The 56,775-nt window shown below is 71.0% G+C and carries 48 protein-coding genes and 2 pseudogenes (1 of these 50 only partly in view); 28 read left to right on the top strand and 22 right to left on the bottom strand.

Going from position 1 to position 56,775, the window contains the following annotated elements:
• Positions 1-1,199, top strand: the 3' portion of a protein-coding gene (locus ACVCAH_RS21275) for an argininosuccinate synthase (protein ID WP_447137926.1). It extends 13 nt beyond the left edge of the window; the window shows 1,199 of its 1,212 coding nt (coding positions 14-1,212); the start codon falls outside the window, past its left edge; the stop codon is at positions 1,197-1,199.
• A gap of 8 nt (positions 1,200-1,207) precedes the next feature.
• Positions 1,208-2,671: an argininosuccinate lyase gene (gene argH, locus ACVCAH_RS21270; RefSeq protein WP_447137991.1), complete on the top strand. Its 1,464-nt coding sequence runs from the start codon at positions 1,208-1,210 to the stop codon at positions 2,669-2,671.
• Between the two features lie 37 nt (positions 2,672-2,708).
• On the opposite strand, the gene ACVCAH_RS21265 is transcribed toward argH, so the two are convergent.
• The 3 genes from ACVCAH_RS21265 to ACVCAH_RS21255 form a co-directional block, all read right to left on the bottom strand.
• A complete protein-coding gene (locus ACVCAH_RS21265; protein WP_447137925.1) occupies positions 2,709-3,062 on the bottom strand; it encodes an MmcQ/YjbR family DNA-binding protein in 354 nt (117 codons plus the stop codon).
• A 208-nt stretch (positions 3,063-3,270) separates the two neighbouring features.
• Positions 3,271-3,690 carry a DNA-binding protein gene (locus ACVCAH_RS21260; RefSeq protein WP_447137924.1) on the bottom strand — a complete coding sequence of 140 codons (420 nt, stop codon included), beginning with the start codon at positions 3,688-3,690 and terminating at the stop codon, positions 3,271-3,273.
• Between the two features lie 17 nt (positions 3,691-3,707).
• Positions 3,708-6,248 carry an AMP-binding protein gene (locus ACVCAH_RS21255; RefSeq protein WP_447137923.1) on the bottom strand — a complete coding sequence of 847 codons (2,541 nt, stop codon included), beginning with the start codon at positions 6,246-6,248 and terminating at the stop codon, positions 3,708-3,710.
• Positions 6,249-6,411: 163 nt separating this feature from the next.
• On the opposite strand from ACVCAH_RS21255, the gene ACVCAH_RS21250 reads away from it, so the two are divergent.
• From ACVCAH_RS21250 to ACVCAH_RS21240, 3 genes are all read left to right on the top strand, one after another.
• Complete coding sequence (locus tag ACVCAH_RS21250) at positions 6,412-7,023, top strand: DNA-3-methyladenine glycosylase (protein WP_447137990.1); 612 nt, start codon at positions 6,412-6,414, stop codon at positions 7,021-7,023.
• Between the two features lie 101 nt (positions 7,024-7,124).
• Positions 7,125-8,210: a WD40/YVTN/BNR-like repeat-containing protein gene (locus ACVCAH_RS21245; RefSeq protein WP_447137922.1), complete on the top strand. Its 1,086-nt coding sequence runs from the start codon at positions 7,125-7,127 to the stop codon at positions 8,208-8,210.
• Between the two features lies 1 nt (position 8,211).
• A complete protein-coding gene (locus ACVCAH_RS21240) occupies positions 8,212-8,487 on the top strand; it encodes a MoaD/ThiS family protein (RefSeq protein WP_447137921.1) in 276 nt (91 codons plus the stop codon).
• A gap of 141 nt (positions 8,488-8,628) precedes the next feature.
• Here the strand turns inward: ACVCAH_RS21240 and ACVCAH_RS21235 are convergent, their stop codons facing one another.
• The gene (locus ACVCAH_RS21235) at positions 8,629-9,030 is read right to left on the bottom strand and encodes a DUF3224 domain-containing protein (RefSeq protein WP_447137920.1); all 402 of its coding nucleotides are present in this window, start codon (positions 9,028-9,030) and stop codon (positions 8,629-8,631) included.
• A 172-nt stretch (positions 9,031-9,202) separates the two neighbouring features.
• Between ACVCAH_RS21235 and ACVCAH_RS21230 the strand changes: the two genes are divergently transcribed.
• The 3 genes from ACVCAH_RS21230 (at position 9,203) to ACVCAH_RS21220 (ending at position 12,216) form a co-directional block, all read left to right on the top strand.
• Entirely contained in the window at positions 9,203-10,270 is a 1,068-nt protein-coding gene (locus ACVCAH_RS21230; RefSeq protein ID WP_447137919.1) for a DUF6461 domain-containing protein, read from the top strand.
• Positions 10,271-10,456: 186 nt separating this feature from the next.
• Positions 10,457-11,596, top strand: a complete 1,140-nt coding sequence (locus tag ACVCAH_RS21225) for an LLM class flavin-dependent oxidoreductase (protein WP_447137918.1) — start codon at positions 10,457-10,459, stop codon at positions 11,594-11,596.
• The gene (locus ACVCAH_RS21220; RefSeq protein ID WP_447137917.1) at positions 11,593-12,216 is read left to right on the top strand and encodes an FMN reductase; all 624 of its coding nucleotides are present in this window, start codon (positions 11,593-11,595) and stop codon (positions 12,214-12,216) included. The genes ACVCAH_RS21225 and ACVCAH_RS21220 overlap by 4 nt, the downstream gene beginning before the upstream one ends.
• Before the next feature lie 188 nt (positions 12,217-12,404).
• Here the strand turns inward: ACVCAH_RS21220 and ACVCAH_RS21215 are convergent, their stop codons facing one another.
• The 3 genes and pseudogenes from ACVCAH_RS21215 to ACVCAH_RS21205 all read right to left on the bottom strand — a co-directional run bounded on the left by ACVCAH_RS21215 (position 12,405) and on the right by ACVCAH_RS21205 (position 13,971).
• Complete coding sequence (locus ACVCAH_RS21215) at positions 12,405-13,253, bottom strand: universal stress protein (protein WP_447137916.1); 849 nt, start codon at positions 13,251-13,253, stop codon at positions 12,405-12,407.
• Positions 13,254-13,404: 151 nt separating this feature from the next.
• A pseudogene (locus ACVCAH_RS21210) lies at positions 13,405-13,554 on the bottom strand (universal stress protein); the annotation flags it as partial.
• Positions 13,555-13,593: 39 nt separating this feature from the next.
• On the bottom strand, positions 13,594-13,971 hold the full coding sequence (locus ACVCAH_RS21205) for a hypothetical protein (RefSeq protein ID WP_447137915.1): 378 nt from the start codon (positions 13,969-13,971) through the stop codon (positions 13,594-13,596).
• A 151-nt stretch (positions 13,972-14,122) separates the two neighbouring features.
• On the opposite strand from ACVCAH_RS21205, the gene ACVCAH_RS21200 reads away from it, so the two are divergent.
• Complete coding sequence (locus ACVCAH_RS21200) at positions 14,123-14,602, top strand: GNAT family N-acetyltransferase (RefSeq protein WP_447137914.1); 480 nt, start codon at positions 14,123-14,125, stop codon at positions 14,600-14,602.
• Between the two features lie 118 nt (positions 14,603-14,720).
• Here ACVCAH_RS21200 and ACVCAH_RS21195 read toward each other — a convergent pair whose 3' ends face one another.
• Both ACVCAH_RS21195 and ACVCAH_RS21190 read right to left on the bottom strand, forming a co-directional pair.
• Complete coding sequence (locus ACVCAH_RS21195; protein ID WP_447137913.1) at positions 14,721-14,918, bottom strand: hypothetical protein; 198 nt, start codon at positions 14,916-14,918, stop codon at positions 14,721-14,723.
• Between the two features lie 94 nt (positions 14,919-15,012).
• Positions 15,013-15,480, bottom strand: a pseudogene (locus ACVCAH_RS21190) (dTDP-4-dehydrorhamnose 3,5-epimerase family protein); the annotation flags it as partial.
• A gap of 613 nt (positions 15,481-16,093) precedes the next feature.
• Between ACVCAH_RS21190 and ACVCAH_RS21185 the strand changes: the two are divergent.
• The 4 genes from ACVCAH_RS21185 to ACVCAH_RS21170 all read left to right on the top strand — a co-directional run bounded on the left by ACVCAH_RS21185 (position 16,094) and on the right by ACVCAH_RS21170 (position 21,199).
• On the top strand, positions 16,094-17,590 hold the full coding sequence (locus ACVCAH_RS21185) for a sugar transferase (RefSeq protein ID WP_447137912.1): 1,497 nt from the start codon (positions 16,094-16,096) through the stop codon (positions 17,588-17,590).
• Positions 17,591-17,612: 22 nt separating this feature from the next.
• Positions 17,613-19,076, top strand: coding sequence for a UDP-glucose dehydrogenase family protein (locus ACVCAH_RS21180; protein WP_447137911.1), 1,464 nt, complete (start codon positions 17,613-17,615; stop codon positions 19,074-19,076).
• Between the two features lie 84 nt (positions 19,077-19,160).
• Entirely contained in the window at positions 19,161-20,237 is a 1,077-nt protein-coding gene (locus ACVCAH_RS21175) for a GNAT family N-acetyltransferase (RefSeq protein ID WP_447137910.1), read from the top strand.
• 29 nt (positions 20,238-20,266) lie between these two features.
• Entirely contained in the window at positions 20,267-21,199 is a 933-nt protein-coding gene (locus tag ACVCAH_RS21170; RefSeq protein WP_447137909.1) for a glycosyltransferase family 2 protein, read from the top strand.
• A 5-nt stretch (positions 21,200-21,204) separates the two neighbouring features.
• Here ACVCAH_RS21170 and ACVCAH_RS21165 read toward each other — a convergent pair whose 3' ends face one another.
• From ACVCAH_RS21165 to ACVCAH_RS21150, 4 genes are all read right to left on the bottom strand, one after another.
• Complete coding sequence (locus ACVCAH_RS21165; protein ID WP_447137908.1) at positions 21,205-21,897, bottom strand: polysaccharide deacetylase family protein; 693 nt, start codon at positions 21,895-21,897, stop codon at positions 21,205-21,207.
• Positions 21,878-22,744: a glycosyltransferase gene (locus tag ACVCAH_RS21160; protein WP_447137907.1), complete on the bottom strand. Its 867-nt coding sequence runs from the start codon at positions 22,742-22,744 to the stop codon at positions 21,878-21,880. The genes ACVCAH_RS21165 and ACVCAH_RS21160 overlap by 20 nt, the downstream gene beginning before the upstream one ends.
• Positions 22,741-24,042, bottom strand: coding sequence for a glycosyltransferase family 4 protein (locus tag ACVCAH_RS21155; RefSeq protein WP_447137989.1), 1,302 nt, complete (start codon positions 24,040-24,042; stop codon positions 22,741-22,743). Before ACVCAH_RS21155 ends, ACVCAH_RS21160 begins: the two co-directional genes overlap by 4 nt.
• 185 nt (positions 24,043-24,227) lie before the next feature.
• Positions 24,228-24,896 carry a hypothetical protein gene (locus ACVCAH_RS21150; protein ID WP_447137906.1) on the bottom strand — a complete coding sequence of 223 codons (669 nt, stop codon included), beginning with the start codon at positions 24,894-24,896 and terminating at the stop codon, positions 24,228-24,230.
• 256 nt (positions 24,897-25,152) lie between these two features.
• Here ACVCAH_RS21150 and ACVCAH_RS21145 point away from each other — a divergent pair, with 256 nt between their 5' ends.
• From ACVCAH_RS21145 to ACVCAH_RS21115, 7 genes are all read left to right on the top strand, one after another.
• The gene (locus ACVCAH_RS21145) at positions 25,153-26,133 is read left to right on the top strand and encodes a hypothetical protein (RefSeq protein WP_447137905.1); all 981 of its coding nucleotides are present in this window, start codon (positions 25,153-25,155) and stop codon (positions 26,131-26,133) included.
• Positions 26,108-27,475: an O-antigen ligase family protein gene (locus tag ACVCAH_RS21140; RefSeq protein WP_447137904.1), complete on the top strand. Its 1,368-nt coding sequence runs from the start codon at positions 26,108-26,110 to the stop codon at positions 27,473-27,475. Before ACVCAH_RS21145 ends, ACVCAH_RS21140 begins: the two co-directional genes overlap by 26 nt.
• On the top strand, positions 27,472-28,947 hold the full coding sequence (locus ACVCAH_RS21135; RefSeq protein WP_447137903.1) for an oligosaccharide flippase family protein: 1,476 nt from the start codon (positions 27,472-27,474) through the stop codon (positions 28,945-28,947). Before ACVCAH_RS21140 ends, ACVCAH_RS21135 begins: the two co-directional genes overlap by 4 nt.
• 14 nt (positions 28,948-28,961) lie before the next feature.
• Positions 28,962-29,765 carry a glycosyltransferase family 2 protein gene (locus ACVCAH_RS21130; RefSeq protein WP_447137902.1) on the top strand — a complete coding sequence of 268 codons (804 nt, stop codon included), beginning with the start codon at positions 28,962-28,964 and terminating at the stop codon, positions 29,763-29,765.
• Positions 29,766-29,813: 48 nt separating this feature from the next.
• Positions 29,814-31,025 (top strand): hypothetical protein, encoded by a 1,212-nt coding sequence (locus ACVCAH_RS21125; RefSeq protein WP_447137901.1) that lies wholly within the window; start codon positions 29,814-29,816, stop codon positions 31,023-31,025.
• A 37-nt stretch (positions 31,026-31,062) separates the two neighbouring features.
• Positions 31,063-34,416 carry a DUF4082 domain-containing protein gene (locus ACVCAH_RS21120; protein ID WP_447137900.1) on the top strand — a complete coding sequence of 1,118 codons (3,354 nt, stop codon included), beginning with the start codon at positions 31,063-31,065 and terminating at the stop codon, positions 34,414-34,416.
• A gap of 66 nt (positions 34,417-34,482) precedes the next feature.
• Positions 34,483-35,535 (top strand): glycosyltransferase family 2 protein, encoded by a 1,053-nt coding sequence (locus tag ACVCAH_RS21115; RefSeq protein ID WP_447137899.1) that lies wholly within the window; start codon positions 34,483-34,485, stop codon positions 35,533-35,535.
• 24 nt (positions 35,536-35,559) lie between these two features.
• Here ACVCAH_RS21115 and ACVCAH_RS21110 read toward each other — a convergent pair whose 3' ends face one another.
• Genes ACVCAH_RS21110 through ACVCAH_RS21100 form a run of 3 tightly spaced genes read right to left on the bottom strand, consistent with a single transcriptional unit; the run spans position 35,560 to position 38,561 of the window.
• Positions 35,560-36,687 carry a biotin/lipoyl-containing protein gene (locus ACVCAH_RS21110; protein WP_447137898.1) on the bottom strand — a complete coding sequence of 376 codons (1,128 nt, stop codon included), beginning with the start codon at positions 36,685-36,687 and terminating at the stop codon, positions 35,560-35,562.
• A gap of 9 nt (positions 36,688-36,696) precedes the next feature.
• On the bottom strand, positions 36,697-37,722 hold the full coding sequence (locus ACVCAH_RS21105) for an alpha-ketoacid dehydrogenase subunit beta (protein WP_447137897.1): 1,026 nt from the start codon (positions 37,720-37,722) through the stop codon (positions 36,697-36,699).
• Complete coding sequence (locus tag ACVCAH_RS21100) at positions 37,719-38,561, bottom strand: thiamine pyrophosphate-dependent dehydrogenase E1 component subunit alpha (RefSeq protein ID WP_447137896.1); 843 nt, start codon at positions 38,559-38,561, stop codon at positions 37,719-37,721. Before ACVCAH_RS21100 ends, ACVCAH_RS21105 begins: the two co-directional genes overlap by 4 nt.
• Positions 38,562-39,176: 615 nt before the next feature.
• Between ACVCAH_RS21100 and ACVCAH_RS21095 the strand changes: the two genes are divergently transcribed.
• From ACVCAH_RS21095 to ACVCAH_RS21085, 3 genes are read left to right on the top strand one after another with little or no spacing between them, the layout of a single operon-like run.
• Positions 39,177-40,292, top strand: a complete 1,116-nt coding sequence (locus ACVCAH_RS21095) for a DegT/DnrJ/EryC1/StrS family aminotransferase (RefSeq protein WP_447137895.1) — start codon at positions 39,177-39,179, stop codon at positions 40,290-40,292.
• 4 nt (positions 40,293-40,296) lie between these two features.
• The gene (locus ACVCAH_RS21090; RefSeq protein WP_447137894.1) at positions 40,297-41,631 is read left to right on the top strand and encodes an MFS transporter; all 1,335 of its coding nucleotides are present in this window, start codon (positions 40,297-40,299) and stop codon (positions 41,629-41,631) included.
• Positions 41,628-42,644 (top strand): hypothetical protein, encoded by a 1,017-nt coding sequence (locus tag ACVCAH_RS21085; RefSeq protein ID WP_447137893.1) that lies wholly within the window; start codon positions 41,628-41,630, stop codon positions 42,642-42,644. The genes ACVCAH_RS21090 and ACVCAH_RS21085 overlap by 4 nt, the downstream gene beginning before the upstream one ends.
• Here the strand turns inward: ACVCAH_RS21085 and ACVCAH_RS21080 are convergent.
• Positions 42,607-43,962, bottom strand: a complete 1,356-nt coding sequence (locus ACVCAH_RS21080) for an acyltransferase family protein (RefSeq protein ID WP_447137892.1) — start codon at positions 43,960-43,962, stop codon at positions 42,607-42,609. The genes ACVCAH_RS21085 and ACVCAH_RS21080 overlap by 38 nt on opposite strands.
• A 113-nt stretch (positions 43,963-44,075) precedes the next feature.
• Between ACVCAH_RS21080 and ACVCAH_RS21075 the strand changes: the two genes are divergently transcribed.
• Positions 44,076-45,866, top strand: a complete 1,791-nt coding sequence (locus ACVCAH_RS21075; RefSeq protein ID WP_447137891.1) for a hypothetical protein — start codon at positions 44,076-44,078, stop codon at positions 45,864-45,866.
• A gap of 378 nt (positions 45,867-46,244) precedes the next feature.
• On the top strand, positions 46,245-47,936 hold the full coding sequence (locus ACVCAH_RS21070) for a DUF4082 domain-containing protein (RefSeq protein ID WP_447137890.1): 1,692 nt from the start codon (positions 46,245-46,247) through the stop codon (positions 47,934-47,936).
• Between the two features lie 86 nt (positions 47,937-48,022).
• On the opposite strand, the gene ACVCAH_RS21065 is transcribed toward ACVCAH_RS21070, so the two are convergent.
• Genes ACVCAH_RS21065 through ACVCAH_RS21050 form a run of 4 tightly spaced genes read right to left on the bottom strand, consistent with a single transcriptional unit; the run spans position 48,023 to position 51,892 of the window.
• Entirely contained in the window at positions 48,023-48,724 is a 702-nt protein-coding gene (locus tag ACVCAH_RS21065) for an acetyltransferase (protein ID WP_447137889.1), read from the bottom strand.
• On the bottom strand, positions 48,724-49,836 hold the full coding sequence (locus ACVCAH_RS21060; protein ID WP_447137888.1) for a DegT/DnrJ/EryC1/StrS family aminotransferase: 1,113 nt from the start codon (positions 49,834-49,836) through the stop codon (positions 48,724-48,726). Before ACVCAH_RS21060 ends, ACVCAH_RS21065 begins: the two co-directional genes overlap by 1 nt.
• 20 nt (positions 49,837-49,856) lie before the next feature.
• Complete coding sequence (locus ACVCAH_RS21055; RefSeq protein ID WP_447137887.1) at positions 49,857-50,822, bottom strand: NAD-dependent epimerase/dehydratase family protein; 966 nt, start codon at positions 50,820-50,822, stop codon at positions 49,857-49,859.
• The gene (locus ACVCAH_RS21050; protein ID WP_447137886.1) at positions 50,819-51,892 is read right to left on the bottom strand and encodes a Gfo/Idh/MocA family protein; all 1,074 of its coding nucleotides are present in this window, start codon (positions 51,890-51,892) and stop codon (positions 50,819-50,821) included. Before ACVCAH_RS21050 ends, ACVCAH_RS21055 begins: the two co-directional genes overlap by 4 nt.
• 400 nt (positions 51,893-52,292) lie before the next feature.
• On the opposite strand from ACVCAH_RS21050, the gene ACVCAH_RS21045 reads away from it, so the two are divergent.
• Both ACVCAH_RS21045 and ACVCAH_RS21040 read left to right on the top strand, forming a co-directional pair.
• The gene (locus tag ACVCAH_RS21045; RefSeq protein WP_447137885.1) at positions 52,293-52,928 is read left to right on the top strand and encodes a hypothetical protein; all 636 of its coding nucleotides are present in this window, start codon (positions 52,293-52,295) and stop codon (positions 52,926-52,928) included.
• Positions 52,929-53,054: 126 nt separating this feature from the next.
• Positions 53,055-54,386 carry a hemolysin family protein gene (locus ACVCAH_RS21040; RefSeq protein ID WP_447137884.1) on the top strand — a complete coding sequence of 444 codons (1,332 nt, stop codon included), beginning with the start codon at positions 53,055-53,057 and terminating at the stop codon, positions 54,384-54,386.
• Between the two features lie 60 nt (positions 54,387-54,446).
• Here ACVCAH_RS21040 and ACVCAH_RS21035 read toward each other — a convergent pair whose 3' ends face one another.
• A complete protein-coding gene (locus ACVCAH_RS21035; protein ID WP_447137883.1) occupies positions 54,447-54,836 on the bottom strand; it encodes a PaaI family thioesterase in 390 nt (129 codons plus the stop codon).
• A 95-nt stretch (positions 54,837-54,931) separates the two neighbouring features.
• Between ACVCAH_RS21035 and tyrS the strand changes: the two genes are divergently transcribed.
• Positions 54,932-56,221 (top strand): tyrosine--tRNA ligase, encoded by a 1,290-nt coding sequence (gene tyrS / locus ACVCAH_RS21030; RefSeq protein ID WP_447137988.1) that lies wholly within the window; start codon positions 54,932-54,934, stop codon positions 56,219-56,221.
• Positions 56,222-56,775: the final 554 nt, after the last annotated feature.

Below are 56,775 nucleotides of genomic sequence, written 5' to 3'. Positions count from 1 at the left end.
TCGTCCTGGCGTACTCCGGAGGGCTGGACACCTCCGTCGCCATTCCCTACCTGGCCGAGCAGACCGGCGCCGAGGTGATCGCGGTGGCGGTCGACGTCGGGCAGGGCGGCGAGGACCTCGACGCCATCCGGCAGCGCGCGCTCGACTGCGGCGCCGCGGAGTCCGAGGTGGTCGACGCGCGCGACGAGTTCGCCGCCGAGTACTGCCTGCCGGCGATCCGGGCCAACGCCCTCTACATGGACCGCTACCCGCTGGTCTCCGCGCTGTCCCGGCCGCTGATCGTCAAGCACCTGGTGGCGGCCGCGAAGAAGCACGGCGGCACCATCGTGTCGCACGGCTGCACCGGCAAGGGCAACGACCAGGTCCGCTTCGAGGTCGGCCTGGGTGCGCTCGCCCCCGAGCTGAAGATCATCGCGCCGGCCCGGGACTTCGCCTGGACCCGGGACAAGGCGATCGCGTTCGCCGAGGAGAAGGGCCTGCCGATCGACGTGTCGGCGAAGTCGCCGTACTCCATCGACCAGAACCTGTGGGGCCGCGCGGTGGAGACCGGCTTCCTGGAGGACATCTGGAACGGCCCGATCGAGGACCTCTACTCGTACACCGCCGACCCGGCGCAGGAGCGCGACGCCGACGAGGTCGTGATCACCTTCGACGCCGGCGTGCCGGTCGCGATCGACGGTGAGACGGTCACCCCGTACCAGGCGATCCTGGAGCTCAACCGGCGCGCCGGCGCCCAGGGCGTCGGCCGGCTCGACATGGTCGAGGACCGCCTGGTCGGCATCAAGAGCCGCGAGGTGTACGAGGCGCCGGGCGCGATCGCGCTGATCACCGCCCACCAGGAGCTGGAGGCGGTCACCGTCGAGCGGGACCTGGCCCGGTTCAAGCGCGGCGTCGACCAGCGCTGGGGTGAGCTGGTCTACGACGGCCTCTGGTTCTCGCCGCTGAAGCGGTCGCTGGACGCGTTCATCGACGACGCGCAGCGGCACGTGACCGGCGAGGTGCGGCTCACCCTGCACGGCGGCCGGGCCACCGTCACCGGCCGGCGCTCCGAGGCCAGCCTCTACGACTTCGGCATGGCCACCTACGACACCGGCGACACCTTCGACCAGTCCCTGGCGAAGGGCTTCGTGCAGCTGTGGGGCCTGCCCAGCAAGATGGCCGCCGCGCGGGACGCCCGGTTCGGCGGGACGTCCTCTTGACCTCCAGAATGGGCGCCGTGGACGACAAGAGCCTGACCGAGAACAGCGCCGCCACCAACCGGACGAGCCTGTGGGGCGGCCGGTTCGCCGGCGGCCCCTCCGAGGCCCTGGCCCGGCTGTCGGTGAGCGTGCAGTTCGACTGGCGGCTGGCCCCGTACGACATCGCGGCGTCCCGGGCGCACGCCCGGGTGCTCGCCGGTGCCGGGCTGCTCGGCCCGGAGGAACTGGGCCGGATCCTCGCCGCCCTGGACGACCTGGAGGCGGCCTGCGCCTCCGGGCAGTTCCGCCCCACCGTCGACGACGAGGACGTGCACACCGCGCTGGAACGCGGCCTGCTGGAACGCCTCGGCAGTCTCGGCGGCAAGCTGCGGGCCGGCCGGTCCCGCAACGACCAGGTCGCCACCGACCTGCGGCTCTACCTGCGCGATCACGCGCGGGGCGTGGCCGGCCGGCTGGTCGAGCTGGCCGAGGCCCTGGTGGAGCAGGCCGAGCGGCACGTGGCGACCGCCGCCCCCGGCATGACCCACCTGCAGCACGCCCAGCCGGTCACCTTCGGGCACTGGCTGCTGGCCCACGTGCAGCCGCTGCTGCGCGACCTGGAACGGCTGCGCGACTGGGACCACCGGACGGCGATCAGCCCGCTCGGCGCCGGCGCGCTCGCCGGCTCCGGCCTGCCGCTGGACCCGCTGGCCGTCGCCAAGGAACTGGGCTTCCGCACATCCTTCGCCAACTCGATGGACGCCGTCGCCGACCGGGACTTCGTCGCCGAGTTCCTCTTCGTCACCGCGATGATCGGGGTGCACCTGTCCCGCCTCGGCGAGGAGGTCGTGCTCTGGACGTCGCAGGAGTTCGGCTGGGTGGAGCTGGACGACGCGTTCGCCACCGGCTCGTCGATCATGCCGCAGAAGAAGAACGCGGACATCGCCGAGCTGGCCCGGGGCAAGTCCGGCCGCCTCGTCGGCGGCCTGATGAGCGTGCTCACCATGCTCAAGGGGCTGCCGATGACCTACGACCGGGACATGCAGGAGGACAAGGAGCCGGCCTTCGACGCGGTCGACACCCTGGAGCTGCTGCTGCCGGCGCTCGCCGGGATGGTCTCCACGATGACCGTGCGCGCCGACCGGCTGGTCGCCGCCGCGCCGGTCGGCTTCTCGCTCGCCACCGAGGTGGCCGACTGGCTGGTCCGGCGGGGCGTGCCGTTCCGCGACGCGCACGAGATCACCGGCCAGCTGGTGGCGCTCTGTGTGGCCCGGGACTGCGCGCTGGACGAGGTCTCCGACGCCGACCTGACCGCGGTCAGCGGGCACCTCGACCCGTCGGTGCGCGACGTGCTCTCGGTCCGTTCGGCGCTCGCCGCCCGGATCACCCCCGGCTCGACCGGCCCGGGCCCGGTCGCCGACCAGCTCGCCACCGCCGCCGACAAGCTCGCCGGCTGGCGCGAGTGGGCCGCCGAGCGGGTCGTCCCCCGCTGAGTCCGCCCCCGCGCGGCGCCCCGGCGCCGCGCGGGGTTCAGGCCGTCGGCCGCTCCCGCTTCGGCAGCTTCGTCACCACCGCGTCGTACGAGGCGTCGACCGCCTCGGTCAGTTCCTCGTCGTCGATCCCGCCGTCGAGCCGCAGCGTGTTCCAGCCCGACCGGCCGATGTAGGGCATCACCCGGGCGTCGCCCGGGTGCCGGTGCAGCCACTCGTCGGCCACCTCCCGGCTCGGGCCGCACTTCACCCCGATCGTCGGCGCGTTGGCCGGCGAACCGAGGAACGCGAAGATCCTGCTGCCCACCTTGACCACCTCGTCGCCCTCCCACGGCTGGTCCAGCCAGGCGCCCGGCTTCGCCAGGCAGTACGCCCGCATCTCCTCGCGCTCCATGGCCCTCCTCCCGATCGACCCTCGGCACAGTCTGCCGCAACTCGCTCCACGGGTCGGGCACCGGCTCACCCGTCAGCCACGCGCGGCGCGCCGGTCGGACGCTGCCCGGCAGGGCCGCGAGGGCCGCCGGCTCCTTCAGCCCGGCGGACGATCAACCATCGGTGGGCGCCGGCGTGGCAGAGCCGTCGGGCAGCGGGAGAGCGGGCGGTCAGTCGGTGGCGGCGGTGCGGGCGGAGAGGCGCTCGAAGCGCTGCTTCGCCGCCTGGGCGCTGCCCAGCCCGAGCCCGTAGGCGATCGCCTGCCAGGTCAGTCCGCGCCCGCGGGCCAGCGTCAGCAGGCCGGCCTCCAGCGCGTCGACCTCGGCGCGCAGGTGCGGGATCAGGGTGAGCGCCGCAGTGAGGTCGCCGTCGTCGACCGGCTCCTCGCCGGGCTCCGGCTCGGCGCCCCCGGCGGCCAGCGTGGTCACCAGCGCCACCGCCTCGTACGGGTCCGGCAGGTACGGGTTGGTGTGCCGCTGGCGGCGGGCGTCGGTGTCGGCGTGCCGCTCGGCGATCCGGGCGAGCGCGGCATAGGTGCGGTGCGCCCGGGCCCGGCCGGCGTCGGGTGCGGCGAAGGGGTCGTCGGTCATGCCTCGACCCCACCACATCAACGGTTCGTTTTCAACAACTTATTAAAGATCGGGCGGGTCGAGGCCCACCGCCAGGCCAGGTTCACCAGGGCCGCGTAGCCGATGCCGAGCGCGAGGCTGGCGGCGAGCGCGACCAGCGGCAGGTCGCGCAGGTGCGGGTAGACCTGCCAGTGGGTGAGGTAGATGTAGAGCGAACTGCCCGCCAGCACCCCGGCCACCCGGTTCAGCGCGGCCAGGCTGGGCACGGTGGGCAGCCAGACGAGCAGGGCCAGGCCGGCCACGATCAGCGCCTCGCGCTGCGGCTGGCCGAAGAAGCCCGGCACGGTGGCCGCCGCGGCGGCGGTGACCAGCAGCCGCTGCCGGACGCCGTCGGCCCGGGCGGCGGCCCAGCCCAGCGTGAACAGCCACCCGGCCACCGCCGCCGAGGGCAGGTCGTAGCGGGCGTCGAGGCCGAACACGTCGTACCGGCCGAGCAGCGCGACCGCGGTGAGGCCGAGCGGGAAGGCGAACGGGAAGCGTCGCTCCCACCGGTCCACCCGGCGCAGCCCGAGCAGGGCGGCCAGCCCGACCAGCAGGTAGACCACCGCCTCGATGAACCAGAAGTGCCACTGCGTCTCGCCGTCGGGCGGTCCGACGAGGCTGTTGAGCAGCAGCAGGGTGCTCAGCTTGTAGTCGTCGCCGAACAGCATCACCGCGCCGATCCAGGCCGTCGTGGGCAGCACGATGCGCAGCAGGCTCGCCCTGATCTGCCGCAACCGGTCCCGCCGGCCGGCGGCGGTGAGCTGGAACCGGGCGAAGTTGAAGCCGGCCACGCCGAGCAGCAGGTGCGCGCCGCCGGTCACCGTGAACAGCGGGATGTGCGAGCCGACGATCAGCACGATCGCCACCGCGCGCAGCGCCACGCTGGTCTCCAGCGACCGACGCCGCCCGGACCGGCGGGCCGGCCGGCGCAGTTCGGCGATCGGCAGGGTGTGCCAGTTCGCCGGCAGGTGACCGAGCTCCTGCTCCAGCCGGACCGACATCTCCACGTAGGACAGCGAGTCCCCGCCGAGGTCGACGAAGCTCGACTCCGGGGTGACGTCGGTGCGGTCGAGCACCTCCGCGTACAGCCGGCACAGGTCGCCGGCGGGCGCGGGGGTCGCCGGCGGGGCCGGCGCCGCGGCGGCGTCGGCGAGCGTGCGCAGTGCGGCGAGGTCGGGCTTGCCGCTGGCCAGCCGGGGCAGCTCGGCCAGGAGCAGCACCCGGACCGCGCGCGGCGGCAGCCCGAGTTCGCCGGCGACCAGCCGCCGGATCCGCCGGGCGTCACCCTCGCCCAGCACGGCCACGACCAGTTCGTCGTCGGCGGCCACGCAGGTGGCGGTCACCCCGTGCCCGGCCAGCAGCGCTTCGACCCGCTGCGGGTCGATCCGCAGCCCGAGGATCTTGGCGAAACCGCTGCGTCGGCCGACGATCTCGTAGAGGCCGTCCGGGGTACGCCGGGCCAGGTCGCCGGTGTGCAGCTCGTCGACGGTCCGGCCGAGCGCCAGGTCGGCCGGGGAGCGGGCGTAGCCGAGCATGACGTTCGGGCCCGCGTAGACCAGCTCGCCCACCTCCGGGTCGGGCTGGTCGGCGACCGGGGCCAGCCGGAACGCTCCGCCGGGCACCGGCACGCCGATCGCCGTCGGGTGGTCGATCGCCAGGTCGGGCGGGAGGTACGCCATCCGCGCGGTCGCCTCGGTCTGGCCGTACATGACGAACAGGTCCCAGCCGGCCCGCCGGCCCAGCTCGGCGTACCGGAGCACCCGCTCGGGCGCCAGCCGGCCGCCGGCGGCGGTGACGTAGCGCAGGTGCGGTAGGTCCATCGCGGCGAACCCGACCCGGTCCAGCAGCTCGAAGGTGTACGGCACGCCGGCGAATGTGGTGCCCCGGGCGGCCCGGAACAGCTCCCAGAAGCAGCCGTCGGCGACCGAGAGGTCGGTCAGTACCAGGGCCGCGCCGCGGGCCAAATGGCTGTTCACCACCGACAGCCCGTAGCAGTAGTGCAGCGGCAGGGTGGTGGCCGCCCGGTCAGTGTCCCGGATGCCCAGGTACCGCGCGATCGACTCGGCGTTGGCCTGCAGGTTCGTGTGCGACAGCCGGACCAGCTTCGGCGAGCCGGTCGAGCCGGAGGTGCTCAGCAGCAGCGCCAGATCGGGGTGCAGGCGGTGCGCGCTGCCCGTCCGCCGCTCGTCGACCCGCCACCCGCCGTCGGCCGGACCGACCACCACGTCCGGGTCGTACGCTGCCACCAGCGCGGCCAGCGCGGCGTCGTTGCCGCCCGGGACCAGCAGCACCGGGTGCCCGGCGTGCAGCGCGGCCAGGTACGCCACCAGCGAGTCGACGGTGTTCGCGCCGACCACGAGCACCAACCGCCGCTCGGCGCCGAGCCGCCGGGCGGTCCGGGCGACCCGCTCGGCGAGGTCGGCGTAGGAGAGCTCCCCGTCCGCGGTGAGGACGGCGGGGCGGCCGCCGTGGGTGGCCAGCTCGCGGACGAACGGCACCGCCCGCACGGCCGGGAGCAGGGGAGACAGGGGTGTCACGCGGACACTCTAAGGTGAGCCTGACCTAAGTAGTAGTCTCCGGCGACCCGCGTCACGGCCGGATATGGTCGGACCCGTGGTGCCGCACTCCGACCGACCGCCGGCCGACCTCACCGCGCCGGCCGACCTCGCCGCGCCGGCCGACCTCGCCGCGCCGGCCGAGTTGGCCGAGTTGGCCGAGCTGGCTCAACTGCTCGCCGGTCCGGTCCTGCCGGCGGCCCGCGGCCTGCTCGGCTGCCGGCTGACCGCCGGCGGGGTGACCGTCCGGATCACCGAGGTCGAGGCGTACGCGGGGACCGCCGGCGACCCCGCCTCGCACGCGCACCGCGGCCGAACCCCCCGCAACGCGGTGATGTTCGGCCCGGCCGGGCACGCCTACGTCTACTTCACCTACGGCATGCACTGGTGCATGAACGTGGTCACCGGGCCGGCGGGGGAGGCCGCGGCGGTGCTGCTGCGCGCCGGGGAGGTGGTCGACGGGCTGGCCGCGGCCCGGGCCCGGCGCCCTGCCGTACGCCGGGACGTCGACCTCGCCCGCGGGCCGGCCCGGCTCTGCGCGGCGCTCGGTATCGACCGTTCGGCCTACGGCACCGACCTGCTCGGCGACGGGCCGGTCCGGCTGCGCCCGGCCGACACCCCGGTGCCGGCCGACGCGGTGGCCGCCGGGCCCCGGGTCGGGGTGACCGGCGCGCACGACGTGCCCTGGCGGTTCTGGATCGCCGGCGACCCGACGGTGAGCGCCTATCGCCGGCACGTGCCGCGCAGCCGCCGCTGACGTCCGCGGACCCGATCGGCGTTCCACGCTGGCGATCCTGTCGGTGGGTGTGGTCATAATCACGCCGCACGCGCTCACCGAGGAGACGGAGGACAGCGGCGATGGCCACACTGCTCGCGATCGGGACGGCGAAAGGGCTTTTCCTCGCCACCAGCACGGACGGCCGGCGCGGCTGGGAGGTGAGCGGCCCGCACTTTCCGATGACCGGCGTCTACGCGGTCGCCATCGACACCCGGCGCGCCACGCCCCGGCTGCTGGCCGGCACCACCAGCTCCCACTTCGGCCCCAGCGTGGCCACCAGCGACGACCTCGGCGCATCCTGGCACGAGCCGGACGAGGCGCCGGTCGCCTTCCCGGCCGACACCGGGGCCACCCTGGGCCGGGTGTGGCAGCTCACCCCGGCCGGGCCCGACCAGCCCGACGTCGTCTGGGCCGGCACCGAACCGTCCGCGCTGTTCCGCTCCGAGGACGGCGGGATCACCTACCAGCTCGTCCGCGCGCTCTGGGAGCACCCGCACCGCGAGCAGTGGGGCGCCGGATTCGGCGGCCAGGCGGTGCACACCGTGCTGCCGCACCCCGCCGACGCCGACCGGCTCCTGGTGGCGATGTCCACCGGCGGCGTCTACCGGTCGACCGACGGCGGCGCCAGCTGGGCGCCGGGCAACACCGGCATCCGGGCCTACTTCCTGCCCGACGAGTGGCCCGAGTTCGGGCAGTGCGTGCACAAGGTCGCCCGGGACGCCGGCAACCCCGACCGGCTCTACGCGCAGAACCACCACGGCGTCTACCGCTCCGACGACGACGGGCGCACCTGGTCCTCCATCGCCGGCGGCCTGCCCAGCGACTTCGGCTTCCCGATCGTCAGCCTGCCCGGCCGCCCCGACTCCGTCTTCACCTTCCCGATCACCGCCGACAGCGAGCGCTTCCCGGTCGACCGGCGCTGCCGGGTCTTCCGCTCGGCCGACGCCGGTGCCAGTTGGCAGCCGACGAGCGCCGGCCTGCCGGAGGGGCCGTTCTATCCGGCGGTGCTGCGCGACGCGATGTGCGCCGACGACGCCACTCCCGGCGGCGTCTACTTCGGCACCCGCTCCGGCGAGGTCTACGCCAGCCGCGACGAGGGCGAGGCCTGGTCCCGGGTGGCCGCGCACCTGCCCGACGTGCTCTGCGTCCGGGCCGCGGAGGTGTGACGTGGTCACCGTGCTGGTGCCGGGCCCGCTGCGTGGCGAGGCCGGGGGCGCGAGCCGGCTGACCGTCGCCACCTCGGGCACCCTGCGCGCCGTCCTCGATGAGCTGGCCGGCTCCTGGCCCCGGCTGGCCCGGCGGATCCGCGACGAGCGGGGCGAGCTGCGCCGCTACGTCAACGTCTACGTCGACGGGGAGGACTGCCGGCACCTCGGCGGGCTGGACGCGCCGGTGCCGGAGGCCGCCGAGGTGCAGGTGCTGCCCTCGGTCGCCGGCGGCTGACCGCCGTCGGGCGCCCGGCCCGGCGGCTGACCGCCGGGGGCCGGCCGGGCTGGCGGTGACCCCCGGGGTGGGCCGGGCTGACGTGACCGCCGGGGCGGCCGGCCCTGACGGGGCCCGCCGTTGCGGGCCGGGCCGGCGGCGTCAGTCCAGCCGGTAGTCCAACCGGTAGGCGTGGCCGCCGTCCGGCCCGACCACGATCTGCCCGCCACCGCGGAGCCCGTTCAGCTCGTCGGTGGCCGAGTCGGGCACCACCGTCCAGGACAGCCGTGACCCGGTCTCGGTGTCGCTGCCCGCCGTGTGGTGCAGCACGAAGCTGCCCCGGCGCCCGGCCAGCGTGCCGGTGAACCGCTCGAACCCCACGTACGCGGCGGAGGACTCGACCGGCGTGCGGCACATCAGGATCCGGGTGACGCTCGTGCCGACCAGGTCGCCGGTGAAGGACTTGGTGATCCGGGCCCCGGCGAGCGTGCTGCCCCCGGCCTCGTCGTACGGTTCCTCGTCCCAGCTGTCCAGGGTGAAGCCGCCCTCGGCGCGTTCGGTCATGCGGTCATCCTGCCCGCCGAGGCTGACATCTTTCGTCAGGTACGGACGCCGGACCGTGCCGCTCGGCGTCGGCGGGATGCGGCCACCGGACGGCCGGCCGGCGGCGGGCGAGGGCGCCGAGCCGGCGACGGCAGGGGCCACGCGACCGGCGTGAGCACGGCACACTGCTTCGGTGATCGACGATCCCCTCGTGCACTACCGCCAGCTGCTGAACCGCCACCAGGATCTGGGGCAGGCGATGTGCGTCACCTACGCCCGCGGCATCGACGAGGACGCGTTCATCCGGGCCTTCGGCGGTGATCCGGCCGCCACCGCGACCCGTACCCGCCGGCAACTCGGCGCGGAGCTGGCTCCCTACCACTACAACGAGATTCCCTGCACGCTCTTGGTCGCCAGGGTCGACGACTGGCTGATAGGTCTGGAGGAGAACGGCTTCCAGGGTTCCCGGCCCGAGGTCATGCGCGGCGCCTCCGCCGGCGGGACCGCGGTCAGCGTCTACTGGAACATCAACGGCACCAACCGGCTGACGTACAACGTGGCGGGCCGTCGGGTGGTCGGCTTCGACATGTACGACCCGGACCGGCGCTGGGGAAGCGATCCGGACGCGTTGCTCGACGACCTGGTGGACCTGCCGTTCGACGAGCCCGGCAGCCATTGGGCGACCGGTCTGGTACTCGCCGAACGCGTCAGCGGCGTGCGGTTGGACGAGGAGATGCTGGCCGGTGAGTTCCGCCGGGCCTTCCTCACCGAGGTGTCCGAGGACCTGGTTCCGGAGGGGGTCGAGGACCATCCGGCGCTGGACGACCCCTTCGCCCGCTCGGTGATCGCCGAACCGAGCGTGGAGAGGTTGTCGGCGATCACGCGTTTCATGGCCCACCGGGTCGCCGAGGACGCCGGCGTCCACCAGGATCCCGCGGTGCGCGCGGCGCTGGGAATCCTCGACGAGCGGGCGGCCGGTCGCGCCGTGGCGGCCGACGGGCAGCTGCTGCAGCGGCTCAGGACGCGAGCCGACGAGCTGCAGGCGGCCTCGATGACCGGGCCGGACCGCGACGCGTTCCGCCGGATGCACGCGGTGCTGGGCATGATCGGCGCGCTGGACGACGACCCGGCCGAGGCGGCGTTCCGGATCTACTGGTCGGGCGGGTATTCCCTGCGTGACCGCGACGCGTCGGTGGTCAACACGGTGCTCGGCCGGTGCCGCGACCGGGCGGTCCGGGACGCCGCCGCGCGGAACTGCTGAGGCCCCGGCGACAGCGACGGAAACGGGTCTCGGCGTATCGAGGTCCGCTTCGGGAGTGGGCAGGCTCGCGACGTGACGGCCACCACCGCCGGTGCTGCCGGGCGGGAATTTTGACTCGTCAAATATGTTGTGCGGTGCGTCCGGGTGCCACGCCGGCCCCGGCGGATCAACGCGAGGGAGCTGGTCATGCAGTTCGGAGTCTTCACCGTCGGCGACGTCACGGTCGACCCGACCAACGGTCGGGAACCGACCGAGCATGAGCGGATCAAGGCGATGGTGACCATCGCGCTCAAGGCCGAGGAGGTGGGCCTGGACGTCTTCGCCATCGGTGAGCACCACAACCCGCCGTTCGTGCCCTCGTCGCCCACCACCATGCTGGGTTACGTCGCGGCCCGGACGGACAGGATCGTGCTCTCCACCTCGACCACCCTGATCACCACCAACGATCCGGTGAAGATCGCCGAGGACTACGCGATGCTGCAGCACCTGGCCGACGGGCGGGTGGACCTGATGATGGGCCGGGGCAACACCGGCCCGGTCTACCCGTGGTTCGGGCAGGACATCCGCAACGGGATCCCGCTGGCGATCGAGAACTACGACCTGCTGCGCCGGCTGTGGCGGGAGGACGTGGTGGACTGGAAGGGCCGGTTCCGTACCCCGTTGCAGTCGTTCACCTCGACGCCGCGTCCGCTGGACGGGGTGCCCCCGTTCGTGTGGCACGGCTCGATCCGCAGCCCCGAGATCGCCGAGCAGGCCGCGTACTACGGCGACGGCTTCTTCGCCAACCACATCTTCTGGCCGAAGGAGCACACCCAGCGGATGGTCGAGCTCTACCGGCAGCGGTTCGCCCACTACGGCCACGGCTCCGCCGACCAGGCCATCGTCGGGCTCGGCGGGCAGGTCTTCATGCGGCGCAACTCGCAGGACGCGGTCCGCGAGTTCCGTCCGTACTTCGACAACGCGCCGGTCTACGGGCACGGCCCGTCGCTGGAGGAGTTCACCGCGGAGACCCCGCTGACCGTGGGCAGCCCGCAGCAGGTCATCGACCGGACGCTGGGCTTCCGCGACTACGTGGGGGACTACCAGCGGCAGCTCTTCCTGATCGACCACGCCGGCCTGCCGCTGAAGACGGTCCTGGAGCAGCTCGACCTGCTCGGCGAGGAGGTGGTTCCGGTGCTGCGCAAGGAGTTCGACTCGCTGCGCCCGGCGCACGTGCCCGACGCGCCGACCCACGCCTCGCTGGTCGCCGCCGCGGGCGGCACCAAGGACAGCACCGTCCACGCCGTCGACGACGTGACGGGCAAGGCACCCGAGGGCGCCCGATGAGTCGCCGCACCCTCGCCGTCGTCTCGGCCGGCCTCAGCCAGCCGTCGTCGACCCGGCTCCTCGCCGACCAGCTCGCCGCGGCCACCCGCGACGGGCTGGTCGCCCGGGGCGAGGAGGTCGACGTGCACCCGATCGACCTGCGCGAACACGCCCACGACGTGGTGAACCACCTGCTCACCGGCTTTCCGTCGGAGTCGCTTCGGGCGGTGCTGGACACGGTCACCGGCGCCGACGGGCTCATCGCCGTCACGCCGATCTTCAACGCGTCGTACAACGGGCTGTTCAAGTCGTTCTTCGACCTGGTCGACGCCGAGGCCCTGGTCGACCGGCCGGTGCTGGTCGCCGCGACCGGCGGCACGGCCCGGCACTCGCTCGCGCTGGAGCACGCGCTCCGGCCGCTGTTCGCGTACCTGCACGCGGTGGTGGTGCCGACGGCGGTCTTCGCCGCGCCGGAGGACTGGTCCGGCGGCTCCGCCGACGGGGCGCTGCGGCGCCGGATCGACCGGGCCGCCGGCGAACTGGCCGACCAGATCCACCGGCGGCCGGCGTCCACCGGCCCGGCCGACCCGTTCGCCCTCACCACGAGCTTCGAGGACCTGCTCGGCCGCGCCGGCCACTGACCGGTGCCCGCAACCGCGGGCCACACCGTCCCGGACGGCGTGGCCCGCGCCCGTCTCGAGGCCGCACGAGCGCCGGTCGCGCTCGGGTCGCCCGCGGCACCGCGTGCCGGCTCGCGCCGTCCGCGCTGCGGGGCCCGGCTCGGACCACGGTGCCGTCCCGCGGGCTCGAGCCCGCTTGGGCGCCGGGGTCAGCGGGCGTGGCCGTAGGGGCGGGCGACCAGCACCGGGCAGTGCGCGTGCTGCACCAGGGCCTGGCTGACCGAACCGAGCAGCATCCCGGTGAAGCCGCCCCGGCCCCGCGAGCCGACCACCACCAGGGCCGCGTCCCGGCTCGCGTCGACCAGCGCCTGCTCGGGCCCGGCCCCCCGGAGTATCCGCTCCTCGACGGCCACGCCGGGGTGGCTGCCCCGCACCGACGCGGCGGCGGTGGCGAGCAGGCCGCCCAGCTCCGCCTGCTCGGCGGCGTCCCCGGCTGCCGGCGCGACGTGCACCAGCACCAGTCCCACCTCGCGGCGGGCCGCTTCGTCGGCGGCGTACCCGACGGCCAGCTCCGCGGGCTCCGAACCGTCCAATCCGACCAGCACCGGTCCGGTCGCCGGCACCGGTTGCTCGGCGGGCCGGACCACCAGCACCGGGCAGTGCGCGTGCGCGGCGACCTGGTTACCGACCGAGCCGAGCAGCAGTCCGGCGAAACCACCGTGGCCGCGGCTGCCCACCACCAGCAGCTCCGCCCGCTTGGACTCCTCGACCAGCGTGGCGCCCGGCCCGCCGGCCACCTGGCGCACCTCGACCGTCAGTCCCGGCCAGCGCGCCGTCAGGTGGGCCGCGGTCTGCGCCAGCATCTTCTGCGCCTCCTCGGTCGGCGCCGGGATGCCCAGGTCGTACGGGTTGAGCGGCACGCCGTAGCCGAGCGGGTGCAGGTAGCCGTGCACCAGGTGCAGCGGGCGACCGCGCCCTAGCGCGGCCTGCGCGGCGTGCTCGGCCGCCACCAGGCTCGGCGGGGATCCGTCCACGCCCACCACGACGGGTCGGTTCATCAGCCCTCCCAGGTACTCGATCAGGTCATTGTCCGGGCGCGGTCCGGCGCCCACCGGCATTTCCCCCGACCCGCCACCGCGTCACCCCGGCCACCGGTGGCAGGCCGCCGCGCCGGCCGTCGTCCGACCGGCGCGGCGAATACCACCCAGCTCAGGACCCGGCGGCGGTACGCCGGTGCCGCACGATGGCCAGCGCCGAGTGCGCGTGGTGCAGCACCGCGTGGCTGACCGAGCCGAGCAGCAACCCGGTCAGCGCGCCCCGACCGTACGCCCCGACGACCACGAGCTGCGCGGTCTTCGACTCCGCCGCGCCACCCGTGACCGGCTCCGCCCGGCCGGCCTACCGGTGCCGGCCGGACGACCTGTCCCCTCGGGTCACGAGGGTGCGCCGGTGGGCGATCGGCCGGGCGTCGCCTGGTACGTCGGCCCGGCTGCGGACGATCACCTCGCCGACCTCGAGCCGCCCGATGCGCAGCTCGCGGATGACCGCACGGCGGATCGCGAGCCGCCCGATGGCCAGCACCGCGACGGCCGCGGCCCCGGTGGCGAGCGCGCCGACCGCCAGCACCCCGATGGCCGCCACGCCGCCGGCCCGGGCGCCGACGGCCGCCGCCCCGGTCGCCGCCGCGCCGACCGCCCGGGCGCCGACGGTTCTCGCGCCGACCGCCCGCGACCCGCGTGCACCGCTCCGGACTCCGCTGCGCACCAGTTTCGTCATCCGGTCATTGTCCGCCCGCCATGGACGACTGGCCCGGCGTTCCGTTCGCCGTTCGTACCGGTGCGACGGCCCGGTCCGGCAGGGCCGGACGGGGACCCTCACCGGGCCAGCGGTTCCGGATCCCGTCGGTGCGTCCGCGTATCATCCGACGATGATCAGTGGGGTGCGACTCCGCCCGGTGCGCGACGACGACCTGCCCACCTTCTTCGTCCACGGGCAGGATCCGCAGGCCAACTGGATGGCCGCGTTCGGCCCAAAGGACCCGGGCGATCGGTCCGCCTTCGACGCGCACTGGGCCAGGATCCGCGCCGACCCGCGCATTCTGGCCCGCGCGGTGACCGTCGACGGCGGGGTGGTGGGGCACGTGATCGCCTTCCCGGTGGGGGAGCGCACCGAGGTCAGCTACTGGATCGACCCGCACCGCTGGGGCCGCGGCCACGCCACCGCCGCGCTCGCCGTGCTCCTGCGCGAGCTGCCACAACGCCCGGTGCACGCCCGCGCCGCCAAGGACAACGCCGCCTCGCTCGCCGTGCTCCGCAAGTGCGGCTTCGTCGTGGTTGGCGAGGACTCCGGGTACGCCGACGGCCGTGGCGAGGAGGTCGAGGAGTACGTGCTGGAGCTGCCCGCTTAACTCGCCTCGCCGCAGGCCATGGCCTGCGGCGAGGGTCGAGTGCCAGTCCGCCAGCGGTGGCAGGTTCGCGGTGGCCCAGCGTTGGTGGTGCGACTCGGCGGCGAAATGCACCACCACGTCATGACCGGCCACCACCCCCGTCAACCAGCACCGGCTCGCAGATATCACCCTGCACGAAACGCAGCCGTCGGTCCCCACCCACTGCAGCAAAATTGTCAAGATTCCCGGAATAGGTGAGCTTGTCCAACATCGTCACCACCGACGGATCCACCACCGGCACCCAGACCGCATCACCGCCGGGCACACCCAACAACATCCGCACATACTCCGACCCGCGGAACCCGGCCCCACCGGTCACGAGAATCCTCACCGCGGCTGCCTTCCGTTGACGTGAAGGCTGCGCCCGAGCTCAGGCTGGCCGTGAACGACCGGCAGACCCGGCAGTCGGGCAGCAGTCCCGCCGCACGTGCGTCGGCCAGGCTCGGCGCGGCGGCGTCCCGCGCCGACAGCAGCGGTGCCTCCGCCGGCCAGGCGATCGCCAACTCCCGGTCGAGGGGGGTGCACGCGTGCTCCGCCGCCGGGTTGTAGGTGGTGGAGCAGAGGTAGCTGAGGGTGGCGTCGTCGGTCAGTGCGCAGAAGCCGCGCCCCAGACCTTCGCTGAGGTACACCGCGCGACGGTCACCGTCGTCGAGGCGGATCGTCTCCCACTGCCCGAAGCCCACTCGAAGGTCCACCACAACGTCGATGACCGCCCCCCGTACGCAGGTCACGTACTTGGCCTGGCCGGGCGGCACGTCAGCGAAGTGAATGCCACGGATGACGCCCTGCGCGGAGCCGATGAGGAAGGCCTGCGCGATCCCCTCCGGGCGTGCCTGGACGGCGTACTCGAGCCGCAGCCCCAGCTGGGCGCCATCGCCGAGCAGGCGACGGAACGCCTCCTGATCCTCGGCGTGGTGATCACCAGGACCTCGCGTACGCCCGCCATGACGAGGTGGACTGCGGGTAGTGGATCATCGGCTTGTCGAAGATCGGCATCAGCTACTTGGAGACCCACGGATGATCGGCCACAGCCGAGTTCCGGTGCCGGCGAGAAGGATTCCTCGCATGGGCCGGACGCTACCGGCCGATCGGCGTCAGTTGACGGCCGATAACCGAACGATTCTGACAACGCCCGAAAGTCGCGCCTGGTCACCTCGACCGGTTGTCTGAGGCAACTGGACGGACCATTGTGAAACGCCGTTCTGGCGGCCTGTCCGGCGCCGGGTGGCCTTCGCATTGTCGGCAATTCGACTTTGGCTCAGAAATACCGAATGCGATGCTGGCGCGCTGAGTCCATGCTCAGCATGCTCATGCTCAGTTGGTCCCGCCGTCGCCTCCCGGGAAGGGGCTCCCGGATGCGCAGGGTTCGCGGGTCCGAAGCAACTCGAGCCGGACGACACACCGTATAGGTAAACGGCTGGTCGGCCTGTGTACGTGGGGCGGTGTGCATTGGTGGAAGTCGCGCAGGTTATCGACGACAGAACCATCCGAGACGGCGCAATGGCGCCACCAGGCGATTCTGTCGCGCCAACGCGGACCGGCTGGCAGACCCGATATGTCTTCACACTCTGCATGGTCGACCTTGTGGTCGGACTGGCGTCGGCGGTGGCGGCCCTGAGCCTTCGATTCGGCCCGTCCACGGCCGAGCCGTACAACCGTGCTCATCTCTGGCTCACGTTTGTTCTGCCGTTCGCCTGGATGGTGGCTCTCACTCTCAACCGAGCGTATGAACCACGTCATCTTTTCGTCGGGAATGACGAGTACGCCCGGGTGTTCCGAGCCGGCCTCGCCCTTACCGCCGCCCTGGCGGTCGCCTCCTTTCTGGTCGATTTCCGGCTTGCCAGGGGCTATCTGATCATCGCAATGCCGCTGGTGATCGTCGCTGGCGTGACCATGCGGTATCTGGTCCGCCAGCGCCTGCACCGCTCCTGGGCGCGCGGCGAGCGGCTGCACCGGGTGATCCTGGTCGGGCAGGAGTTCGCCGTCGCCGAGATGACCAAACGATTGCGCCGTGAGCGTTTCCACGGGCTCGGGGTGGTCGGCGCATGTCTCCCGCGGCCGGCGGGTTCCGTGGCGCGGCGCGCGTCAGAGCTGCCGCCGATCCTCGGCACGTTCGAGGACGTCGCGACCGCCGTGGCCCGCGCGGGTGCCGACACCGTGGTCGCGCTCTCCTGCCCGGAGATGGCCGGAGCCGCCCTGCGCCGGTTGGGGTGGCAGCTGGAACGCGATGACGTGGACCTCATCGTGGCGAGCAATCTCGTCGACGTGGCCGGCGACCGCACCACGGTCCGGCCGGTGGACGGGTTGCCGATGCTGCACGTCGAGCACCCTCGGCTGAAGGGCGGCCGGCGGTTCGTCAAGGCGGTCTTCGACCGCGTGTCGGCGCTCGTACTGCTGGTCCTCGCCGCGCCGATGTTGCTCGCGATCGCCCTGGTGGTGCGGACCAGTCCGGGTGCCGGTGGTCCTGCCATCTTCTGTCAGGTGCGGGTGGGCAAGAACGGCCGGCCGTTCACCATCTACAAGTTCCGCACCATGTACGTGGACGCCGAGGAGCGACTGGCGGAGTTGCTCCACCGCAACGAAACCGACGGCGAGCTGTTCAAGATGCGGGACGACCCCAGGGTCACGCCGGTCGGACGGTGGCTGCGCCGGTTGTCGCTGGACGAGATCCCGCAGCTCGTCAACGTGCTCAAGGGCGACATGTCCCTGGTCGGGCCTCGGCCGCCGCTGCCTCGTGAGGTAGCCAACTATCCCTCCGACATGCGCCGGCGCCTGGTGGTGAAGCCCGGGCTCACCGGGCTGTGGCAGGTCTCCGGCCGGTCCGACCTGTCGTGGGAGGAGTCCATCCGGCTCGACTTGTCGTACGTGGAGAACTGGTCGCTGACCATGGACCTGGCGATCCTGGCCCGCACGCTGAGCGCCGTCGTCCGGAGCTCCGGAGCCTACTGACCGCACCGTTTTGGAGGAAGTCATGACGACTGAGTTCGCCGAACCGGTCAGTGCCACCAAACCCAAACTCACCGTCATAGGCACGGGCTACCTGGGGGCAACCCACGCGGTGTGCATGGCGGCGCTGGGCTACCAGGTCATCGGCGTCGATGTCGACGCGGCGAAGATCTCCCGCTTGGCCTCGGGTGAGGTGCCGTTCTTCGAGCCCGGGCTTCCCGAGCTGCTCGTCAAGGCGTTGGACTCGGGGCGGTTGCGTTTCACCACCTCGTTCCAGGACGCGGCGGATTTCGGCGACGTCCACTTCGTCTGTGTGGGGACCCCGCAGCGGGCCGGGTCGTTCGCGGCCGATTTGAGCCAGGTGGACGCCGCGGTGACCGCGCTGGCCCGGAACCTGCGGCGGCGAGCGCTGGTCGTGGGCAAGTCGACCGTGCCCGTCGGTACCGCGGCTCGCCTCGCCGAACTGCTCGAAACGGTGGCGCCCGCAGGTGACCGCGTGGAGCTGGCCTGGAATCCGGAGTTCCTTCGCGAGGGTTTCGCCATCGACGACACCATGCTGCCGGATCGGCTGGTGTTCGGCGTCTCGTCGCCGTGGGCCGAGCAACGGTTGCGCGAGGTGTTCGCGCCCGTGATCGCCCAGGGCAGCCCGGTGCTGGTGACGGACCCGCAGACCGCCGAGTTGGTAAAGGTGGCGGCCAACTCGTTCCTCGCCACGAAGATCTCGTACATCAACGCCATGGCAGAGGTGTGCGAGGCCATCGGAGCCGACGTCCACGACCTGGCGGTGGCCCTCGGCCTCGACGCGCGGATCGGCAACCGGTTCCTGCGGCCCGGGCTGGGCTTCGGTGGCGGCTGCCTGCCCAAGGACATCCGCGCGTTCCTGCACCGCGCCGAAGAACTGGGCGTGGGACATGCGGTGGCGTTTCTCCGGGAGGTCGACCAGATCAATCACCGCCGCCGGGCGCGCACGGTCGATCTGGTACGCGAGCTCGCCGGCGGTGACCTGCGCGGGGTCCGGGTCGCGGCGCTCGGTGCGGCGTTCAAGCCGGACTCCGACGACGTCCGGGACGCACCCGCTCTCGATGTCGCAAGCACCCTGCACCAGCTGGGGGCACGGGTGCGCGTCTTCGATCCGGTTGCCATGGACAATGCTCGCCGGGCATATCCCGCGCTCGACTACGGTCGGAGCACCTTCGAGGTGGCATCGGGTGCGGACGTCGTGGTGCTGCTGACCGAGTGGTCGCAATTCCGGGAGATCGACCCGGAGGCGTTGCGTACGGTGGTGGCGAGGCGGCGTATCGTCGACGGCCGGCACGCCCTGGACCCGGCGCGTTGGCGCGCGGCGGGCTGGGAGTACCGCGCCCTCGGCCGTCCGTCAGGCGGGTGCCGAGCGCCGTCGTCCGAAGCTCCCGAGCGTACTGACGGCCACGTCCGGTCAGCCGAACAGTGCCGAGGGAGTCGCCAAGTGTCCGGAAGTGGAGACGGCTAACCGACACGCACAGCGGTCCACGTTTTCCTCGGCAGCGGGCACGATGAAACGCGGCAAACGGTGATGTTCTGGGAGAGGCGACCGATGCAGATCTCCGTGGTCCGTCCGGATGAGCTCGGCCCGGCCGAGCTCGCCGAGTGGCGGCAGATGCAGGACGCTCAGCCGCGGCTGCAGAATCCCTTCCTCGCACCGGAGTTCACCCTCGCGGTCGGTCGTAGCCGCCCCGCTGCCCGGGTAGCGGTGCTGCAGGACGGCCCGGAGATTGTCGGCTTCTTCCCCTATGAGGTGAGGCATCGGCTCATCGGGGTGCCGATCGGCTCCGGCATTTCCGACTGCCAGGGCCTGGTGCACCGTCCCGGCCTGGATTGGGATCCGATCCAACTGCTGAAGGCGTGCGGTCTCGCCGTGTGGGAGTTCGATCATCTGATGGCGGACCAGTCACCCTTCGCGCCGTACCAGGATCGGGTGGCCAAGTCGCCCCTCATCGATCTGTCCAAGGGCTACCAGAGCTACGTCGACGACCGGATGACCGATGGGAGCCTGGTCCGGCAGGCGCTGCGCAAGCAGCGCCGCATGGTGCGCGAGCTCGGCGCCGAGCGGTTCGAGTGGGAGGACCGTACCGAGGACGCGATGCTCGCGCTCCGGCGCTGGAAATCGGCCCAGTATCGCCGCACGCAGCAGTACGACCGCTTTCGGACGCCATGGATCGAGGCGGTGCTGGAGGAGTTGTGCCACTCGGCCGCGGTCGGCTGCCGGGCCGTGGTCTCCACGCTCTACGCCGGGGACCAGCCCGTGGCCGCCCACCTGGGCCTCCGGAGCCGGTCGGTACTCGCCTACTGGTTCCCGTCGTACGACGTCGAGCTCGCGCGGCACTCGGCGGGCATCCTGCTCTGCCTACGCATGGCGGAGGCCGGCGCCGCCGATGGCATCGAGCACATCGATCTCGGCAAGTCCGAGGCGCTCTACAAGAACCGGCTGACGAACGACGAGTTGCCGGTGGCCGAGGGACGGGTGGGCCGGTCATGGGCGGTGGCCGGCGCCCGACGGGCACAGTCCGCCCTGGCGCGCTCCGTGCGCACCGGCGCCGTCGGTGAGCGGCTCCGCGCCGGCGGGACGGGCCGACTCCTTCGCGGTCTCCGCGCCCGTCTGCAGGAGCGGTGACCGGTGACATGTCACGGCTGGAGCATCCGATGAGCGTTTCCCAGGTGAGGGTTGCCGTCGTTGTGGTGACCTACAACAGCGAGCCCCTGCTGCCCGATCTCCTCACCGCACTGGGACCGGGCCTGGGCCGGCTGTCCTGGCACTTGACGGTCGCCGACAACGCGTCCGCCGACGGCACCGTCGCCACCGTGCGCCGGCTGGCGCCCGAGGCGACCGTGGTCGAGATGGGGCGGAACGCGGGCTACGCCGCCGGGATCAACGCCGCGGTCGCCACCGCGCCGCCGCACACCGCGGTGCTCGTGCTCAACCCGGACGTCCGGCTCAAGCCGGGCTGTGTCGAGACGTTGCTGGCCGCCCTCGGAACGAGCGGGACCGGGATCGCCGTGCCACACATCGTGGACGGGGCCGGGGCCCTCATCCCGACGCTGCGGCGCGAACCCACCATCCTCCGCGCCCTCGGGGACGCCGTTCTCGGGGCGCGGAGAGCCGGACGGTACGCCATTGTCGGTGAGGTGGTGACCGACGCACGTCGGTACGCCCGCGAGACGGTCACCGACTGGGCCGAGGGATCCACGATGCTGATCAACCGAGAGTGCTGGCAGCAGTGTGGACCGTGGGACGAGTCCTTCTTTCTCTACTCCGAGGAGACCGACTTCGCCCTGCGGGCCCGGGACGCGGGCTTGGTGACGCGCTTCGTACCCGATGCCCGCGCCGTGCATCTCGAGGGTGACTCCCGGCACTCACCGAAGCTGTGGGCGCTGCTCACCCTCAATCGCGTCCGCCTCTATCGCCGCAGGCACGGCCTGGCGCGTACCGTCGCCTACTGGTTCGTGCTCCTGGCTCGCGAGGGCAGCCGAGCACTCCTCGGCCGGGAGACCAGCCGAGCAGCAGCGCGGGCCCTGGTGCGGCCCGCGAAGCTGCGTGAGGTGCCGGGACCCGCGACGGTGCACTCCGCAGGGTGAGGCGGCTACCGCCATCGCTTCGCCAGGCCCACGGCCGCTGTCCTGATCCGTACCGGCCAGCCCTGGCTGGCGCGTACGGCCTCCCGGAGCGAGGCGGGAGTGTCGTTGCGGCGGACGCTGAACCTTGGCTGCAACCATCCCGTCCGGCTGACCGGCCGGCGGTCACTGGTGTAGACCGCGGTGTAGCCGAGCCGCCGGAGCTCGCCGAGCGTCCGCCGGTCGTACTGCCCGAGCGGACAGGCGGCCGTGGTGACGTCCCGCTGGATCACCTCGACGAGGCGGGCGCGGGCGGCCACCAGCTCGTCGTACGTCGTCTGTTCGTCCATGCCGCGCCACGAGCGGTGGTGCATCCCGTGGGTGCCGATGGTCATGCCTTGATCCCGCAGCTCCCGCACGTCGTCCTCGTCGAGGCTGCCGGCCGCGCCGAGCCGTCCCGCCAGGATGAAGAACTCGGCCGACAGGCCACGTGCGGTGAGGCCGGGCAGGCCGATCCGCACGTCGGAGAGGTTGCCGTCGTCGAAGCTGATTCGTACCGACGGCCAGCCGGTCAGCTCGTCCAGGATGGCGTGGAACTGGTCGCGCTCGATCCAGTAGCGCTCCTCGCCGGGCTCGAGTTTTCGGCGCGGCTCGCCGATGCCGTGGAAGCAGATGTTGATGGTCGTGCCGCTTTCCACGTGCCTACCGATCCACTCGGGCATGCCTGTCTTCCTGTCGGGATGAGTCGTCGCGCGCCCAACCGGCGGCGCCGTCGCGGTCGTTCCGGACCGACAGCGCCGCGACGACCGTGATCGCCACGTAGCAGAGTGCGGCCGGGGCCAGCCAGGGCCGGGGAAGGACGACGTCGTGAAGCCAGGAGAGGCGGGCCGCCGGGCGGACGGCCCCGCCCACCTGGCCCCGCTCGGCGGCGGCACGCATGGCCGAGTTGCCCCCGCGTACCCGGCTCAGCCGGCGCACCAGGTCCCGGGTGCGGCGCGGGGTCGCGACCCGCGAGCTCACGGTTTCGACCTGCCGCTTTTCGGTCGCCCCGAACACTGAATCGAGGAAAAGGTCGTCGGCCACGAGCGTCGGGAACCGATCGAAACGACGCCGCCCGGCTTCGGACAGTCCGATCACGCCACGCCCGAAGAGACCGTCGCGGAAGACCGGTAGGTGGCGGTGGATGCCGAAATAGGCGCGCACCAGCACCGGACGGCCGGTCAGGTCGAGCTCCCGGCGGACCGTTGCGGCCAGGTGTGGGCCGTCGAGCGCGGCGGCGACCGCCCGCGCCCCCTGCGTGGAGAGAACAACGTCCGCGTCGAGATAGATCCGTGGAAATCCCCGCGCAGCCTCGTCTCCGGCGTTGAGGGCGGCCGGCTTGCCGGCCTCGACGAGTTCGACGACCCGTACCCCGGGCCGGGTGGCGGCGATGGCGGCGGTGTCGTCGGTGCAGCCGTTGGCGACGACGGTGACGTCGAACTCGCCGGGCGCGGCCTCGGCCAGCAGGGCGTCGAGGCAGCGGCCGATGACGGCGTTCTCGTTGTGGGCGGCGATGACGATGCTGGTCACCGCGCCGTCGCCCGCGGCTCGGTCTCCGTCGGCGCGTGGCGATGAGCCAGCACGTCGTCGCCCGCCGGCGGCGTGACGACGTTGGCGTCGACACCGACGGAGAACGCGGGCGCGGGAACGGCCTGGGGGAGTCGCTTGGCGAGGAGCCGGCGCCACACCGCGACGTAGGCATCGGCCTGGTGTTCCCAGGCGAGGCTCTCCCGGAAGCGGGCCAGGCCGACGGCCCGCATCTGCGCCCGCCGGGCGGGATCGTCCAGCAGGTCGTCGATGGCGGTGGCGAACTCCTCCGGCGCGCCGGTGGGGACGTACGCGCCGGCCTCGCCCACGCTGCGTCGCGTTTCGAGCATGTCCACGGCGACGACCGGCACGCCGCGGCCGAGATACTCGACGGTCTTCGCCATGGTGGACAGCTGGTTCATGCGGGTCGGGAGGTCCGGTTGGATCGCGACCGTGGCGGTGCGGAGCAGTTCGTCGACGGCCGGTCCGTCGAGCCACCCGGTGAACTGCACGACGTCGGTCAGACCCCGGTCGGCCGCGAGCCTGGTCAGGGCCGGCATGCTCTCACCGTCGCCGGCGAGCACCATGCGCCAACCGGTACGCCCGCGGCGCCGGGCCAGCTGCTCGGCGGCCAGCACGGCTCCCTCCACGTTGTCCTGCGGCCCGAAGACGCCGAGGTACACCACCTTGTGCTCTGCCCCTCCGGCACCCGCCGGCTCGGTCGTCCCGCTCGACTCAGCGATTTCTCCCCGGGGCGGGCCGTTGCGGACTACGGTCACCCGCTCCGGCGCGACGCCGCGGCGTACGGCGTTGTCCTTGAACGACTCGTTGGTGGCCACGACCTCGGTGGCTGTGCGCAGGGTCAGCCACTCGAACGCCGTGAGGACCCGGAAGGCCCACTTGTTCGGCGTGCCGACGCGGGAAGCGTAGATTTCGGGGCAGAGGTCGTGGTGGTCGAAGACCCACGGCCGGCCCAGGGCCCGCAGCAGCAGGGCCAGCGGCCAGTAGACGTCTGGTGGGTTGCACACCTGCACGGCGTGCGCCCGTCCACTGAGCACCTCTGCCAGCAGCCGAATCGTGATGCAGAGAAATGACCAGCCGAACTCGACGGCGTACGAAAGTACACTGTGGCCGTAGACAGAAATCGGATACGGACGTAGCCGAGCGTTTCGGCTACCCGGCAACGTGCGCAGGCTCTTGTCACCGCGTGGCGCGATGATCGTGACATCAAAGCCGTTCGCCTCCAGGCTCAGGCATTCCCTGATGACCCGACGATCGCGCTCGGCGGGAAGGTTGGCCACGAGGATGGCGATCTGAGGCCTGGAATCATTCACGTCCGGGGCACCTCGCTTCACGTTCGAGCTGATTCCCTGCGTACGCTTCCCGTCGCTGACTGATGGAACAATCAACCGTTGGGTTGCCCGACGTGTCGGGATGTTTACAAAACGCTCATCGAATGATTTCGCTCTTTGGTGCTGGCCTGCGATTACGTCCGCAAGCGCTGCGACCGGCGCGCCACGTGAACGGGCGGAAGCTGCCGACGCTTCCCGCGCCAGCGGAGGAACTCGTCGGTCCAGAGTGTCCCGGCCAGGGTCGCGATGGTGCCGAGCAGCCCGGAGCCGGCCAGGGCCCGCGACGGTGAGTGCGGCTGCAACGTCGCGCTCGCCGGGACGAGTACGGCGATGGTGATGCGCAGGTGCCCAGCCACCTTCCACCGGTCCTGCAGCCTCTTGAGTTCCTGTTCGAGGGCATCGGTGAGGATGGCGAGCGCGCGCAGCCCACTCTCCTCGTCGGAGGCGATCGTGGTCACGGTCATCGAGCCGATCACGTACCGGGGCTCCTGGTTCGTGCCGGTGTTGCGCGGCTGGAAGGCATATGGGCCGGTCACCCCCGCCGCCCGGAAGCCCGCTTCCGCGTCGGGCGTGCTCAGCCGCTTCGCCACCGCGGCCCCGGTGATCGAGATCGACGGGTAGAGCCCCGTCATCGGGTTGGGTGCGTACGCCGAAACCGGCGGCTGCATCACCACGACCTCGGAGGCGAGGTAGCGAGGTGCGACCTGCGTGGCGCCCACCCCGGCCACCGCCGTGACCACCAGGCCGATGACGAGGAGATACCACCGCCGGCGCAGCGCCGCGAAGAGATCGGGCAAATACATGTCATCGGGTCCTTTCTGGCCAGCTCGCCGCTTATGCTGTCTGGCAGCTCAGCGTTGTTTGTGTGGTGGCTCAGGCGTGGAGGATGCCACGCGGCATGGACGAATGCAGCAGGGAACTTGACCGAATCGGCCGTAGCCGTCATGCGTCCGGTCTGTTTAGCCTGGCTTAGACCTTGGCGCCGAATCGTCCGCGGTGTCGTGGACAGCCCAGTTGATGGGCGACGGCTGACGTCCTACTAGGAGCTGGAGGGGCGTCGTGGACCTAGGCGAGATCCTCTCGGTGGTTCGTGCCCGCTGGTACATCCTCCTGCCGATGATGCTCCTGGCGGTCGGGCTCGGCGTGGCCGCCTTCGTGCTGGTGCCGACCTCGTACCAGTCGACCACCACCGTCAGCCTGCTCAGCTCGCCGGCCGCGACCGCCGCCGCCACGCCGGGCGAGAACAACGACAACCCGTTCCTCAACTTCAACGGTTCCCTCGTCGCCACGGCCGACTTCCTCGGTCGCAGCCTGCAGTCCACCGACGCGCAGGCGGAGCTGCTCGAGATGGGGGTGACCGAGGAATTCGAGGTCGGGCTGGCCGAGGGAGCGCAGGGGCCGTTCCTGACCTTCACCGTCACCGGCACGGACCAGGTCCACCTCCTCGCCTCGACCACGACGATCGCGCAATACGCCGAGACCAAACTGACGAAGATCCAGGCGGACAACGACGTCAAGCCGCAGGACATGGTCCGGATGACGGAGATTATTCCCCCGCAAAAGCCGGAACCGCAGCTCAAGGACAAGCTCAAGCTGGTGATCGCGGCCGGCGGCGGCACCACCGCGCTCGCCCTGCTGCTGACGTTCGTGGTGGAGAGCCTGGCGCGGTCCCGCCGGCGGCGTCAGGAGTTCGCCACCGCTACCACCGGGCCGGCCGCTGGTGTCGCCGGCGGCTCGGCGAGCGTACCCGGCCGACCGTCACCGGCACAGCAGCCGCCGAGTCCCGCGCGCAACGGTGCCGCCCCGGGCAAACCGGCTGTGCCCGACAGTGGCGTCGAGCGTCGCGATACCGGCGGATCCGACAAGACGGTGATCCTCACGGTCCGGCCGGGGCCGGGGCCGGGGCCAGGGCCGGCCCAACGGCCTGACGGCACGTCGTGGTCGGCGGGCTCTCGGCCGGGCGCGGCATCCACGACCTACCGGTCTCCCGAAAGGTCCCCCGGCAGAGGCCAGAATGTCGACCGGCTTAACGGAAGCTAGGCGCCACCCAGCGGTCCCGGCGCCCCGGCGAGCCAGCCGCGTCTACCTGTCACAGCAGCGTACTGCCAGCCTGGGGCCGCATTCGCTGCTCACCCTCTACGTCGTTTTGTTGATGCTCGTGCCCTCCCGGCTGGTGATCCCGGGCATCGGGGCAACCGGGACCCTGGCGAACCTGTTCGTCCTCGTCGGCCTGGTCTGGTTCCTTGCCAGCTGGCTGATGAGGCGGGCCCGGCCGGCACCGTTCACCCGGGCGTCCCGGCTCGCTCTCTTCGGGATGGCGGTGGCCGTGCTGCTCAGCTACATTGCCGGCGCTCGGCGCGATGCGGAGCCGCTGGAGGTCAGCGCCGCCGATCGGGGGCTGATCCAGCTCCTGGTCTGGACGTCCATCGTGTTCCTCGCCACGTCGATCCGGAACTACGACCACCTCGACCGGCTGTTGCGGGTCTTCGTACGGTGCTGCACCGTCGTCGCGGTCGTCGCCGTGGGCGAGTTCGTGCTGGGCACGAGCCTGACCGCGTGGATCCAGATCCCGGGGATGTCGAGCGGCGCCCAGGAACTGGTCACCAGGGGCGCCTTCGTCCGGCCCACCGCGACCGCCGCGAACACCCTCGAACTCGCCACCGTCATGGCTCTGGCGCTGCCGTTCGCCCTCCAGCAGGCGTTCCACGGCGGCGGGCGCGGGGCGCTAAGGCGCTGGCTGCCGGTCATGCTGATCACCGTGGGCGCCGTCACGACCGTCTCCCGGACGTCCGTCGTGGGTCTGGTCGTGGTGATGCTCGTGCTGCTGCCCACCTGGAACGCGCGGCGGGTCGGGTGGACCTTCGCCACCGTGCTGCCGTCGCTGGCCCTGGTCAGACTCGCGATGCCGGGCCTCGCTGTGACGATCATCGGCCTCTTCACCGCGTTGCTGGACGGCGGTGACAACAGCACGCAATCCCGCACCGCGACGAGCACGAGCGTCAACGCCTACATCGCCGAGCGCCCCTGGACCGGCCGGGGGTTCGGCACCTTCCTGCCCCTGATGTACCGCTACACCGACAACCAGTACCTGCTCGCGCTGTTGGAGATGGGCGTGGTCGGTGTGGTGAGCATCGTCGTCGTCTACGTCACGATGCTGCACTGCGGCGGCGCCGGCCGGCGGCGGTTCACCGATCCGGCCCGCCGGGAGACCGGGCAGGCCTTCGTCGCTGTCGGATTCGTGATGCTCGTGGTGACGTTCACCTTCGACACGCTTAGCTTCCCGATGGTGGCCGGGACCACCTTCCTGTTTCTCGGTCTTTCGGGGGCGTACCTGGGCATCGCCCGCACAGAGGAGCTCCAGAGGGGAGATCCGGCTCCGTGACGGATTTGAACCAGAAGGTCGCTGCGGCGGCCCGTTGGAGCATGATCAACACCATCGTGCGCCGCGTTGGCACGTTCGCCACCGGCGTCGTGCTGGCGCGGCTGTTCTTCGGGCCGTACGAGTGGGGGCTGTACGCCGTCGGGTTGCTGGTCCTGGCGATGCTGCTCTCGTTGAACGAGATGGGCGTCAGCCTGGCCCTCGTGCGCTGGGACGGCGACATCAGACGGTTCGCGCCGACCGTCCTGACGTTGTCGACCGTCTCCAGCAGCGCCCTCTATCTCTTGCTCTTCGTCACGGCGCCGGCGGTGGCGCGTCTGCTGGGGTCGCCCGAGGCGACGACGATGCTGCGGTTGCTCTGCCTCACCGTGATCATCGACGGCATCGCCTGTGTGCCGATCGGCAAGCTCAACCGGGAGTTCCAGCAGTTCCGGCGCACCGTCGTCGAGGTCGCCAACTTCCTGGTGAACACTGCTGTCACGATCGCCCTGGCCGCCACCGGAATGGGGGCGATGGCGTTCGCGTGGGGCTCGCTCGCGGGCAACATCGTGGCGCTGGTCGGGTTCGCTCTCTGCGCCCCTGACATGCTGCGGTTCGGGTGGGACCGGACGCAGGCGGTGCGGCTGCTGCGGTTCGGGCTTCCGCTTGCCTCCGCGAGTCTGCTCACCCTCGGCATCGTCAACGTCGACTCGGTCATCGTCGGCTCGGTGCTGGGTCCGGCCGCGCTCGGTCTGTACGCGATGGCCTTCAACATGTCGAGCTGGCCGGTCCGGATCGTGTCGGACACCGTGCGCCGGGTGTCGTACGCCGGCTTCTCCCGCCTCGCGGACTCACCGGAGGCGTTCGCCGCCGGCTTCCACCGGGCCCTGGCCGTTGTGCTGGCCGCCGCGGTGCCGTTCTGCGTGCTGCTGGCGGTGCTCGCCGACCCGGTCATCCGGGTGGTGTACGGAGACCAGTGGGCCGGTGCGGCCGTGTCGCTGCAGTTCCTCGTGGTACTGGGCCTGATCCGGGTGGCCGTCGAGCTGGCGTACGACTGCCTGGCCACCCGCATGCGCAAGACGCTGATGGTGATGCAGGCCTGGTGGCTGTTCAGCCTCACTCCGGTGCTCCTGCCGTTCGCCCACTGGTTCGGAATCGCGGGCGTGGCCGCCGGGCAGGTGGCGGTCGCCGGCCTCCTCGTCGCACCGGTCTTCGTCGTGGTGCTGTCCCGGTTGGGCATCCGGCCCGCGCTGATGGTGCGTGCCTGCGTCCGTCCGGTGCTCGGTGGGGTGACGATGGGCGCACTGGCCTGGGGCTTGCACCTCATCCTCGGTGGCGGCTTCCTCCCGCTGGCGGTAATCGGGTCGGCGTCCCTGGCTGCGTATCTGCCCTTCGTCCTGCCGGTGCTGCGGAGCGGCCGGACGGACCGGTCGCAACCCGGGCGCGAGGCGGACCGGGACGCTGAGCAGCCGCTTGCGACGGTCACACGAGGTTGAGTGGAGAGTCATTAATGGGTTGGGTAAAGCGGCGCCTCCGCGCCACCTTCGGCTGGTTGCCCCTCGAGGAGCTGCGCAACAAGGTGCTGCTCGGGCACACAGCGGTCGGGCTCTACCGGTTCGAGCGGTCCGAGATCGCCCGGCTCCTGGCCACGCTGCCCGGCGGCGTCAAGCCACGCGCCCTGGTGGCGACGATCGTGTTGACGTACCAGCGGCCGGACGGTCTGCGACGGGCGGTCGAGTCGGTGCTGGCCCAGACCGTGACCGACAACGTCGTCATCGTCGTCGACGACGGCGGCGGCCAGATCCCCGAACTTCCGGCCGACCCGCGCCTGCACGTGGTCAGCCTGCGCCGCAACATCAACGTGCTGGGGATCAGCCGCAACATCGGGCTGGGTCTGACGGATTCCCGGTTCGTGGCATTCCTCGACGACGACAACGTCTGGCATCCGCACCACCTGCAGACCGCGCTCGCGCGGCTGCAGACCGACGACTCGTCGCGGCCCCGGCCGGACGGCGTTTACACCGCGATGCGCCGGGTGACGCCGGACGGCCGGCAACGCGACATCCTCTCCGTGCCGTTCGACCGCAAGCTCGCCTGGGAGAGATGCTTCCTGGATTCGAACCCCTTCGTCGCGAGACGGTCGCCCGACCTGGTGTTCAGCCGGCTGCGCCGCAGTTCCACGGTGGCGCCGAAGGAGGACTGGGAGCTGATCTACCGGTTCAGCCGCCGGCACCGGGTGGAGCACATTCCCGAGCCGACCGTCGACTACGCGATCAACCCGAACAGCTACTGGACGACCTGGGAACTGACGTAGTCCGGTCCGGCGTGCCACCCCGGACCACCGGAAGAAGGTTGAGAGTCGATGCGCGACAGATGGCGCAGCAGCATTGGTCGCCTCAGGCGGTGGCCGATCCTGGCCGCGGCCGGCGCGCTTCTGGCGGGTGCGGCGGTGGCGGTCGTGGCGCTCGACCATGGCACGGCCGGCCCGAACGGCTGCGCGACCCCGGCGGAGTGCAACGCGGTGACTGCCGCCGCCGCGGCGTCCTCCACACCGACCACCACCGCCGAGGCGACTCCCGCGCCGACCGCTACCGGGGCGGTCTCCGCACCTGCGTCCACCGCGCCGCAGGTCGCCGACCCCACCGGTGGCGGCCGTTATCCCGCGCGCTTTTCGGTCGGCGCACCGGGGGTCGGTCGCTACCGGCAGTCGGACGCCCAGCTGCCCGTGCCGCGCGGGTACCGCGTCTACGAACCCCACAACCCGGCGAGCAAGGAGTGGGACCTGTACGACTGCCAGGGCACGGTCAATCTCGACCGGATCTACTTCCGTGCCTTCATCTACATCGGCACGGACTGCCACGGCACGGTCAACATCACCAACTCGATAATCGCGCCGCCTCCGGGCTCGGCCAACCGGGCCATCCTGGTCAATGCCAGCTCGGCCGGCCGGCTCACCCTGAACATCAGGAACACGACCATCCGGCCGGAGCCGGTCGGTAGCGGGGAGCAGAACGCCGCGCTGACCGACCACGCGATCAATGACTGTGCCACCTGCACCATCCGGATCAGCGGCGTGGATGTGGCGAACACCGGCGGCATGTGCCTGTGTGGAGCCGACGTCACCATCGAACGGAGTTGGCTCCACGACAACTACATCGCCCACCTCGCCGACCCGTCCCAGGCGCACACCGGAGGCGTCTTCCCGTACGGGGGCAGCGGACCGGTGACCATCAGCAACAGCCGGCTCGAGCCGGGAGTGGACGCCTTCACCGGGAAAGAGGTACCGGGCTACTGGAAGGCGATAACCGCGGTCCTGTTCACGCAGAGTCAGGGTGGATCCACTTTGCGCAACTATCTGGTGCGTGACAGCTTTATTTCCCTCGGCGCGTTCGGCCTGTACGCCCAAGACGGGACCGGCCTGCGGCTGCATGACAATGTCTTCGGTCCGACCCACTGGGGGCATACCAGCCGCTGCGAATCGGACTGCCGGGTCACCTATGCGGAATGGTCCAACAATGTGGTGGGTTCGATCGACGGCACGCCCACCGATGAGGCGGTGGCTCGGCCGTCGTGACCAGATGCGGCCCGGTCGGCGGCGTGCGCCAAGCCGAATGGCTGCGCGGCGGCGAACGATCGTCCGGCCGCACTCGACGCGATACTGTCCGATCGGTGCTTTAAGCCGACACCCGCAGATCTGGCATTCGCCCGGCGTTTACGTAGTCTCGGTACCGTCCGGCGGCCATTCCTTAGAAGCAGGCGAACATATGAGGTCTCGGGTGTTTCGGGCCGCGACAGCAGCGGCCACGGGAGCAGCATTGGTGCTGATGCCCGCGTCAGCGAGTTCCGCGGTGTCCGACCCGTGCGGCGCCGGCTTCAATCCCGTTGTCTGTGAGAACTCCAAACAGGGCACGCCGCGCGAGGACTGGTTCGGCGAAAGCGCCTGGGGAGACATCGGAGGATTCGCCACCCGGATGAGCGTGCAACCGGGCGAGACGCTCCAGCTGAAGGTGCAGTCCCCGACCACGTTCGACGTCGACTTCTACCGCCTCGGCTACTACGGCGGTGACGGCGCGCGGCGGATGCCGACGTCACCGACGAGCAGCTTCCCGGCCCGGACCCAGCCGACGTGCCTGCACGACGCGAGCACCGGACTGGTGGACTGCGGCAACTGGACGACCAACGTGACCTGGACGGTGCCGTCCGACGCGGTCTCCGGGGTCTACCTCGCGACGCTCGACCAGCCGAACGGCGCGGGCTTCGCGCATGTGCCGTTCGTCGTAGCCGATGCATCGAACCACTCCGACATCCTGGTGCAGACCTCGGACCAGACCTGGCAGGCGTACAACGACTGGGGCGGCCAGGACCTCTACGGTGGCGGCGGTCCGGCGTACGACGGCCGCGCCTACAAGGTCAGCTACAACCGTCCCATGCGGATCGCTGGCGACAACGGCATCCTCTCCGCCGAGTACCCGATGATCTACTGGCTGGAGCGCAACGGCTACGACGTCAGTTACGCCTCGAGCATCGACGTGAGTACCAAACCGTCGATCCTGCTCGACCACAAGATCTTCATGTCCTCCGGGCACGACGAGTACTGGAACCAGCCCCAGTGGGACAACGTCGTCGCCGCCCGCGAGGCCGGCGTCAACCTGGCCTTCTTCAGCGGTAACGAGATCTTCTGGCGTACCCGGCTGGAGCCCTCGGTCGCCAGCGGCGGCGGCGACAACCGCACCCTCGTCTGCTACAAGATGACCAAGATGCGGCAGAACCCGCCGAACGGGATCGCGGACCCGAGCGGGCAGTGGACCGGCACCTGGGTCGACTCGGTGGGCGCCGGCTCCGGCGGGGCCACCCCGCCCAACCAGCTCACTGGAACGATCTTCACGGTCAACGGCTACCGCAACGACGCGATCACGGTTCCGGCCGCCTACCGGAACCTCCGCCTGTGGCGAAACATCCCGTCCATCAACAACCTGGCACCCGGGCAGGTGGCCACCTTCCCTGTCGGCACGCTCGGGTACGAGTGGGATTCCGACGTGGAGAACAGCGTCCGCCCGCCGGGCGCGATGGCCTTCTCGTCGACCACGCTGGCCATCACCGACGGCACGTTGCTGCTGGACGAGGGGAACAACTACGGGAACGGCACCGCCACGCACAGCCTGATGGCCTATCGCGACCAGTCCTCTGGCGCCCTGGTCTTCGGCGCCGGCACTGTGCAGTGGTCGTGGGGGCTCAGCAGCCTGCACACGATGCTGCCCAGCACCGAGGACCAGCGCATGCAGCAGGCGACGGTCAACCTCCTCGCCGACATGGACGCCCAGCCGATGACCCGGCAGGCCAACCTGGTCGCCGCCACCAAATCCACCGACACCACGGGGCCGACGGTGACCGTGACCGCACCGGCGGCCGGTACCACCCTGCCGGTCCTCACACCGGTGACCGTCACCGGGACAGCGGCGGAGGTCGGCGGCGGCCAACTGGGGCGCGTGGAGGTCTCCACCGATGGCGGCACCACCTGGGCGTCGGCCTCCGGGCAGGCGAACTGGTCCTACACCTGGACGCCAAGCAGCCAAGGCCCCGCACAGATCTTGGCGCGGGCCTCCGACGACAGCCTGAACATCGGCGCGGTCACCACCAGAAGCGTGACCATCGGACCCCAGCAGTGCCCCTGCACCGCCTTCCCGTCCACCGCCGCGCCCGCCGGAGTCGACTCGTTCGACCCCTCACCCACCGAGCTCGGGGTGAAGTTCCGAGTCGGCGCGCCAAGCCTGGTCAAGGGCGTCAAGTTCTACAAGGCCAGCACCAACACCGGCACGCACGTCGGGAAGCTGTGGACCGCGTCGGGTCAACTGCTCGCCTCCGGCACGTTCACCAACGAGACCGCGAGCGGCTGGCAGACGCTGGCCTTCGCCGATCCCGTGCCGGTCGCCGCCAACACCACCTATGTGGCGTCCTACTACACACCCACCGGGCACTACTCGTACAACAGCAGTTACTTCGCCAATCAGGGCGCGGGGCTGTCGGCGGTGCGGCTGCTGCAGTCGGGGGTGGACGGCAGCAATGGCGTCTACCGGTACGGCTCGGGCGGGGGCTTCCCAAACCTGAGCTGGAACAACACGAACTACTGGGTCGACGTCGTCGTCGACACGGTGGGGGCGGAGACCGAGCCACCGACGATCACCGCGAAGAGCCCGGCCGCGGGCGCGTCGGACGTCGCGCTCAACGCCACGGTGAGCGCGACCTTCAGCCACGATGTCGACCCCCAGACCATCGAGTACTCGCTCACCTCAAGCGCCGGCTCCGTCGCGGCCGGCTTCCGCTACGACAACACCACCCGCAAGCTGACCATCCAGCCCCAGAACGCGCTGACCCCGTCGACCACCTACACCGCCTCGGTGCGGGCGACCGACGCCTGGGGCAACGTGATGGCGACGCCGTACACCTGGACCTTCACCACCGGCACGTCGATCAGCTGTCCCTGCTCGGTCTGGAACGACTCCGTGGTGCCGGCGATTCCCAGCGCTCCCGAGGCGAATTCCCTGGAGCTGGGCATGCGGTTCACCTCGGCAGTCGGCGGCTACGTGACGGGCGTGCGGTTCTACAAGGGCAGCACCAACACCGGCACGCACACCGGGGCCCTCTGGTCGAACACCGGCACGCAGCTCGCCACCGGAACCTTCACGAACGAGAGCAGTAGCGGCTGGCAGACACTCCTGTTCGACGAGCCGGTCCCCATCACGGCCAACACGCCGTACGTGGTCTCGTACCACACGGACGTGGGCCATTACGCCTACACCGGCAACCATTTCGCCCAACCGACGGTGTCCTATCCGCTGACGGCGGTGGCCAATTCACCGAATGGCGGGAACGGCCTATTCCGGTCCGGTCCTGGTGTCGCCTTCCCGACCTCCACCTGGAATTCGGCCAACTACTGGGTTGATGTGGTCTTCACGACGACTCCGTGAACGGCGGTGGGCTCGCATCGAACGGGTGCGGGCCCTGTCACTGGGCGCGGACGGGCCAACGGAAGGGTGTCAGTGAGTACGGTCAGCGTGGTCATTCCGTGCTACAGGTACGGGGACTATCTCCGGGCATGCGTGAGCAGCGTGCTCGACAATCAGCCCGGCGCCGACGTACGCGTGCTCATCATCGATGACGCGTCGCCGGACGACTCAGCGGAGAAGGCGCGTGCGATCGCGGCGGCGGACCCACGGGTCGAGGTCCGGGTCCACGACACCAATCGGGGCCACATCGCCACCTACAACGAGGGCCTGCTGGAGTGGGCGGACGGCGACTACACCGTCCTGCTCTCCGCCGACGACCTCCTGACGCCCGGAGCCCTGGCCCGGGCGGCAGCCGTACTGGACGCCAACCCGAACGTCGGCTTCGTCTACGGGCACCCGGTGCACTTCACCCATCCCGGTCCGCCGCCGCCGGCGCGCACCCGGAACCTGGGGCACAGCGTCTGGCCCGGGCACTGGTGGCTGCAGCGGCGGTTCCGCGAGGCCACCGGGTGCATCACGTCACCGGAAGTCGTGGTGCGTACCGATCTGCAGCGCAAGGTGGGGGGCTACGATCCCGAGCTGCCGCACGCCGGTGACATCGAGATGTGGATGCGGCTGGCCGCGCACGCGGACGTCGGCTACGTGCGCGGGGCGGACCAGGCGTACTACCGCCTGCACGGCAGCAACATGTCCCGGACGGACTACGCCGGCCAGTTGGCCGACCTGCGCCAGCGCAGGGCCGCGTACGATGCGGTGTTGCGGCGCTGCGGCGACCTGCTGCCGGACGCCGACCGGCTCGACGCGATGGTGCGCCGGCGCCTCGCCCGCTACGCCCTCCGGCGCGCGATGCGGGCCTACGATCGGGGCCGCACGGCCCACGTGCCCGAGAACGAGCTGATCGCGTTCGCCGCGGAGTGCTGGCCGGAGTACCGCGCGCTGCCGGAGTACCGAGGGCTACGCATCCGGAAGTGGATCGGGCCGACAGCGATGCCCTACCTCCAGCCACTGGTACTCACCGCGGTCGCCGCCAAGGGCCGCGAGTGGCTGTGGTGGCAGTCATGGAAGCGGCGCGGCATCTGACGAAGCCCCGCGGCCCGGGCGGTGCTACCGTCCGGGCCGCTGCACCGGCACCACCGTCGTCGTCACGACCTTCGTCTTGACGGCGTGCTCCGCGGGGACAGATCGCACGATGATCGCGCCGGAGGCGACCGCGACGCCGTCACCGAGGACGACGTGTGGCTCGATGAAGATCCCGGTGCCGAGCCGCACCCGGTCGCCCAGGGTCACCTTGCCTGACGTGACGCACGACGGGCCGGTGGAATTGTCGGAACCGATCCGGCTGTGGTGGTCGAAGGAGTTGTAGGCGGAGAGGAAGTTGTTGTCTCCCATCCGGACCCCCGTGCCGAGGTGCGAGAAGGCACAGATCACGTTTCCCTGCCCGAGCTCCACGTCTGTAGCGATCTTCGCGGTGGGATCGATCGCATTCGCCAAGGGGATGGCCACCTCTTGGCACGCCTCGCGGAACCGCCGCCGGGCCGCCACCGATGTGCTGATCGCAACGGTGGCCGCGTCGTACGCGCCCGCAGCGAAGAGCGAGCCCAGCCGGTCGGTTCCGCCGACGATCGGTACGCCGTTCACGTCGGCACCCCACCGCTGTGGGTCGTCGTCCAGGATGGCGACCGCCCGCTGCGTGGTGGAGCTCCTGAGGATGTCGATGACCTGGGTGGCTCCCAGCCCACCGCCGATGAGCAGGACGCGCTGGGTGCCCGGCGCGGCCGTCAGCGGCACCGGAAGGGCGTCGTAGTCTACGCGGGTCTCGCGGGCGGCCTCCTCCACGTCCTTGACGGTGATCAGCCGTCCCGGATGGAGGGCCGCTAGGTCGACGCCGAGTTCCTCGGCCCGCTTCACAGCCTTGGCGCTCGCCCGGACGGGCGCCGGAGCCTCGGCCGCGGCCGCCGCCCGCGTCTCGCGCTCCCGGACGTACTCGGCAAGGTCGGCCGACGTCTCGAAGAGCATGGCGATCGGCTCGGCGAGGGGGACCTCCTGCAGTCGCTCGGCCAGGTGCAGGACGATGCCAGCCTCGGGGGCGACGACCTCGAGCACCGCCTTGCTGGTCTCGATTTCGGCGAGCAGGGTGTCCGCTTCCACCTTCGCCCCGTCGTCGACAAACCATGCCACGAGTACGCCGTGCTCGCTGTTGACGTCGCTGGTCGGTACGATTACCGGCTTCACACTCTCTCCTCAACGGACGTTTGGCTCGACGGCCGCGGCACGCAGGGCGGCCTCGATCCGGCTCTCGCCGACCAGGATCCGGCTCTCCTTGGCTTTGGACGACGGAATGACGGTGGGCTCGCTGGCCACGACGTCGACGGGGCTGCGCAGCTCCCGGAACAGCCGTCGGGAGATCGTCGCGGCCGCCTCGGTGCCCCACGACCAACCGCCGCTACCCTCTTCCACGGTGACCAGCCGGCCGGTGACGCCGACGGAGCGCTCGACCGGTGCCCAGTCCATCGGCGCGAGCTGAGCCGGCACCAGCAGCTCGACGAAGATCTCTTCCTCTACGGCGAGGCGATCGACCACCTTCGCGGCGAGCATGGCCTGGTACCCGTAGGCCAGGACGGTCACCGTGCATTCCTCGCGCGGCACCGCGGAGAGGCACACCGTCGGCAGCATGCCGGGGCTTGCGTCCTGCGTGGCCAGCAGGTCTCCCCATCGCCCGTGCTCGGGTACGGTCAGGTGCTGTGGGTAGAGCAGCTTGTGCTCGACGTAGAGGACCGGGCTGTCCTGGGTGAGGAAGTCGTCGAAGACGGTCCGGGGATCGTGTACCAGCGACGCGGCGACGACCCGCAGATGTGGCACCCCGAGGAAGTGCTTCTCCAGGCTCTGGCTGTGCGTCGGACCGTATCCCCGGTGACCGCCGGAGGGCGCGCGCACGATGACCGGGCAGGTCGCCTGGCCGGCGTACATCGCCTGGTATTTGGCGATGTGGTTCACGACCTGATCGAAGACGAGGGTGAGGAAGTCGCCGAACATGATCTCGGCGATGGGCCGGTAGCCGGCCAGCGCCAGCCCCGCGGAGATCCCGGCGATCGCGCCCTCGCTGATCGGCATGGTACGGACCCGGTCCGGGAAGGCGGTGGAGAGACCTCGGGTCACCTTGAACGCACCGCCGTACGGGTCCGCGATGTCCTCGCCGAGCACGACCACCCGGGGGTCATCGGCGAGGCAGGTGCGCAGCGTCTCGTTCAGCTCCTTGGCGAAGATCACGGCAGGGCCCTCGCCGTCGCCACCACCTGCGTCAGGGCGGTCTCCACTTCGCCGTCGATGGCCTGCCGATCGTCGTCGCTGAGCCGGCTGCCATGGACCAGCAACGGCTCGACAGCCCACCGGGCGGCGATCTCCTCGGCGGGGCGCTCGTCGTCGCTCTTGGAGTGGTGGCATAGCCGGTAGGTGTGGATCAACAGGACCCGGGGACCGGCTCCACCACGTACCGCGTCGACTTCCGCACCTGCGGCCTCGCGCAACTCCAGCACATCGGTGCTGTCCACCTCGCGTACCGGGATGCCGAAGGCTTGGAACCTGCCCGGCATGCTGCCCGCCAGGTTGACCCCGATCGGCGTGCTCTGCGCCCACCGATTGTCCTCGCAGACCACCAGGAGCGGCAGCCGCCAGAGCGCGGCGATGTTCAACGTCTCGTAGAGCAGCCCTTCGCCGAGGGTGCCGTCGCCGATGAACACGACACTCACCCGGGAGACGCCATCCAGCTGGCCGGCAAGGGCGATCCCGGCGGCCGCCGGCACGATACCGCCCTGGACGCCGTTGGACTTGAATCCGGGCGCGCAGATGTGCTGGCTGCCGCCGATGCCCCGACAGACACCGGCTTCCTTGCCCATGATCTCGGTGAGCAGCCCGAGGGCGTCGCCGGTGCGGGCCAGGTAGTGACCGTGGCAGCGGTGGTTGCTGAACACGTGGTCCTCCTCGGCCAGGTGCTCCATCACCGCGACCGCGTCGGCCTCCTGACCGATACACGCGTGGGTCGTGCCGTTCAGCACGCCCTCTTCGAAGAGCGCGAGCAGTGTTTCCTCGAAGCGGCGGATAAACCGCATGCGCCGGTAGAGGCGACACTCGTCGGATTCTCCGGGCAATCCGGTGAGCCGTTCGTCGGTAGGGCCCGGGACGTACGGGGAGGTGGTGCGATCCGCACCAGCCGCCGGCCAGAGTTCGGGTTCGGCCAGGTGCACGCCGCGCGAAGAGGTTGCCGTCGACACTTGTCTGCCTTCCTTTTCCAGCACGCACGCTCCGCGTCATGGTTCGCAATGACCCGGGGCTGCGGCCACGTTACCGGGCTTCGTCCGTCGGGCAGGAGAAACCTTTATCCATCCCGTGTCGACGTGGATCGGGGGGATCCGACTGAATGGACAGCTGCCCGTGGCCGTGCGGCGGCTCCGCCGCGTCGCGGTCGCTGGCACACTAGCCCAGTCAGTGCGGCATGGGGCGTGACGAGAACAGTTCTGCCAAATACCCGTCACAATCCAGCCGTCGAATACCTCCGGTTGCTAGCTTGCCAGCCAAGTTGGGCGGTGCGGACCCGTCTGCGCGGCGATCGCCACCGCCAACGACGGTTTGCCGACCGAGGCTGTGGGCCCTCCGGCCGCCGTTGCTTCCGCTCGGTCGCTGATTGACCCTACTGGCCGCAATCGCGGCAGATGGAGTAGCGCCACATGATTCCACTCGTCGATCTGCGGGCCGCTCACACCGAAGTGGCCGAGGACGTCAGCACCGGCTTCAAGCGTGTCATCGAGAACACTGCGTTCGTGGGTGGCGAGGAGGTCGCGGCGTTCGAGCGGGAGTTCGCCGCGTTCTCGGGCGTCCAGCACTGTGTCGGGGTGGCCAACGGCACGGACGCCGTCGAACTCGCCCTGCGGGCGGCCGGGGTGGGGTCTGGCGACGAGGTGGTGCTCCCGGCCAACACGTTCGTGGCGACCGCCGAGGCCGTGGCCCGGATCGGCGCACGGGTCGTCCTCGTCGACATCGATCCGGCGACCTACCTCATCGATGTCGATGCCGCTCTGGCCGCCGTCGGCCCGGCCACGCGAGCGGTGGTGCCCGTTCATCTCTACGGACAGCTCGCCCCGGTGGAGCGGCTGCGCACCGGACTCGCCGGCCGCGGCGTCGCGATCGTGGAGGACGCCGCGCAGTGCCAGGGTGCCATCCGCAACGGTGCCGGCGCCGGCACCGGCGGCGTCGCCGCCACCAGCTTCTACCCTGGCAAGAACCTGGGAGCGTACGGCGACGCCGGGGCGGTGCTCACCGACGATCCCGGCCTCGCGACGGTGGTACGCACGCTGGGTAGCCATGGTGGACTGGTGAAGTACGTCCACGAAATGATCGGCGTCAACAGCCGGCTCGACGCGCTGCAAGCAGTGGTGCTGCGGGCCAAGCTGACCCGCCTGGCCGCTTGGAACGACGCCCGCCGCGCCGCTGCCGGCCGCTACGACGAACTGCTTCCGCCGCTCGAGGTGACGCGCCCGGTCGTCCTCGCCGGGAACGAGCACGTGTGGCACCTCTACGTGGTGCGCATCCCCGGCGGCGCCGGCCGCCGGGACGAGGTCCTGCGGCGACTGAACGAGGCCGGCGTCGGCGCCGGCATCCACTACCCGTATCCGATCCACCTGACGCCGGCGTTCGCGGAACTCCCGTACCGGCCGGGCAGCTTCCCGCAGGCCGAGCGGGCCGCCACCGAGATCCTGTCTCTGCCACTGTTCCCGCAGATCACGGCCGATCAGCAGGCAACCGTTGTGGATGCGCTCGCGGCCGCCCTGCGGTCCGCGGCGTAGCTAGATGTACGTATCGGTCCGGGACCACCCGGGCGCGGATCCGGCCGTCGGGACCGGTGGCAAACTGCCCCGCGTCGGCGCCACCGTGGTGCTGCTCGGGATCGTCAGTCTGCTCACCGACGTCTCGTCGGAGATGATCGCCGCGGTGCTGCCGCTGTATCTCACCGCCGAGCTGGGGCTCGGCCTGCTGGCGTACGGCGTCGTCGACGGGCTCTACCAGGGCGCCAGCGCGCTGGTCCGGATCTTCGGCGGGTATCTCGGCGACCGCTCCCACCGGCCCAAGTGGGTCGCCACCGCCGGCTACGCCCTCTCGGCGGCGAGCCGACTGGCCATGCTGCCGGCGCACGGGCTCGCCGCGGTCACCGCGGTGGTCACCGCGGACCGGATGGGCAAGGGCCTGCGTACCGCACCGCGCGACGCGCTCATCGCGGAGGCGTCGGATCCGCGCACGCTGGGGCGTTCGTTCGGGGTTCATCGGACGTTGGACACCATCGGCGCCGCGGCCGGCCCGCTGGTGGCGTTCTCGCTGCTGTGGATCGTGCCCGGCGGCTATTCGGCGGTCTTCGTGGCGTCGTTCGCCTTCGCCGTGCTGGGCGTCGCCGTCATGGTCCTGTTCGTGCCGGACCGGCGTAGCAGGCCGACCGGAAGCCTGCCGGTCCGGCGGGTGCTCCGGGAAGTGACCGGTCCGGGGCTCCGACGTCCGCTGATCGCCGCCGGCGTGCTGGGGCTGTGCACCATCGGCGACGGGTTCATCTACCTGTCGTTGCAGGCGCGCGATCAGTTCGCCGCGAGCTACTTCCCGCTGCTGTTCGTCGGCACCAACGTCGCCTATCTCGCCCTTGCGATCCCGTTGGGGCGCCTGGCCGATCGGCTCGGGCGGTCCCGCGTCTTCGTCGGTGGCCACCTGGCGCTGCTCGTCGCCTATCTGGTCGCCGGCGGGCCGCTGGGCGGTCTGGCGGCGACGGTGGCGGCCCTGGTCCTCCTGGGTACGTTCTACGCCGCCACCGACGGCGTGCTCGCCGCACTGGTCAGTCCCATGGTGGCCGGCGACGCGCGGGGGAGTGGTATCGCCGCGGCCCAGACCGTCGTCGTGCTCGCGCGGTTCGGCGGGGCGCTCGCCTTCGGCAGCCTGTGGCAGCTCCTCGGCCGTCAGGAGGCCCTCCATCTGTTGGCCGGCCTGCTGATGGCGGCAGTGGTGGTGGCCGCCTGGCTGCTGTCCGGTCGGGACCGCGCCGGGTCCGCGGCCGGCACTACCGCCAGTGCCGCCGGACCGGCTGGCGCCGCCGAGGTGCCCGGCGTCGGCGTGCCGGTCGGCGAGGCGACGGAACACCAGCGATGAGCGGTCGCGCCCGGGTCTGGACGTTGGCCGCCATCGTCCTGATCACCCTGCTGGGAACGGTGAGCTACATCTACTCAGTGCGTCGGGAGCAGACGCAGGGGACCAGCGCGCCGCCGCCGACCGCCCCGCCTGGGGAGCTCGCCGCGGTAACCGGCGTGCCCCATGTCGTCTTCCGCAGCACCGCGGCCGGCGGCGACTACGGCCGGGTGGCGCTGGTCCCGCTCAGCGAGCCGGCCGGGCCCCGGACGTTCACCCCCGTCTCGTGCGACCGGGTCTACGCCCGGCGCGGCGAAGCGGTCTGCCTGTACGCCAAGCCCGGCCTCGTCACGACGTACCGCGCACAGGTGCTCGGTCCGGATTGGCGGGTCACCCGGGAGCTGCCGCTCGCCGGGGTGCCGAGCCGTACCCGGCTGTCGCGCGACGGGTCGCTCGTGGCGACGACGACCTTCGTGGCGGGTCACAGCTACACGACGCCCGGCCAGTTCTCCACGGAGACCCTTGTGACCAGGACGGTCGACGGGCTTTCCACCAACATCGAGTCGTTCCAGCTGATCGTCGGCGGCAAGCGCGTGACCGCCGGCGACCGGAACATCTGGGGAGTTACGTTCGCCGACGCCGACACCTTCTATGCGACGGCGGCGTCGGGCGGCAGGACCTGGCTCGTGCAGGGCAGCCTTGGCGGACAGCGCGTCGTCGCGCTGCGCGACGACGCGGAGTGTCCCTCCCTCTCGCCGGACGGCACCCGGATCGCGTTCAAGACGCGGGCCGGCCAAGCGCCGGGGCACTGGCGGATCGCGGTGTACGACCTCGCCACCGCCAGGACGACCATCCTGGCCGAGCAGCGCAGCGTCGACGACCAGATCGAGTGGCTCGACGACACCCGGGTGATCTACGGCCTGCCGCGCGACGGGGAAGGACCGTCGACAAGTGACCTCTGGGCCGTGCGCGCGGACGGCGGCGGCGCCGCCGAACTGTTCATCCGCGACGCCTGGTCGCCGGCGGTCGTACGGTAGCCGCCTGGTCCGCCCCGACGGCGGCGGGCACCTGCTCGGTGTCGGGCCGCGGGGGTGAACCTGGGGTCGCCGGGCGGTGGGCGCCCGCTGTCGCCGCGCCACGGCGCGGGGACCAGCCCTTCAGCGCCATCGCCGGCCGTTCCACGACATGCCACGACGGAATTGCCAGCGCGACGGTGGCGATGGTGCAGATCGCGATGTAGGGCACCAGGCCGAACCGCGGCACGCCCACCAGGGCCAGAAGCTGCTGGACTGGGAAGGCGTAGATGTAGAAGCCGTAGGAGTAGTCGTGCCGGCGCCCGACCCGGCGCGTCCAGCGCGGCAGGCGTACCGCCAGCCACAGAACGAGGTAGGCGAAGGCCGGATAGCCCAGCACCGCGAAGGCCCCGAACTGCGTGGTCGCGACCACGACGGCAGCGGCGGCGACGGCGAGCCCGTCGTTGAGGACGATCCTGTCGCGGTAGAGCTGGCACACGGCGCCCAGGAGGAAGACGTAGGTCAGGTAGACGAGGGAGTAGCTGTCCAGCCCGTTGATGCCAAAAACCGGGCCGTGCACGCCCTGCGGCCCCGGGATCTCCGGTGCCCGGAGCAGGTCGTGCACCATGACGCCGGCCCCGGCCAGCGCGAGTATGGTCACCAGCCACCTGGCCCGGCGCAGCACTCCGACGGCCGCCAACCCGGCGACGAGGAGATAGCAGAACACCTCATAGATGAGGCTCCACAGCGAGCCGTTGAAGACCGACGTACCGGTGCGCTGCCCGTACGGCGTGTCCAGCAGCAGGCCCGAGATTCCGTACTGCCAGATCGCGACGAACGAGTTGCGGACGACGTACTGGAACGGCCCGGCGGCGTGGGAGAAGAGACCGTGGAGAGTCCCGCGCTCCCAGAGAGACACGATCGGCGCGAGGACGAAGGCCGTCACCAGGAGGCACACCCACAGGCCCGGCAGGATCCGAAGGCCGCGGTGCCAGAGATAGCGCAGCACCGGAACCCGCGCCCCGCTGCGGGTGATCAGAAAGCCGGAGATGACGAAGAATCCCAGGATTCCGATATCACCCAGCGCGGTCTGGCCGTTCGTGAGGCGGCCCCCCGGGTCGTCCGCGCCGAAGCCGATCGGCAGAGAATGAGACACGAGAACGGCAAAGGCGAACATCAGCCGGAGAAATCCGAAGCTGTTGTCCGCCGAGGAAAAGGCATCAGCGAAATTGTGCCTCGCTCGGATCCCGGCCACCACGGCGAAAGTCAACCACGACACAGGCGGAAGAGAACTGTCTTCCTCCGTCGGGAAGTTGACATCGACGATCCGGAGATCTATCACGGCATATCGCCTTTGCCGTATTCGGACCGCTTTCACTGCCGGTCGGTGCTGATTACGCTGGCCGCCATGTCCGCCCACGGTGAGCCCGCGAGCCTGCCCACGGGACGGCCGAGATGAAGTCGTTCCTCGCCGTCTCGTACGCCCCTCACCGGCTGGCTGTGGCCGGCGCGGCGCCCCGGGCCGAGGTCGCCGCCTGCCTCGGCGACGGCGCGCGAGTGCTGCGCGCCGATGACGGCTGGATCGCCTTCAGCGGCCCGGACCCGGGCGATCGGGTCGACGACGCCGACGCGGCCTTCACGCTGCGGCTGGGCCGGGCGGCTCGTACCCGCAGCGCCGACGTCCCCACCGTGAAGTTGGCCGAGCAGTTGCGCAAGGGCACCAAAGCGGACGGTGCCGCTCTCGCCGAACTGGTGCCGCCGTTCGCCGCGGCGCACCACTCCGGGCCCGGCGAGCCGATTGTCGCGGCCACCGACTGGCTCGGCTTCCGGCAGCTCTTCTGGTGGCAGGGCGACGGCGTCGCTGCAGTCTCGACGAGTGCGCGCGCCCTTGGTGCGCTGGCCGGCGCGGGACTGGACCATGCAGCGCTCGGCCTGCAGAGCCTGGTGGGCTGGCAGGTGGGGCTCGGCACGGTCTTCGCGCAGGTCGAGAAGGTGCCGGCTGGATGCCTGGTGGTGCTGGACGCGGGCCGGGCGGAAACGCACCGCTATGTCGAGCAGTCACTCGCCTTGGACGGCCCGGCACCGTCCCTGCCCGAGGTCGTCGACGAGATGGCCGGGATGCTGCGGACGTTCCTGCGGGCGTACGTCGCCGACCATCCCACGACCGTGCTCCAGTTGACCGGTGGTCAGGACACCCGCGTCCTGCTCGCGGCCCTGTCCCCGGGAACCCGCCGGGGGCTCCGCGCGCTCACCCTCGACGTGCGGGGCGGCTCGGACGCCACGCTTGCCGAGAGGTTGGGCGCGATGTGTGGGCTGGATCTGCAGGTCCACTGGCTGGACGAGCAGCCGCCGGTCACGCCGGCCGCGGCCCACCGCCTGGCGCTGCAGGCGGCGGCGGCGCTGGACTGCATGGCCAGCCCGCTCGCCCTGGCACCGTTGCTCCTCGCCGAGAGCCGGCTCGAGCAGGGGCACCGCCTCTCCGGCCTGGGCGGGGAAGCCTGCCGCGGGTTCTACTACTTCGGCCAGCCCCGCCTTGCGACCACCACGCCCCACCTGATCGGCCAGTTGGCGAACTGGCGCCTCTATGCGAACGAGGCGGTTGACCCCGCCGCACTCGAACCGGACTTCGTGGCCTCCGCCCGCACCGACTCGCTCGACCGGATCAGGGCGTCCTTCGACGGCGCTCCGCAGCAGTGGCTCAGGGCGACCGACTACTTCTATCTCTATCAGCGGATGCAGCGGTGGGCCGGGGCCCACGGGTCGGTCGCGGCCGTCAACCGCTTCTTCATCAACCCCATGTTCGATCGGCGATTCATCCAGCTGGCGCACTCGGTGTCGCCCGACCAGAAGGGCAGCTTGCTACTGACCGGGCAGCTCATCCACGCGCTCGACCCTGAGCTGGCCGCGGTTCCGCTGGATTCAGGGCTTGTTCCCGCGCGGCTGGGGCAGCCCGGCATCCGCAACCGTGCGGCGGCGGCCCGGGTCAACGGGCGCAGGCTCTCCCGCAAGGTGTGGCAACGGCTGCGCCACTCCGGTCGGGCGCAGCTGGGCGCGGCCGAGGTGGCGGCGCTCGTCGTCCAGCAGTGGCGAGCCGAGCCGGACGTCGTTGCGCCGCTGCGCGACAGCGGCATCGTCCGGGAGGCATGGCTGGACGAGCTGATCGCGGGGCGGCGGGCGAGCGACGCTGCCACCGTGGCATTCCTGACCAACCTCCTCGTCGTCACCGCACCGCGGTCCGTCATCTGAGGCCACCTGCCGCGGCGCCGACATCGAGCGCCGCACCCACCATCCGGGACCGCAACTCTCTCCTCCCTGCGGCTTGACCGTTCGTTTTCGCGGGTCACGGCGTTGGGCCAGCTCACGGGTGGGCTCAAGCGTCGGTACCGGTGACTTTCGGGTATTTCAGTCGTTGTGCTGGTGTGCCCCGCACAGGACAGGTCAACCGAGGGCTCGCAGGCCCAGCGACGTTGGCGCGGGCCGTTTACGGCGTGGCGGGTTTCCGCCCGGCTGTCGGCTGATCCGTGTTGGACAGAGATGCCTTCCACGTCCTCGCCACCCAACTTCCTGTCACCGGCGTTCGCCCCGGCCCGGCCCGAGTGACACCAGTGTGGAGAAGGGAACCACATGATCAGGAGATCAAGAGCGGTCATCGTGCTGGCCGTTGCCGGCGCGTTGGCGCTCTCCGGAACGGCGCTGGCGAGTCGCACATTCAGTAACACCAGCGGCGCCCAGCCCCTGGCGACGCCCCCCGGAACGTATTCGCTGTGGAGCAGCTCTGCGGTGCCGGGGACGGTGACCGATCCGGACAGACAGGCCGTGGAGCTGGGGCTGAAATTCACCGCAGTTCAAGACGGCAGCGTCATCGGCGTCCGCTTCTACAAGGCGACGACGAACACCGGCGTGCACACGGGCAGCCTCTGGGCGATCAACGGCACGAGGTTGGCCACCGTACGGTTCACGAACGAGACCCGGTCCGGATGGCAGTACGGGCAGTTCACGGCTCCGGTGGCCGTCAGGGCCAACGCCTTGTACGTGGTGTCCTATCACACCGACGTCGGGCAGTACTCGGCCGACGACCACTACTTCGCCGCCGGTCGCAGCCAGGGCCCACTACGCGCACCGGCCGACGGGTCACACGGGCCCAACGGCGTGTACAAGTACGGCGCCAGTGGATTTCCGCAGCAGGGCTACAAGGCCACCAACTACTGGGTCGACGCAGTTTTCCAGCCGGGCGCTCCCGTTACGTCCAGCCCCATCCCACGGCCCACTACCACGACGGCGTCCGCCCGCCCCACACCGCCCAGCGCCACACCGACCGCGGTGCCGACCCCCAGCGCTTCCACGCCCGGACCGAGTCCGACCCGCACCGGCAATCCCGACAGCACTGGTGGCGGCAGATACCCCGAGCGCTTCTCCGTGGGCGCGCCCGGCGTCGGCAGGTATCGCCAGTCCGATGCCAGGCTTCCGGTGCCGGCCGGCTACCAGGAAGTGTTCCCACACGACAACACAAGCAAAGAGTGGCATCTGTACGAGTGCAACGGCACGGTCAATCTCGACCGCAAGTACTTCCACGCCTTCATCTACATCGGCACGAACTGTCACGGCACCGTCAACATCACGAACTCCATCATTGCGCCGCCACCCGGGTCCACCAACCGCGCCATCCTCGTCAACGCGAATGCCTCGGGCACCCTCCGGCTGAACATAAGCAACACCACCATCCGACCGGAGCCGGTCGGTCTCGGTGGAACGAGCGCGCCGTTGACCGATCACGCGATCAACGACTGCGACACCTGCACGATTCATCTGAGTCTCGTGGACGTGGCGAACACCGGGGGGATGTGCCTCTGCGGGGCGAACACCACCATCGAGTACAGCTGGCTCCACGACAACTACATCACTCACCTGGCTGATCCCTCCCGTGCCCACACCGGCGGTGTCTTCCCTTACGGCGGCTCCGGTCCGCTGGAGATCAGCCACAGCCGGCTCGAGCCGGGGGTCGACGCCTACACCGGCGCGGCGATCCCGAACTACTGGCGGGCCATCACCGCCGTGCTGTTCACCCAGAGCGCGGGAGGCTCCACGCTACGGAACTACCACGTCCATGACAGCTTCATCTCACTCGGGGCGTTCGGGCTGTATGCGCAGGACGGCGAGGGCCTGCGACTGCACAACAACGTGTTCGGGCCGACCCACTGGGGGCACACGAGTGGGTGCGGGTCTGGATGTTCCGTCACCTTTGCCGCGTGGACGAACAACGTCGTGGGCACGATCGACGGCAGCCCCACTCAGCAGTTGGTCCCCAGGCCCGCCTAGGTGAGGGCCTGCCACCGTGGCTTCCTGACCAACCTTCGGGTCGCCACGCCGGGGCACGCGACGCTGACCTCGTGTACCCCGGCCCGCTATCGGCTGGCCAGTGTGGACGAGGTCGGGGCTGGGTCCGCCGCCGCTGGCTGCGTGGCGGCGCGCAGCCGGCGTGCCGGGTTGCCGGCCCAGACCTCGCCGGGCGGTACGTCACGCAGCACCACGGAACCCATCCCGACGAGCGACCACTCACCGACCGTGACACCCTCACGGATCAGGGCGCCCGCGCCGACGTACGCGCCGAGGCGCAGTACTGCGCCCCCGCCGAGGCGAACCCCGGAGGCGATGGTCCCGTAGTCCTCCACCCGGTCGTCGTGGGTCAGGACGGCCTGTGGCATGACCGCGACGTGGGCGCCGACCGTCACGTCCGCGGTGAGCACGACGCCGGCGAGCAGCACCGTGCCCGGACCGAGGAGACTGCTGGCGCCGACGTCGGCGCTCGGATGGACGATCGTGGCGTACCGCTCGTCCGGCAGGGCCAGTCGCCGCACGATCCGTTGCCGCGCCACGTAGTCGCGCGGGTTGCCGACGCAGACCACCGCGTCCGTCTCCGGCATGTCGGTCAGCCGGTCGATCCCGCCGAGGATCGGCAAACCGGCCCGGGTGGTGCCGTGCAGTGCGGGATCGTCGTCGAGGAACCCGCGCAGCCGCCAGGTGGGTCGGGCGTGATTGACCGCGCGTACCGCTGCGGCCGTCTCTCGCGCGAAACCACCCGCGCCGACGATGACCAGGTCGCGCATCAGCTCGCCAGCTTACGCAGTACGGCGACGATGTGGTCCTGATCGTCCTCGGTCAGCGCGTGGTGCAGCGGCAGGATCAGCGAGTCGCGGGTCAGCAGCTCGGTCCCCGGCAGCGGCGCGGGCGTCACGTCGGCGTACGCCGGCTCCAGGTGGGCGGCCATGATGCCACGCCGGGCCGAAACACCCTCGGCGGCCAGCTCGGCGAGTACCTCGTCGCGTCCCACACCGTACTCGCGGTTGATCAGTACCCAGAACGCCTGGAAGTTGGTCTCGCCGTACTCCGGGTCCCGGACCGGCACCAGGCCCTCGATGTCCGCGAGCAGCTCGTGGTAGCGAGCCGCAAGAGCGCGACGGTGAGTCACCAGCTCCGCGAGGCGGCCGAGCTGCACCAGCCCGATCGCCGCCTGGATGTCGGTCATCCGGTAGTTGAAGGCGGTCTCCAGGTAGGCCTCCAGTACCGGCTGGGCGCTGGCGTGGCGGTCGGCCGCGGAGACGTTCATGCCGTGTTCGCGCAACCGGCGCAGTCGGGTGGCCCAGTCCGGATCGTCCACGGTGACCATCCCGCCCTCGCCGGTCGTCAGTAACTTTCGCGGATGGAACGACCAGGCCGAGATCGTGGCGCCGGAGCCGACCGGCTGCCCGTATGCCGTCGACCCGGCGGCGCAGGCGGCGTCCTCGATCAGTGGCACCCCCCAGCGGTCGGCGGCGCCCCGCAGTGCGGCGACGTCGAAGGGTACGCCGCCCTGGTGCACCGCGATCACGGCCCGGGTCCGCGGGGTGCGCACGGCGTCGATCGTCGCCACCGTCAGATTGCCGGTGCTGACCTCGACGTCGGCGAAGACCGGGGTGGCTCCGACGTAACGCACCGCGTTGGCGGTGGCGATGAACGAGAACGAGGGTACGATCACCTCGTCGCCCGGGCCGATCTCAAGGACGACCAACGCCAGATGGAGCGCGGCGGTGCAGGAGCTGACCGCCACGCCGTGGCCGGCACCCACCAGGGCGGCGAACTCCTGCTCGAACCGGGCCACCCGCGGCCCCTGGGCCACCCAGCCCGACCGGACCGCGTCGGCGGCGGCCTGCGCCTCGTCCTCGCCGAGTCGGGGGATCATGACCGGGATCCGGGAGGCTCTCATTTCTCGGCCCGCCACCAGTCGACCAGCCCCTGGAGCCCCTCGTGCAGGCCGATCTCGGCGCGGAAGCCGAGTTTCTGCGCGGCGGCCGTGGTGTCTGCCAGCCGACGAGTGACCCCGTTGAACGCCCGTGGCGGCCCGAAGTTGGGGGCGAGGTCGGACTTCATCACGTCGCTTAGCGCCTGGGCCAGATCCCGAAGACTGGTCTCGTTGCCGCTGGCGATGTTGAACACCTCGTCGGTGACGTCCGCCTGCGCCGCCAGGATGTTGGCCCGGGCGATGTCGGCGACGTGCACGAAGTCCATCGTCTGCAGGCCGTCGCCCAGGATGAGCGGGGGGACCCCCGATTCGATCCGCTCCATCCAGCGGATGAGGACCTCCGTGTAGAGGCCGTGGATGTCCATCCGGGGCCCGTACACGTTGAAGTAGCGCAGGGCGACGTAGTCAAGGCCGTACATGCTGTGGAAGCTGCGCAGCATGCCCTCGTTGAACGCCTTCGCGGCACCGTAGAAGGTGTCGTTGTGGTAGGGATGGTGTCGCTCATTGGTCGGGAACTCGTCGGCGAGCCCGTAGACGGAGGCCGATGAGGACAGGATCACCTTGCGGACCTGGGCGGCGGCCGCCGCCTCCAGTACGTTGAAGGTGCCGTCGACCAGCACCTCGTTGGCCAGCCGCGGCTCCTCGGTGCATTGAGTGATGCGGATGGCGGCGAGGTGAAAGACCAGGTCCATGCCCCGGGTCAGCTCGTGGACCAGCGCGACGTCGCGGATGTCGCCCTCGACGGGTCGGACACTGCCGTGCGGCAAGGCTCGGGCGAGGTTCTCCCGCCGGCCACGGACGAAGTTGTCCAGGACGACGACCTCGGCCGCCCCTCCGGCGACCAGTTGGTCGACGACGTGCGAACCGATGGTGCCCGCTCCACCGGTGACCAGGGCGCGTGCCCCGGCGATAGCAACCGCACTCATGCCTCAATCCATTCGTTGATCTTGACCACTTTTCCGCCGTCGGCGAGGCTGCGAGAGGCAGCCTCCAGGACCGCCATCACCCGCAGGCCGGCCCGACCGTCGGTCAGGGCGGGCCGGCCGCTGCGGATCGAGCGGGCGTACTCATCGACCATGGTGCGCAGCGCCTCTCGCTCGGTCAGCGCCGGGGCAACCATGTCGCCGGAGCGGTACGACACCAACATGTCCCGGCGCTGCTCGTCGCCGAGTTCCTCGGCCGAGGCCACGTCGACGCCGCGGTCGAAAATCGAGAGTCGCTGGCTGGGGTTGAGGTCGTCCCAGACGAGCGTTCGCTTCGACCCGCCGATGATGGCGGTTCGGATCTTGACGGGGGAGAGCCAGTTGACGTGGATGTGGGCGATCGCGCCGGTGTTGAGGTGCAGCGTCAAGTAGGCGACGCAGGCCCGGCCCGCCCCGATCCGGTCCGCTCCGTGGGCCGCCACGGAGACCGGCGCCACTTCCTTCGGCAGGATGAAGTCGAGAATCGACAGGTCGTGCGGTGCCAGGTCCCACATCACGTCGATGTCGCGCTGGACCAGGCCCAGATTGATCCGTACGGAGTCGAGGTACTGCAACTCGCCCAGTTCCCCGCCGTGCAGCAGTTCGCGGATGTGCAGCACCGCGGGCGTGTAGCAGTAGGTGTGGTCGCACATCAGCGACAGTCCCCTGCGTTCCGCCTCCGCCACCAGCGCCCGCCCCTGCTCGACGCTGGCCGCCAGTGGCTTCTCCACGAGCACGTGTTTGCCGGCCCGCAGCGCCGCCATCGCCACCTCTAGGTGGGTGCCGGCGGGAGTGGCGACGGCCACCGCGTGCACCGTGTCGTCGGCCAGCACGGCGGCGAGGTTGTCGGTGGCCTGGACGGTCGAGTACTCGCCGAGCACCCGTTGGGCACGCCGGACCTCGAGGTCGCAGAGCCAGCGCAGCCGGAACTCGGGGGAGGATTGGAAGTTGCGGACGAGATTCGGCCCCCAGTAACCGGCGCCGATCACGGCCACGCCGATCGGTTCCTCGGCGGCATCGGGCGATGAGTTCACGGATTTCCGTTTCGCTAGTCAGAAGCGGACGCATTCGGTTGAGCGGGGAGTTAGTGGGGACGTCCATTCGGCAAGCTACCGAGGTCGTCGTCCGGTGCGCCAGCACCGATCCGGAATTCCGGCGGTGCCGCCGGGGTCGACCGGTCCGTTTGGTTTGTCGGCCCTCCTCGAATGGGCCCTTCTGCGGCACTGGGTCGGCTTTCTGACATTGGCCTTGCTGTCGGCCGTCTACGGTTTCCAATTCACAAAAAAGATCACGCACTGGGGAGGGAACGAGAGACGGCCGGCTGCGTTGCGCCGGTCTCGATCGGCCGGCAACCTGTCGTCGAGCAGCAGCCGCCGCCTCGGCCGCGGCGTCCCGGCCACCGGCTGGAACAGCCGGGGAACTACCCTCGCCTGCGTGAACTGGCTGGAACTCGTCGGCTGGGCCGGCTCCGCGCTGCTGGTCTGGTCGCTGCTGCAGACGCGCATCCTGCGGCTGCGCGCTCTCAACCTGCTCGGCTGCTTCATCCTGATCGGCTACAACGCCACCGTGCGGGTGTGGCCCATGGTCGGGCTGAACGTGGTGCTGGCTGTGATCAACATCTGGTACCTGCGGAAGATGCTGGCCACCCGGCACGACGAGGAGACCTACCAGGTCGTCGAGGTCGGCGTCGACGACCAGTTCCTCGCCCACACGCTGCGGGTGCACGGCGCCGACATCGCCCGGTTCAACCCCGGCTTCCACTGGCCGCTCGGCACCGCGGCCGAGCGTTCGGCGTTCCTGGTGGTCCGCGCGGACGAGGTGGTCGGGGTGGTGCTCTCCCACGCCGAGCCCGGCGGCGTGGCCCAGATCGACCTCGACTACGTCACCCAGCGGTTCCGTGACTTCACCCCGGGGGAGTTCGTCTACCGGCGCAGCCGCCTCTTCACCGACCGGGGCTTCCGCCGGGTGGTCAGCCCGCCCGGCATGGTCGCCCCCTACTACCACCGGCTCGGCTTCCGCCCGGAGGGCGACGCGTACGTGCTGGACCTGCCGGTCGGCGAGCGGGCGTAGCCCCGGTCACCCGGACGGCGGAGGCAGGATTCACCACCCGGTCCGCGGGGCACTGATGCGCGTACGCCGGCGGGGCCTCCGCCCGGCGGCGCCGGTCGGCGTGGTCCGTGCGAGGGAGAACCGGGCGTGCAGAGCTACTGGAGCCAGCTGGCCTTGGTCGGAGTCCTGGTCGTCCTGAACGCCCTCTTCGCCGGCAGCGAGATGGCCCTGGTCTCGCTGCGGGACAGCCAGATCCAGCGGCTGGAGCGCACCAGTCGGGCCGGCCGGGTGCTGGCCCGCCTCGCCACCGACCCGAACCGCTTCCTGGCCACCATCCAGATCGGCATCACGCTGGCCGGCTTCCTGGCCTCGGCCGCCGCCGCGGTCTCGCTGGCCCGGCCGCTGGTGCCGCTGCTGGGCGCGCTCGGCGGCGCCGCCGAACCGGTCGCCATCGTGGTGGTCACCCTGGCGCTGACCTTCGTCACCCTGGTCTTCGGCGAGCTGGCCCCGAAGCGGATCGCCATGCAGGTGCCCGAGCGGTGGTCGCTGCTCGTCGCCCGCCCGCTGGACCTGCTCGCCTCCCTCACCCGGCCGGCCGTCTGGGCCCTCGGCGCCACCAGCGACCTGGTCGTCCGGCTGGTCGGGCTGAACCCGCAACCGCAGCGCGACGAGATCAGCCCGGACGAGCTGCGCGACATCGTGGCCGGCAACCACGGCTTCACCAAGGAGCAGCAGACCATCATCGCCGGCGCGGTGGAGATCGCCGACCGGCAGCTGCGGGCCGTGCTGGTGCCCCGGTTGCAGGTCTTCACGCTGGACAGCGGGACGACCGCGGAGGCCGCCCGGCTGGTGCTCGCCGCGTCCGGGCACTCCCGGGCACCGGTGGTGCGCCACGGCGGCCTCGACGACGCGGTCGGGGTGATCCACCTGCGGGACCTGGTCGGCGTACCGGACGACCGGCCGATCGACGAGCGCGTCCGCCCGCCGATGCTGCTGCCGGACTCGCTGCCGGTGGTCGACGCGCTGCGCCAGTTCAAGGCGGAACGCCAGCACATCGCCCTGGTGGTGGACGAGCGCGGCGCGGTCGACGGGATCGTCACCCTGGAGGACATCCTCGAGGAGATCGTCGGCGAGATCTACGACGAGACCGACCGGGACGTGCGCTCGGTGCGCACCGAGCCGGACGGCGCGCTGCTGCTGCCCGGCACCTTCCCGGTGCACGACCTGCCGGACGTCGGTGTCGAACTGCCCGGCCGCCCCGACGGCGACTACACCACCGTCGCCGGGCTGGTGCTCGCCTGCCTCGGGCACATTCCCACGGTGGCGGGGGAGAGCGTCACCGTCGACGGCTGGGACCTCGTGGTCACCCGGATCGCGCATCGCGCCATCACCGAGGTGCGGGCGCGCCGCCAGGCCGAGCCCGGCGGTGACGACCCGGATCCGGACGCCGAGCCGGTGCTGGACCGGGCGGGTGGCTGACCGGTCCACGCGCCGGCGGGCGGCCGCTCCCGGCAGCCCGGCCGGTCGCCGTCGCGACCGTCAGGCGGGGTAGAGGTTCTGCAGCCGGACCTGGCCGCGGGCCACCAGCCGGGCGTCGGCGTCGGTGATCTCCACCTGCCACAGCTGCTGGCTGCGGCCCCGGTGCACCGGGGTGCCCACCGCGGTCAGCTCGCCGCTGCGCACCGCGCGCAGGAAGTCGGTCTGGTTCGACACGCCGACCACCTGGCCGCGGTCCGCCAGCCAGAGGGCGGCGCCCACGCTGGCCGCGGTCTCCACCACCGAGCAGTACACCCCGCCGTGCTGGATGCCGTACGGCTGGTGCAGCTCGGGGCGGACCTGCCAGCGGATGACCACCCGGTCGCCGGTCACCTCGTCGAACCTCAGGCCGAGCAGGGCGACGAAGCCGCCCGCCACCTCCGTCGTCTCCACGCAGCCCTCCTCGATCATGAAAGCGCCAGCGTATCCGGCGCCGAGTCGCAAACCCGGTACGGGTCGACGCCCGGGATGGGGGAGAATCGGTGACCGTGACCGACACCAGCCTCCCGCCACCCGGGCGGGACTCCCTGACCGAAGACCTGCGGTGGCGTGGCCTGATCCACGACTCCACCGGCCTCGACGAGCTGCGCCCGCTGCTCGACGGCCCCGGAGCCGCCTTCTATGTGGGCTTCGACCCCACCGCGCCCAGCCTGCACGTCGGCCACCTCATGCAGGTCACCACGGCACGCCGGCTCCAGCTCGCCGGGCACCGCCCGCTGCTGCTGGTGGGCGGGGCGACCGGCCAGATCGGTGATCCGAAGGAGAGCGCGGAGCGCACGCTCAACCCGCCGGAGGTGGTCGCCGGCTGGGTGGCTCGGATCCGCGACCAGCTCGCCCCGTTCGTCTCGTACACCGGAGAGAACGCTGCGCAACTGGTCAACAACCTGGACTGGACCGGCGAGATGTCGGTGGTCGAGTTCCTCCGTGATGTCGGCAAGCACTTCCCGGTGAACAAGATGCTCGCCCGGGAGGTGGTCAAGGCGCGGCTGGACAGCGGCATCAGCTTCACCGAGTTCAGCTACCAGCTGCTGCAGGCGAACGACTTCTTCGAGCTGCACCGTCGACACGGCTGCCAGCTCCAGTTCGGCGGCTCCGACCAGTGGGGCAACATCACCGCCGGGGTCGACTACGTGCGCCGCCGGGGCGCCGGCCCGGTGCAGGCGTTCACCACCCCGCTGGTCACCAAGTCGGACGGCACGAAGTTCGGCAAGACCGAGGGCGGCGCGATCTGGCTCGACCCGGAGATGACCAGCCCGTACGCCTTCTACCAGTTCTGGGTGAACGTCGACGACCGGGACGTGAACCGGTACCTGCGGTTCTTCAGCTTCCGCTCCCGCGAGGAGCTGGAGGCGCTGGAAAAGGAGACCGCGGAGCGGCCGGCGGCGCGGCTGGCCCAGCGGGCGCTCGCCGAGGAGCTGACCTCACTGGTGCACGGCGAGCGGGAGATGGCCCAGGCGGTCGCCGCGAGCCAGGCGCTCTTCGGCCGAGGCTCGCTGGCGGAGCTCACCCCGGCCACGCTGCGTGCCGCGCTGACCGAGGCGGGCCTGGTCCACGTCGGCGGCGAGCTGCCCGATGTGGCGGCGCTGCTGCGTGAGTCCGGGCTGGTGCCGAGCCACAAGGAGGCGCGGCGGGTGATCGCCGAGGGCGGCGCCTACGTGAACAACAACCGGGTGACCGACGTCGACGCGGTGGTATCGCCGGAGGACCTGCTGCACGGCCGGTACCTCGTGCTGCGCCGCGGCAAGCGGTCCTTCGCCGGGGTCGAGGTGGAGAGATAGCCGTACGTCGACGGTGTGACGGGGGACGCGCCCGGCGGATTTGACGATCAATCCGCCGGGCGCGTAACTTTCTCTCTGTCAGCGCGGAACGGACGAAACGGGCGAAAGTCCAAAGGCCGGAGCGCGGGAACAACCTCAGGGTCCGATGGGTTGAACTCATCGTGAGCCTGGACCGGGCGGTGCCCCGGATTCGCCGCGAGGCGGATTTGGTGAGGCGGAACCGACCGGGTATGGTTGACGACCGGCAGGGCACCGGGCGAGCTAGCGGGAAACCGCGGCGGCCGGCCTGCCGAAATCCACGATCGGAACGGCGTGAGCCGGGCTGTTTGTGGTGCCCGGAGAATGGGTGGAAAGCATGGCAAACCGCGAAACACCGGTTTGACACGGCGGAAACCACCGGGTAACGTAGTAAAAGTGCCCGGCGCGGGAGCGGCGGGTGGGACAGCCCCGGATGGGGGCCTCACGGTGTGGGGTTTCCGGATGGTGTGTGGTTGTTCTTTGAGAACTCAACAGGGTGCTTGATAAGCCAGTGCCAATTTGATTTATACCCCGGA

It is taken from the genome of Micromonospora sp. LZ34, assembly GCF_052981855.1.
This window is presented reverse-complemented; position numbering and strand designations above follow the sequence as displayed.

Excerpts from the sequence above, each read along its gene's own strand:
- argH (WP_447137991.1), top strand. The coding sequence starts at position 1,208 with ATGGGCGCCGTGGACGACAAGAGCCTGACCGAGAACAGCGCCGCCACC.
- ACVCAH_RS21265 (WP_447137925.1), bottom strand. The coding sequence starts at position 3,062 with ATGGAGCGCGAGGAGATGCGGGCGTACTGCCTGGCGAAGCCGGGCGCC.
- ACVCAH_RS21260 (WP_447137924.1), bottom strand. The coding sequence starts at position 3,690 with ATGACCGACGACCCCTTCGCCGCACCCGACGCCGGCCGGGCCCGGGCG.
- ACVCAH_RS21245 (WP_447137922.1), top strand. The coding sequence starts at position 7,125 with ATGGCCACACTGCTCGCGATCGGGACGGCGAAAGGGCTTTTCCTCGCC.
- ACVCAH_RS21235 (WP_447137920.1), bottom strand. The coding sequence starts at position 9,030 with ATGACCGAACGCGCCGAGGGCGGCTTCACCCTGGACAGCTGGGACGAG.
- ACVCAH_RS21225 (WP_447137918.1), top strand. The coding sequence starts at position 10,457 with ATGCAGTTCGGAGTCTTCACCGTCGGCGACGTCACGGTCGACCCGACC.
- ACVCAH_RS21220 (WP_447137917.1), top strand. The coding sequence starts at position 11,593 with ATGAGTCGCCGCACCCTCGCCGTCGTCTCGGCCGGCCTCAGCCAGCCG.
- ACVCAH_RS21215 (WP_447137916.1), bottom strand. The coding sequence starts at position 13,253 with ATGAACCGACCCGTCGTGGTGGGCGTGGACGGATCCCCGCCGAGCCTG.
- ACVCAH_RS21205 (WP_447137915.1), bottom strand. The coding sequence starts at position 13,971 with ATGACGAAACTGGTGCGCAGCGGAGTCCGGAGCGGTGCACGCGGGTCG.
- ACVCAH_RS21200 (WP_447137914.1), top strand. The coding sequence starts at position 14,123 with ATGATCAGTGGGGTGCGACTCCGCCCGGTGCGCGACGACGACCTGCCC.
- ACVCAH_RS21195 (WP_447137913.1), bottom strand. The coding sequence starts at position 14,918 with ATGTTGTTGGGTGTGCCCGGCGGTGATGCGGTCTGGGTGCCGGTGGTG.
- ACVCAH_RS21180 (WP_447137911.1), top strand. The coding sequence starts at position 17,613 with ATGACGACTGAGTTCGCCGAACCGGTCAGTGCCACCAAACCCAAACTC.
- ACVCAH_RS21175 (WP_447137910.1), top strand. The coding sequence starts at position 19,161 with ATGCAGATCTCCGTGGTCCGTCCGGATGAGCTCGGCCCGGCCGAGCTC.
- ACVCAH_RS21170 (WP_447137909.1), top strand. The coding sequence starts at position 20,267 with ATGAGCGTTTCCCAGGTGAGGGTTGCCGTCGTTGTGGTGACCTACAAC.
- ACVCAH_RS21165 (WP_447137908.1), bottom strand. The coding sequence starts at position 21,897 with ATGCCCGAGTGGATCGGTAGGCACGTGGAAAGCGGCACGACCATCAAC.
- ACVCAH_RS21150 (WP_447137906.1), bottom strand. The coding sequence starts at position 24,896 with ATGTATTTGCCCGATCTCTTCGCGGCGCTGCGCCGGCGGTGGTATCTC.
- ACVCAH_RS21140 (WP_447137904.1), top strand. The coding sequence starts at position 26,108 with ATGTCGACCGGCTTAACGGAAGCTAGGCGCCACCCAGCGGTCCCGGCG.
- ACVCAH_RS21130 (WP_447137902.1), top strand. The coding sequence starts at position 28,962 with ATGGGTTGGGTAAAGCGGCGCCTCCGCGCCACCTTCGGCTGGTTGCCC.
- ACVCAH_RS21125 (WP_447137901.1), top strand. The coding sequence starts at position 29,814 with ATGCGCGACAGATGGCGCAGCAGCATTGGTCGCCTCAGGCGGTGGCCG.
- ACVCAH_RS21120 (WP_447137900.1), top strand. The coding sequence starts at position 31,063 with ATGGCTGCGCGGCGGCGAACGATCGTCCGGCCGCACTCGACGCGATAC.
- ACVCAH_RS21100 (WP_447137896.1), bottom strand. The coding sequence starts at position 38,561 with ATGCGGTTTATCCGCCGCTTCGAGGAAACACTGCTCGCGCTCTTCGAA.
- ACVCAH_RS21095 (WP_447137895.1), top strand. The coding sequence starts at position 39,177 with ATGATTCCACTCGTCGATCTGCGGGCCGCTCACACCGAAGTGGCCGAG.
- ACVCAH_RS21090 (WP_447137894.1), top strand. The coding sequence starts at position 40,297 with ATGTACGTATCGGTCCGGGACCACCCGGGCGCGGATCCGGCCGTCGGG.
- ACVCAH_RS21085 (WP_447137893.1), top strand. The coding sequence starts at position 41,628 with ATGAGCGGTCGCGCCCGGGTCTGGACGTTGGCCGCCATCGTCCTGATC.
- ACVCAH_RS21075 (WP_447137891.1), top strand. The coding sequence starts at position 44,076 with ATGAAGTCGTTCCTCGCCGTCTCGTACGCCCCTCACCGGCTGGCTGTG.
- ACVCAH_RS21070 (WP_447137890.1), top strand. The coding sequence starts at position 46,245 with ATGATCAGGAGATCAAGAGCGGTCATCGTGCTGGCCGTTGCCGGCGCG.
- ACVCAH_RS21065 (WP_447137889.1), bottom strand. The coding sequence starts at position 48,724 with ATGCGCGACCTGGTCATCGTCGGCGCGGGTGGTTTCGCGCGAGAGACG.
- ACVCAH_RS21060 (WP_447137888.1), bottom strand. The coding sequence starts at position 49,836 with ATGATCCCCCGACTCGGCGAGGACGAGGCGCAGGCCGCCGCCGACGCG.
- ACVCAH_RS21055 (WP_447137887.1), bottom strand. The coding sequence starts at position 50,822 with ATGAGTGCGGTTGCTATCGCCGGGGCACGCGCCCTGGTCACCGGTGGA.